Below are 49,770 nucleotides of genomic sequence, written 5' to 3'. Positions count from 1 at the left end.
AAGAGATACTACGAGCAACTACAGGTCAGCTAAATTTGTGTCTACTTTCTTGACAGGGATCCAAATCCGCCACCGCAAGCTCTCGTAGGTGCAGTTTTGCACCTACGCTAGGCGAATCCGCCTTGCGCGGGCGGCTACGATCGCCGCCAAGGCAGCAAAAAAGCCCGATCATCGCAATGATCGGGCTTTCCCTATAAGTTAGCGAACCATTTGGTTCACAGCGCTGAACAATGCCTTCACCGACGACGTCATGATGTCCGCGTCGATGCCGCAGCCCCAGTACACGGTACCGTTCGATGCCGTGATGCCGATGTACGAAGCGGCTTGCGACTTAGAGCCGATCTCGAGCGCGTGCTCTTTGTACACCAGATCGGAGTAGTCGATACCCAGATGCGTCTGCAGTGCGTTGTTGATCGCATCGAGACGGCCATTGCCCGAGCCTGCAATCTCCTTAGTCGCACCGTCCGTACGAATCGTAACGATCGTCTGGAAGTCCTGCTCCTCTTCTTCCGTGAAGCGGCATTTCACCAGCTCGATCGGCGTCTTCAGGTTTACATATTGGTTCTTGAAGATGTCGTAAATCTCTTCCGGCAGCAATTCCTTCTGCTGTTGGTCGGATACGTTCTTCACGCAATAACCGAAGTGTTCGCGCATTTTAGCGGGCAGATCGAGACCGTATTTCATTTGCAAAATGTAACCGATGCCGCCCTTGCCGGACTGACTGTTAATGCGGATGATGTCGCCTTCGTACTCGCGTCCGATATCCTTCGGATCGATTGGCAGGTAAGGAACCGACCACTTGTCGACCGACTTCTCTTCGCGATAAGACATACCCTTCGCGATCGCGTCTTGGTGCGATCCCGAGAATGCCGTGAACACGAGCTCGCCGCCGTAAGGCTGACGCTCGCCGACTTTCATCTTGGTCAGGCGCTCATATACCGCGATGATGCCTGGGATATTGTCGAAGTTCAACTTCGGATCCACGCCGTGCGAGAACATGTTCAGTGCCAGCGTAACGACGTCAACGTTACCCGTACGCTCGCCGTTGCCGAACAATGTGCCTTCGACGCGCTGTGCGCCAGCCAGTACGCCGAGCTCTGCGTCAGCAACGCCTGTACCTCTGTCGTTGTGCGGATGCACCGACAGAATAACGCCATCGCGATAGCTCAGATTCTCGCTCATATATTCGATCTGGCTTGCGTAAACGTGCGGCATCGACATCTGTACCGTCGCCGGCAGATTGATAATCGCCGGTTTCTCCGCGGTTGGCTGCCAAACGTCGAGTACGCGATTGCAAATCTCAAGCGCGAATTCGATCTCCGTGCCCGTGAAGCTCTCTGGCGAATATTCGAATTGGAAGTTGCCTTCCGTCTCTTCCGCACATTGCTTCAGCAGCTTCGCGCCAGTGAGGGCAATCTCAATGATCTCTTCCTTCGACTTGCGGAAAACCTGCTCGCGTTGTGCGAGGGACGTCGAGTTGTACAGATGGACAACCGCGCTCTTCGCGCCTGCTAGCGACTGGAACGTCTTGCGAATAATATGTTCACGCGATTGGGTAAGAACTTGGATCGTCACGTCATCCGGGATCAGGTTCTGCTCGATCAGCGTGCGCAGGAATGTGAATTCCGTCTCCGATGCTGCCGGGAAACCAACTTCAATTTCTTTGAAGCCGATATCGACGAGCATTTGGAAATACTCCAGCTTCTCCTCCAAATTCATCGGTACGACCAGTGCTTGGTTGCCGTCGCGCAGGTCAACGCTGCACCACGTTGGCGCTTCCGTAATATATTCCTTCTGCGTCCATTTCAAGCTTGTCACCGGCGGCACGAAATACCCTCTAGCGTACTTATCAACATTCTTCATGACGATCCACCCTCTCATTCGTATCTGCAGTTGGCATGTAAATTTCTTAAAGTGCGAGTTCAAAAAGTCGGGTTGTCCGCACCGAGAAGACTCCGAAGGTAAACGCAAGCTTCGACGTCGAACAGGCTTCCTGACTTACTTCGTGAGCCAATTAAATTAGGCAACAAAAAAAGCCTTCCGTCTCCGTTAACAGAGACGAAAGACTGTGACGTCTTACGCGGTACCACTCCGAATTCACGCCTTGAAGGCATGCACTCTACGGATAGGCGTCTGCTGCATCAATCGCATGCAAACGAGCTATCCTCCTGCTGATAACGGTCAGGTTCCGGCTCCGCTTACTTCAAGTTCAGCGAGCAACTCCAAGGTGAGTTCGGATTTTCTTCGCGGCTGTTTCGCACCAACCAACAGCTCTCTGTGCGCTTCGAACAATCGTACTAGCCCTTATCAACGTTCTTGAATATTTAGATCAAATTATATACCACCAAAGCCCCGAAATCAACCATCAAACCCGTCTATCCATTCGGTAGTACTCGGGCGTCACCCCAACCGACTTCACGAATGCCCGGTAGAAGGCGCTGCCGCTGGAGAAGCCAAGCCGCATCGCGATGTCCGTGATCGAGCGGTCGGAGACCGTCAGCAGACGCTTGGCCTCGTCGATGCGCAGCCGCAGCACATATTGATAAGGGGTCACGCCGAAGGACGACTTGAAGCTCCTTATAAAATGAAACCGGCTCTGCTTCGCGATCGAGGCAAGGTCTTCGATCGTGATCGCATCCGTATAGTGGGCATGCATGAAATCCAGCACCTGCACCATATAGGCGTCCGCTCCAGTCGCGGCAATGTATGCCTGTGCGGAAGAACCGCTGCCCGCTCGATGATTGCCGGTGAGGGCATCGCACAAATACGTGAACACCTGCTCCTCCGTCTCGTCCTGCGCCAGCCGATTGTTCGGATCGCTCGTCATTAACGCGCCAATCCATTGGCGGAAGTGTCCGGTCAGCTGGGAAGGATCGAACTGCTGCCACAAATCAAGCTCCAATGACTCGCTGCGCGCGAAGGTCTGCAGACCTGACTGCCTAACCTTGAATATAGCGACCCCAGCCTGTTCATTAATCTCGAACACATGCCGTTCACATGGATGCTGAACGAGCCCGCTTCCTTCCGCCAGCCGATAGCTGCGGTTCTCTTGTATAAATTCAAACGATCCGTACAACGGCACCGTAATCTGAAAATCTTCTTCGTGAATATGCGGAACGTTCGAGAACGGTCCATCGATGCGCCACAGTTCCATCCGCGGCGTCGTGATTTGAACGATCATCTCTCTTCACCCGAATTCATTATAGCAATAATTGCGCATTCGCCAAGCAATTATCGCAAAGACGGTTCAAGACGATTGCTATACGATAGGAAAAAAACAAGAAAGGTGATCGCAATGTCACAACCCGCCATGGCCGTGTCGACTAGACAGACGGCCAATATCGTCTTGCTTGGCGTCAGCATGGCGCATCTGCTTAATGATGCCATGCAGAACGCTGTCCCTGCTGTCTTTCCTATTTTTCAACAATCGCTCCACCTCAGCTATGCCCAGATCGGATGGGTTGCCTTCACGCTGAACATTACCGCCTCTATCCTTCAGCCGCTGATCGGGTATTACACCGACCGCAAGCCAATGCCTGGCCTGCTGCCGCTCGGGATGGTGTTCACGCTGCTCGGGATGATCGGACTCGCCATCTCCCCCGGTCTTGGCATGCTGCTTCTATCCGCCGCGCTGATCGGCATCGGCTCCTCGGTGCTCCACCCGGAATCGTCACGCGTCGCGCATCTCGTCGCCGGCAGCGGCAAAGGTCTGGCGCAGTCGGTATTTCAAGTCGGAGGCAACACCGGGCAGGCGCTCGCGCCGTTAATGGTTGCCTTCATTATTACGCCGCAAGGGCAGCACGGCTTCCTATGGTTCACGCTGCTGGCCGTCTGCGGCATTATCATTCAATGGTATGTCGGCAGGTGGTACGGCGAACATATGCAGCTTCGTGCGGCAAGCGGCAAGAAGGCTGTCGCTGTCTCGGGCAGCGAACGTCACTTCTCTCGCGGTTTCATCATCTTCGTGCTTGCGATTCTGATCGTGCTGCTGTTCTCCAAATTCGTCTATATCGCGAGCATGACCGGTTATTATTCGTTCTACTTCATGGAGAAATACGGCTTGTCGCTGGAACGCGCGCAAGTGTCGTTGTTCGCCCTGCAATTCGCAGGCATGGTCGGCACGCTGCTCGGCGGACCGCTGGCGGATAAGTTCGGCCGGAAGCGGATCATCTGGTTCTCGATCGCCGGCACGGCGCCGTTCTCCCTATGGCTCCCATATGCCGGCCCAATCGGTTCGATTCTGCTCTGCCTCGCCATCGGCGCCATTCTGATGTCTGGCTTCTCCGTCATCATTGTGTACGCGCAGGAGATGCTGCCTGGACAAGTCGGGATGATCTCCGGTCTGTTCTTCGGACTCTCGTTCGGCATGGGCGGCCTTGGCTCCGTTCTGCTCGGCTCCATGATGGACCACACCGGCGTAGCGCCGATGATCAAGATATGCGCGTTCCTCCCATTGCTCGGCATACTCGCATTCCTGCTGCCGAAGGACGCACGGATCATGGGACGAAGCCAAGAGGCTTAACTCCCTTCTATACATGACTGCTGCTAGCTATTGCTATTGCTATTGTACTGAATAAGACGCTCCCTGCCTGACTGCGTAATGTTATACCGCGCACCTTGCGTGCTGAAGCTCTGAACGACCAGCTTGTCATCCAGCAGCTGGCTGAGCGTCTTGTTCACGGTCGATTCTGGCAGCCCTGCATCGGACTTGATGCCGTCGATCGAGCGAAACATATAGGGTGAACCGACCAGTGCCTTCAACACTTGATATTGGGCGTTGTCTGCCGGACTCCGTTGCGAACCTTTATTGTGCGAAGCGGTTGGAGCGCCCACGATAACGGCGGAATCTCGAATACCTTGTGCATGGAGCACATCGGTCATTTCACCTGCGGCGTTCGCAGCGTCATTGTCTGGCGTTGCTGTCGCATTGCCAGATTCATTGATTATCGCACGAGCAGGCTCTATGTTCCCTTCGGTATGTGCCGCTTTCAGCATCGCCACGTCATCGCTGACCGAAGACATCGTCGACTTCACCCTATCAAGCGTCGCGTTCGTAATCATCTCAATAAACTTACGGGATGAAATCGCGACAATGAGGCAATAGCCGGCCACGATCAATAACTTGTTGAACGCAAGCTCTCCAGCGTTCAACGTTTGATCGATAAGATCGCTTGCAATCAATTGCAGGAAAACGGGTACAAGGAATGAAGCAACAAGTCCAATAAACACCGTTCTGTAGAACGTCCGATCCTTGAATACCGGCGGACTGTCACGCTGGGAAGAGGATAACAAATAACTTGCAGCCCCGCCTAGTATGCCGGCCAGCGCCATCGTGGCAACGAGCAGAATCTGATCCCACACGAGAACCACTCCTATCCGTTCGTGATTTAAGCAGACTTTGTTGCTCAACAACAAAATCTATCTGGGTTGAGATGTTAGCCACTGACTATGTACACGCTATAACTTATTGATGCATCATCTGATTGATTCTTCTCTGTCTGTTACAAATTTCAGTTCTCCATGTCACGCCAAACAACCCAACAGATCATCTGTTGGGTTGTTTCTGTCGTGCTGCCTCTGCTTTACATCGGCACGACCCGATACGTGCGATTGCCGATCTCGCCGTGGCTGTCCACCTTCGTATGCACTTTGGATACGCCGACTAGACGGGTTCTGCCCTTCTCATTCTTCTCGACCTTCATCTTCAGAATGAGGCCGCGCTGGGTGTGAACGTTCTTGCGCAGGCGCGTGGAGACGAAGTTGCCGAGCGAGTAAGCAACGACCCGCTTCTTCACAATGCCCCTGCGATCCCTCACATTGGACACCCTTACTGGCTGCAGCACATGCGGATGCGCCCCGAGGATTGCGTCCGCTCCATACTTGAACACCGCATTCACGATGCTCTTCTGACGAGCGTTCGGCGTGCGGTGGAATTCAAGTCCGAAATGCAGGCAGACGATAACGAAATCAGCCCGCCGTTTAATCGCTTTAATGTCGGACGCAATACGGCCGAGACGGATTCTGTTGACGAGATACGCTTTGGGGTATGGAGTCGAATTCGTGCCGGTCGTATAAGCCAGAATGCCGACCTTAATGCCGTTCACGTCCACTACGGTGAAACGGCGGGATTCCGCAGCCGAACGCGATGTCCCCGTATGCTTGATCCCATGCCGATCGAGTACATTCAGCGTCCGTTTCAAACCAGAAGTACCGCCGTCCATGCAATGATTGTTCGCTGTCGTAAGTACGTCGAAGTTGAGCCGCTTCAATGTGCCCGCGAGCTCATCCGGGCAGTTGAATGCGGGATAGCCGGTGTGCGGCGCCCTTGTCTCGTATTTGCCGGCCTTCCGCGGTTTGCCTGAGAACGTCGTCTCCAGGTTGCCGATCAGCAGGTTCGCATTGTGCAGCTGCGGCTTCACACCTTCGAACATCGGGTCAAAATCGTATTGCCCGCCGCCATCGAGGCGCGCCGATGCGATTATCGGTGCTTTCATTAACAGATCGCCGACAGCGGCAATCGTGATCGTCGTCACTATGTGGCCCCCTCGGGTATGGTTTTATACCCTATTCAGCGAAAGCCCTCCTTGCTTACAAGATAGGCGTGTGACCTGACCGGTCACACGCCTATCTCTTATAATGCAGCTGAGTTCTTGCTCTCTTGCTGCGTATTCATTCGGCGCAGCTGCTTGAGCGATCTTGCTGCCGATCTCAACACCCAAGCGATCACCGCAGCGCCTGCTGCACTGAGCACGAATGCGACGAGTGCCCGCGCAGACGCCGAGCCGTCCATGCCGAACATACCGTCCGCAACTCTCTCCATATACTTCAGCACATACGCATGCGCCAAGTAGGCAACGTAGGAATAGGCGCCAAGCCACGCGATGATCGAACGCAGCCAACCCGGAGCCCCTTGCTCCCATTGCACCGCTGCCACATAGACCGCCAGCACCGACAGCGTCAGGAATATGGCCATGCGAGGATTGAGCAGTCCGAGATCATTGTAACGAATCACGACCTGCGGCGTGAGTTCAAAATGGTCAACGACGACATACAGCAGCCATATGCTCATTCCCGCGAACCCCGTCAGGATTCCATATCGCAGCCGCAGCAACCACGCCCGCCACTGCTCCACATAGAACGCTGCGACAGCGCCCATAGCGAAGTAGAAGAAGTACATCAATGCGTTGCGATCGAGATATTTGGCAAAAAAGGCAGAGAGCACGGGCACATCCCACGACACAGCCGCCCGATAAATAGCTCCGCCTTGTTCCATCAGGATCAGGTATAGCCCCAGCAGCAGCGCAAGGATACCCATTGTCGCCGTGAACGTTCGAGGCCGTACCCGCTTCGCGAGCCGCTGCAGCGGCGGAAAGATTAGATAGAGCTGGAAGACCATCACGACATACCAGAGATGATAGGATGCTTTGCCGGTGAACAACATAAGGCCAAGCTTCTGCCAGCCCGCCCAATCCAGCAGCTGCACATGCTGGAATTCAATCGCATAGAGCACCGCCCATGGCAAATAGGGCAGCGCGATATCTTTTAATCTTTTGCGCAGAAACGTCAAATAACGGACCTCGCCGTCATAGCTGTAGAACAGAGACATCCCCGTCATGAACACAAACACTGGTACTGCAAACTTGCTCAAGATGAGCAGCAGTCCCATCAGCACGCCATCGTCAAGCCCTGTCGCGGGCAGCGGAAAATAGTGCGCTATCGCGTGCTGCAGCACGACTGCGAGGAAGGCTGCGCCGCGCAGCGTATCAAGTTCCGAAATTCTCGGTTTGCGAGATTTACTCATATTAGCCAATTTTCATATATTCCTTTCAGTTATTCTCCCACCCCACCCAAACCCTCCCCTCCCTGGAGGGGAGGGCCCCAGGGGCATAGCATATGCTTCCGATGTGGTTTCCTTACGGAAAACTTTACCCCTTGGATCCCCTGAGGACTGTTCTAGGAACGTAGAAATGGAGTGGAACATTGTAATTATCTAGATACACTTGCACGTCCGCATGCGGTTCGATGCACCTCGGTTAGTACGTGCTGATGCTCGCTTTAGTCCCTTCGGGACACGCTCTACGTTGGCGCTCCTGCCTAGTGATCCCTTCGGGATCTAAAGGCTTAATTGGGAGTGGGGAATACGGAATGCAAAATACGAAAACCCGTTTTACGGCGTTCGCCGCGAAACGGGTGCAGAAGCGCGAAACGGATTATCGTAATCTAGTAGATTATAACCTAGCAATACCCGCGAGGGCGAGGTTTCCGAACGTACGAATGTCTGCCAAATAATCGTAATCGCCTGGGTTGCGGAGCTGGTTGTACATGCGGACGATGACGGCGTCGTATCGAGGGATGACCAGGCAAGCGCATCCTGTAATGCCGAGCACTTGGAAGCTGCCTTCCGGCAAATGATCGCCGATCTCGTTGCTAGGTGTCTGATGCTGCAGCCACCAGATGAAGCTATTGCGCGGCATTGATTGCGGCACGCTAGCTGGTGTTTGTATCGTTAGGATTCGGTCGAATACTTGCTGCGGGAATAATGGCTCTCCGCCCTGCCGAAGCTTGCCTCGACGCAGGTGAAGCTGCCCCCATGCAGCCAGCTCTCGTGCGCTGACGAACAGATTGCTCTGATCACCCGCGCTGCTGTCATTCGGACCAACCCAGTTATCTTCAGCTTCATAATGGTTATAGATAAGCCGCTCATTCCGCTCTGTGCGCCAACCGGTCTCATTCCATCCTGCCGGACCGAACAATTGTTGCTGCAGCAGCTCGCTTAGGGGTTGCCCCGATAAGCGGCGAACCAGCTCAATCAACAGCCCGATTCCCGCATTGCGATAAGCCCAGCTCGTTCCAGCTTCGAATTCCTTGATCAGCACGCCGTCTTGGCGATCGATGTTCAGTCCGTGCGTATGCGTCAGCAGATGCCGCAGTGTAACGCCCGATGCGACTTCCGCATAATCAGGCAAGTAATCGGCAAATGCATCATCTATACTTCCTATCAACCGTTTCTCAATCAAAAGGCTGATTGCGAGCGCTAGATAGGTTTTGCGAATGGAGGCAACGTTGAATTGTGTTTGCTTATCCACTGCCCTTGCATCCGAATCCTCGCTGTGCCGTCCCCAATATCGCTCATGGACAACGTTGTCTTTATGGATCACATAAATCGCAGAGGCGGTGCACCCTATCTGGGATTGAATCTGCCGTACATATAAATCCAATTCATCGAAAGGTCGATCCCCATGGTTCATCAATAACGTGTCTCCTCTATTTGCTCTCATATCGCCGAATCAATTTCACCATTGAAGGCAGCTCATTGAGCTTGGCAATGTCGTAAGCATTCTGGCCGCTGTCATTGCAAATCGCCGGGTCTGCTCCCTGTTCGAGCAAAAAAGCCGCCGTTTCTTTGTGACCGTACATCACCGCTTGATGAAGTGCCGTATACGAGTCATCGGCATCGCGTGACGCTCGCGCATCAGGGTGAACTCCGCGCTCGATAAGCAGCTTAACCATCGGCAGACTGCCGATTGAAGCCGCCAGCCGCAGCGCCTGTACGCCATGTTGTTCAAGCCGCAGGCCCGCGTCAAGCAGCCACTTCACTTCCTCGATGTACGCTCCATAGACCGCATGCCATAGCGCTGAATGTCCGGCTTCATCCACCGCGTTCACATCTGCGCCGCGCTCCACGACATAAGCAAGCTCGCTTAGTTTACCGCGTCCCGCAGCGCAAGTAATCGCTGGAAGCGAACGATCATTAAGCGCCGCGCCATGCTCGATCAACAGCTTTACAACGTCGAAGTCGTAGCTGCCGAATTTGCCCCATGCCCAGCTCAAATACGTCCCTTCCATCGACGGCGGATTAAGATCGACGCCGCTGCCCAGCAAGGAATAGAGCGCTTCCAAATCTTTATGTTTGATGGCCATTAACAGGTCTGTCCGTAAGCCAACGGTGTACATATTTCGGCAGCTCCTCTGTTGGTTAGCATTATCAAATCGTTCGATCCCATCCATCATATCCTTTTTATGCCGGTTTGACGATATGCAAATGAATAGATTGTAAATCCGTTAGCACGAATGTTAAACAGCAGCTCGGATAACCCGAGCTGCTGCGAGGATCGAACCCACTATGATGAAGCGGCCGCAGCCTTCTCCATGTACAGCTTGTCCCCAACCGACAATTCACCCGTTTGGATGACGGTAGCATATACGCCGAATTTCAAGTCCATAACATCCTTCACGGCCAGCAGTACCGCATTGTTCCGCTCATGCGTATCCGGATCAAGCGTTACGAGCATGCATCGCTCGCATGGCTCTACCACCTCAAGCACCGTGCCGTCTGGTAGATGAAGCCGTGAGCCGACCCATGCATATTCATCTTCATCCGCAGCATCATCCAGCTCGATCAAGATATTCGCCCGGAATCGGCGCGGATCGACCGGTTGGCCCAACCGCTCTTCAATCCTCCGCAGCGAGCGATTGGTAATAAGCAGCAGCCCGCCGGCATCAACAGCCAGCAGCTCCTTGCTGTCCGGGCGGTGGCTCCGCAATGATATCGACCTTTTCGGGAATCCGCCCAACTCCTGTATCAAATCGTCCGTCCATTCCAACTGCCGACCGTCAGGCGCCGTAATGCGAACGGGCGGGAACGCAGCCTCTGTTCCGCCGCTATCCGGCAGCGAAGCGGTATAACCTAACATCTGCGGATACTGCCGCGCCGTAATGAAGCTGTCCCAGCCTTCCTTCTCGTTGTCGATGAGTGCATGGCTTCGGTCGCCATACAACCCGTAGGGCGCGATCGGCGCGCGCTGCAGCGATTCTCCCGCCATCGACTTCACCGGATAACGCGTCAGATGCGTAATTCGTCCGATATACGTATTCGTCATTTCGCCGATCCTCTCCGTATGCCATATGCTTTGCCCGTAAATCATGATACATGTAGAGACTAGTATACCTCTGCACCCACGAGAACATAACCCTGCGACAGTAGGAGATTATACCGTCGGCTGCTCATTTGGGTTGTTGCCTTGTGTATCTTGTATCGGGTTCATAGTGACCGCCCGAATCGTGACATCCGGATAGCGGCTTTGTACTTTCCATCGTGCATCGCCAATGCTGCACGCCATCACCCGATCGTAACAAACGCTGCCGTAACGATCGTGATATTCCACTGTATAGGCGTGCTTATTCACGTGTAATCATCAATTTGTTGCCGTCTGGGTCCTTCACGACGAACCAGTGATTGTGCTCGATTTCCGTAACCAGCTCGACGCCAAGTCCTTGCATGTACGCGTACGCACCCTCCAGATCCGCTGTCATCAGCATGAAGGCCGGCGTTTCAATCGACGGCGCTCCTCCTGGCTGCTCGCCTCCCCACATCGGCATCGTATCCAGTATTAAACCAGTGCCTTCCATAGGAAGCGGACACAGATGCCCGGCTATAATTTCGCAATCGTCGGCTTTGAATCCGAGTACGAGGCAGTACCAGTCACGGGATTGTTCAATATCCTTAACCGGTACAAAAATGCTGCCCACCTTGTTCTTAATCGGGCTCGCCTCTGGCAGCACTTGCTGGTTGTCGCTCATTCGAATGCCTCCCATCATCATCTTCAGCGCTCTTGGCGCTGTAAAAGGTTTGTAGCCTTCCGGTGAATCGTGATGCTGGTTGGATCGCATAGGGTTATTCATTATCGTGTGCCTCCGATTCGAGCTTGCATCACTGATTGAACAGGTACGTAACAAGCGGCTGTGACCATGTCATCCTTCGTACGATCAAACTGGTAGCTGGCGTACCAATCCCGCTTCACATCCAGCTCATACTCGGACGAAGCGCCCAGCCAGCGATAGATGCGCTCCAGCACGCCTGTCATGAAGCCGTAGGCTTCGCACTTGAGACATGCGTACAGCCCACCGGCCAGCTCTTTCACTAGCGGTTCATCAGCCTGTGATGGAGCAGCTTCTTCTGACCAAGCGATGCAGACCTCATAGATCTCTTCCTCCGAATCCGCCGAACAACTTCCTGTCATATAAACCTGCGGACGATTGTCGAGGTTAATTCCGCTGCGCTGCAGCCATTCCGCAGAAGCCTCATCCGCCAGTCGGACTCGGTCGCTCCCGCTGCCCCGGAACGAGGCGACTTGCACAGGATGCTGCCAGATGACTTCGATATGCTCGGTTTCTTGGCTGCGTCTAACCGGAAGATACAGCTTCATTCTGGCAATGGTCCCGTTCAACTGCACATACTCCTCCATCATGCCATGCTCGCCCAGCGCAAATGTACTTCGCGGCAGCCACTCGGACAGAAGGCGGTTCCATGCAGCAACGACGGTAGACGCAGACCCGTAAGGCGTACGCATCATTGCATACAGCCCACCCGGTCTCTCGAATGAAGAGAGTCCGAATTGGACGAGCTCAGATGCATCCATTACATATGGAATGCGATTGCCATCGCTTACCCCAATCAACTGATAACCGAAGCGCTGCTCTTCGCGATCTGACTCCACGTGCCAGCCGAATAACCGCATCCGTCTTGCATCAAGGCCGGCATCCAACATTCGCATACGGAACGTTGCAAGAGCCGCATCTTCGATCCCATCCTCCTGGTCCGCCCAGACCAAACAGCCAATTCCTTGTTCCGTGCTCAGCCGAATGACGCTGACGTCCGGGTAACGCTCCGAAAGTTCCCGCTCTTCCCAATAGGCAACACGTTCATGGAGACGAATGCGCTCGAAGCTGTAAATCAGTTCAGATTGCCGATACATCCCCGGCGTCAAGCCTGTCGTTCGCTTGAACGTTTTGAGAAAGGTCTGATACGACTCGAACCCGCATTGAAAGCCCACATCGATGATCGGCATGCTGGTCTGCCGCAATAAACATCCCGCCTCGTTCGTACGCCGCTTGCGGATATATTCCTTGATCGGATGACCCGTCATCGCGTAAAACATCCGATACAGATGCGGCACCGACATCGCCGATGCTTCCGCAATCTGTTCCAGTGTCAGCGGCTCCTCAAGCCGCTCTTCCATATAATCGATCGCGCGCTGCACAAGCTCCGCTGTCTGCATAATCCCTCCCTTCCGCCTCATGGCTGCTATCCAATGTTCTTGAGCAAATCATAACAAAATGTTTCTCATTTGGCGTATCATTTTTTATCACATTGGTTCGGAAAGCAATTCAACTCCCACAATCCAATAAACCTACAGCATAGCCCCATCTCGCGCAGGAGAAAGTAAACCTACAACAACAGAAAAGAGGTGCTTTACTCTAGATGAAAAAGCAAATCGCGAGTGCAATTATTCTTTTATCGCTGGCATCCGGCTGCGCAACCCATGATGGAACAACGACGGTCAAAACTCGATCGAATAATGGTGCTTCGACGATACACTCCGGGATGAATGCACACTCGGTAACGCCTGCCCGTCAAATTACGCAATCGTCGTCGATCTCGTCGCATGGCGCCGGCGCCGGCTCGTACCGTTCGATGTCGACATCCCCGCAGCAGCGCTGGATCGTAATCGGCGGCAATGGTACCGGCTTTAACTGGAATCCGAACTTCCAGTTACCTGGAATGGGCAACAACTACGGTACGGGTAACAATTACGGTACAGGAAACAACAACAATTACTATCCGTCCAACCCGTCGACACCATCGACACCGTCTAAGACGCCTTCGACGCCAAGCACGCCTTCGACGCCTTCGAACACGACGGCTTCTACCCAGGCGCAGCAGGTGCTGTCGCTCGTCAACACGCAGCGTAAAAATGCTGGCCTTGGCGCGCTGACGATGGATAGTGCGCTCAATAATGTAGCGGTGGCGAAGGCGAAAGATATGATCAACAACAACTACTTCTCCCATAACTCGCCGACCTATGGTTCGCCGTTCGATATGATGAAGCAGTTCGGCGTCACGTACCGTACTGCTGGCGAGAACATCGCCAAAGGCCAATCGAGCGCTCAGCAAGTCATGAACGACTGGATGAACAGCCCGGGCCACCGTGCGAACATTCTGAACAGCAGCTATACGAAGATCGGCATCGGCTATTATAATGGCGCTTGGGTCCAAGAATTTACGGGCTGATCGCGATTAATGCCGTCAATCATCAGCCACAATAAAAGGGACGAAGCAGCTGCTTCGTCCCTTGCGTTATTTTACACCGTAAACTTCGCCAATGATTGTTGCAAGCTTTCCGATACTTGCTCCAGCTGTTCGGCCAGATCGACCAATCCATTGCTGATGCCGGACTGTTCGACGCTGTGCGATGCCACTTCCTCCGATGTCGCCGACGATTGCTGGGACACCGAACTGACCGTGCTCATCAGCTCAGACAACGTAATCTGCGACTGATCCAGCTGCTGAATGGACGTCGTAACGCCGCCAAGCTGCTGCATGAAGGCCGTCATCTGCTGATGCACCTTGTTGAAGATGATGTCCGCTTCCTTCACAGACGCAATCTGCTCTTGGAAAATCGGGCTCGCTTCGTCAAGCGCGCTGACTGTTGCATGAATGTCCGCTTGAATGGAGTCGGTAATCTCGTTAACCATCTCAATCGACTGCTTCGACTGTTCCGCGAGCTTGCGGAACTCGTCGGCTACGACCATGAAGCCTTTGCCTCCCGTTGCACCGGATCGCGCCGCCTCGATCGTTGCGTTCAGGGACAAAATGTTCGTCTGCTTCGTCAACTGTTCAAGAACGAGCAGCATGCGGCGTATCGAAGAGGTGCTCTCTTGCAGTTGATTCACCTTATTAATCATTAACGATATGCTGTCTTCCGTCTGCTTCGTATTCGATCGCAGCGAAGCCATGTAGTCAGCGCCCTGTTCACTCACTTGGCGCACCTCTTGCGCAAGTTCATACATCGCTTCATTCGACGTAATCACCTCTCGCAATTGTTGACCGATGCGGCCCGTAAGATCTGTCCCCTGCTCCGCTTGTATGGCGAGCATGGACGCACCGCTTGCAATCTCTTCTGTCGCCAAGGAAATTTCCTTCGCCGCATCTGCTGTCTTACGCGACGCCTCCAGCAGCACGCCGGAATTGCCGATGACTTGTTTCGCTGATTGATTCGTCTGCACGACGAGCGCAGCGATATTCTCCATCATCTCGTTAAAGCTGCTGCCGAGTTCGCCAATCTCGTCCGACCGCTTATTGAACGATGCGCGTACTTGCAGATCGCCATGTGCGCCTTGCTTCATCAGGTTGCGCAGTTTTACCAGTGGCCGGCCAACCATTCGAATCATGCCTAGGCCGATCAAGATAGACAGAATAGCCGCAAGAATTGCAATGCCTGCCGTAACATTCAGAATCGTGCGGGCATCCTTCACAAGAATATCGATCGGGTACATATTGATGAGATTCCAGCCGGTCACCGTCGATTCGTAATAGACAATAAGCGATTGCTCGCCGAGCTGGTCGCCACCTTCGAACGAACCCGTGTGAGACTTGGGCGGCAGCTGGACGACCGGAGCTTGTCCAAGCCATTGCAAACTGTCGCCGGAGCCGTCCGAATAACTGATTTTATTGGAAGCCGGGTTAATGATGATGACGCTGTTCCCGTCTCCGGAACTAGAAGACAGATCAGACAACAGATTGGCTAACAGCTCGTACTTTAACTCAAGAACAAGCACCCCAAGCTTCGTACCGGATGGACTGTTGACGAATCTGGCAATGCCCAGCGTAGGTCCTGACCCGTCCCTGGCAATGACGCCCTTCGTCTCCGTCGCAATCCACTGCGGTTCTCCATTCGCATTCTCTGCAGCCTTGAACCACTCCGTCTCTCGCATGTCAGATACGGATGCCGCATTAGCGTCCGTGCTAATGTTCTTGCCGTTCACGAGCAGCAGGCTCATCGACTTGATCGCGGAATCGGTATAAATCATTTCGCCGAATTTGGTCTGCAGCTTGTTCGTTGCATTCAGTTGTTGGAGCACTTCCGATCCCGGATCGACGAGCGCCTCCAACGCTTCTGTCATCGAGAAGTCCGCTACGAACTGCTTCGTTTCCAGCGCATAATTGCTAAGTACGATGTCCAGCTTGCTGCCCGCTTGCGATATTGCTGAAACCGAGCTGTCGACCACCTTGTCCTTGATGATCGATTTCGCCATCTGATAGGAGATGACCCCCACCGAAACGACAAACACAACGATGCCAACAAAGAAAATAAGAAACAACTTCATGCCAATCGACTTCATCGGATTCGACATTCCATTCCTGAATTTGTTCATCGCGATCTCATCATCCCCGGCATTTAATTGGTCTATTAAGCGGATAAATTATATCATTCTTCCAAAATATTGTATACTGCATAACACAATGATTTGTACAAAATACTCACGAATTATTAAAATCATAAATATATTATTCGATTCATAATATTATTGAACATTAAAAGGGAGTCAGAATAGGTCTCTGCTCCCATTATGTTTATTTATGTATACAGCAACGCAGCTTATGATATGGACGAGTATTTGGCTGTGACTATCAAGATGAAGCATGGTATCGCAATAATGGATCTATAATTAATAGAAAATCGCATTTAATCGCAAGATATGATGATATTCAAAATAGACTCTCGAGGCCTATAATACGAGATAGAGTTAGACCTACACTTTGATACTGAGAGGAATGTTACCTATGCCAACGATCGATATGCCCCTGGAGCAGTTAAAAACCTACGAGGGAAGAAACCCACGACCAGCGGATTTCGATGCTTATTGGGAACGGGCATTGGACGAGCTTCGCGCTGTCGACCCGCAAGTTGAATTGATTCCGAGCAAGTTCCAGACGCCTCAGGCGGACTGCTTCGATCTCTATTTCACAGGTGTGCGCGGCGCTCGCGTTCATGCCAAATATATTCGTCCTAAGAACGTAGAAGGCCGTCACCCGGCAGTCCTGCAATTCCATGGATACACCGGCAATGCCGGAGACTGGAACGATAAGCTCGCATACGCATCGCTCGGTTTCTCCGTGCTGGCGCTGGATTGCCGCGGTCAAGGCGGAAGCTCGGAAGACACAGGCGGTGTACGAGGCAATACGCATAACGGCCACATTATCCGCGGTCTGGACGATCACCCCGACAACCTGCTGTTCCGCCACATCTTCCTCGATACGGCGCGGCTTGCACAGATTGCACTTGAGCTGCCGGAAGTCGATCCAGACCGGGTTTACGCAATGGGCGGTTCGCAAGGCGGCGCCTTGACGATTGCCTGCGCTGCGCTCGAGCCGCGCGTGAAGAAGCTGGCCCCTGTGTACCCTTTCCTCTGCGATTACAAACGCGTATGGGAAATGGATCTCGACAAGGACGCTTACGGAGAGCTTCGCACATTCTTCCGCCATTTCGACCCGCTGCATGAGCGCGAGGATGAAATTTTCGAGAAGCTGGGTTATATCGACCTGCAGTATCTAGCGGAGCGCATCCGTGGTGAAGTGCTGATGTTCGTCGGCATGATGGACACGATCTGCCCGCCGTCCACGCAGTTCGCTGCGTACAATAAAATGACGGCGCCTAAGCAGTACGTCATCTACCCCGACTTCGGCCACGAGCATCTGCCAGGCTGCGGCGATCGGACGATGCAGTTCTTCTTGGAGCAATAGAATTAGAAACTAAGAAACTCGGAGAGCATGTCCGCATGCTGACTCCGAGTTTTTTTGTGTGCCGCTGACAGGGGTTATTCTATTAAATCCGTTACCGCTCCCTTGGAAGCGGAAGCGACTAGTCGCGAATACTTAGCCAGCACGCCGGTGGTGAACTTAAGCGGTGGCTGCACCCACGCGTGCGTCCGTGCCGCAAGCTCCTCATCCGTGACGTCGAAGCTGATCTGCTGCGCATCGCTATCGATAATGACCGTGTCCCCGGTCTTCAGCAGCGCGATCGGACCGCCGACCTGCGCCTCGGGCGAAACATGACCGACCACGAAGCCGTGCGACCCGCCCGAGAAACGGCCATCCGTGATGAGCGCGACTTCGCCGCCGAGCCCTTTGCCGACGATGAGTGCCGTTACCGACAACATCTCTGGCATGCCCGGTCCGCCCTTCGGTCCGCAATAACGGATGACGAGCACGTCTCCCGCTTGAATCTCATCCCTCAAGATAGCCTCGGTCGCATCATCTTCGCTGTCATATACTTTCGCCGGGCCGACGAAACGCGACTTCTTCATGCCGGACATCTTCGCGACGGCACCATCAGGTGCGAGGTTACCCTTAAGCACGACTAGCGGGCCATTCGGCTTGAGCGGTTGGTCCATCGGCCGAATGACTTCTTGCTCCGGCTGCAGCGGCTCGGCGTCTGCCAAGTTCTCCGCCAACGTCTTGCCCGTTACAGTGAGGCAATCGCCATGCAGCAATCCCTCTGCGAGCAGCATCTTCATAACCCCTTGCACGCCGCCGATATCGTTCAGATCCTGCATGACGTATTTGCCGCTCGGCTTCAGATCGGCAAGATGCGGGACGCGCAGACGGATTCGTTCAAAATCATCCAACGTCAGATCGACGCCAACCGAATGCGCAATCGCCAGCAGATGCAGGAATGCATTCGTCGAACCGCCGAGCGCCATAACGACCGTAATGGCATTCTCGAACGCTTCCTTCGTCATGATGTCCTTCGGATAAATGTCTCGTTCCAGCAGCGCCAGCACCTGCTTGCCTGCCTCCGCGCACTCCACTGCTTTGTCCGGAGAAATCGCTGGCGTCGAAGACGAGCCTGGCAGGCTCATTCCCATCGCTTCCGCCGCTGCCGCCATCGTGTTGGCTGTATACATACCGCCGCAGGAGCCTGGCCCCGGGCATACGCTGCATTCGACCTTATGGAGCTGCTCATCCGTCATTCTTCCATCATGGTAGCTGCCGACCGCCTCGAAAGCGGTCACGATATCGACGTCCTTGCCGTCCAGCTTCCCTGGCTGAATCGTGCCGCCATATACGTAAACCGCCGGAATGTTCATCCGACCAATCGCCATGAGGCACGCAGGCGTGTTCTTGTCGCAGCCGCCAATGGCAACCAGCGCGTCGAACCGTTCCGCTCCCGTTACGATCTCAATCGAATCCGCAATCGCTTCGCGGCTAGGGAGCGAGAAGAACATTCCCTCATGCCCCATCGAGATGCCGTCCGATACCGTAATCGTGTTAAAAATAAGCGGTGCGCCGCCGTTTTCCCTTACCCCGCGCTTCGCCTGTACCGCAAGGTCATGAATGTGCATGTTGCACGGCGTAACCTCGCTCCATGTGCTGGCTACGCCGATCATCGGCTTCTTGAAATCGCCGTCGCTAAATCCGACTGCCCGCAGCATCGCGCGGTTCGGCACCCGATTGACCCCTTCGCTGATAACTTTACTTCTTGTCCGCAAATCTTTGTGTTCTCCCACTGTCTTCACTCCTATCGCATTAGAGTAATCCGTGAAGCTCCTGCATCGGACGGATGAAGTTCTGCTTCATCAGCTCATGCGCCCGTTGACTGTCTTTCTTATCGAAGGCATCAATGATGGCGATATGCTCTTCGACTGAAGCTGCCGTTGCGGTCATCGACTGCTGCAGAAACACATACTTGAAACGACGGATATGCATTTGCAGCGATGTGCTGAACGATGCCGCATACGGATTGTCCGACAGCTCCATAATCAAGTTGTGGAACTGCTCGTCCGTCTCCATCGCTTGATACGCCTGCCCGCTCTTGATTGCGGCCGCGAACTCTTCGTTGATCGCTCTCAACTGCTCGATCTGCTCGGGCAGAATGACATGCGCGGCAGCTTCTGCCGCCAAGGCTTGGAGCGCCGCCATCGTCGGGTACATTTTGAAAATATCTTCTTTCTCGATGACCGTTACGATCGTTTCTTTGCCCGGACGGGTAGCGACAAGCCCCTGCACCTCCAGCAGCTGCAGCGCTTCCCGAATCGGTGTGCGGCTTACCCCTAGCGATTCTGCCAGCTCCGCATCAAACAGCTTCTCGCCCGGCTGCAAGGTGCCGTCTATAATCCAGCGTTGAATTTGCGATAATGCACGTTCTTTCGCAGACATTCGCGTCGGCGAGACGTAATTCGTAGGTATCGGCATGTTCTTCATCCTTCATCGTTCGTTTGTTATATGCAATATATCGCATATTGCATATAGATTTCAAGTGCAAAAACAACAATGGTCGAGAACCGCCCCCGAATTCTAGCCGCCTCAAGTCGAGAACGATCCCAATAATAAGTCAAAATATATAACATCCACCATATTTATTGACCGTTCCACCCCCTGCTATAGTTGGGTTACCAAGCTCTTCATCCAATTTGCTAATGGGGGTTTTGCAATTGCCAAGGGGAAACAAAGTGATAATAGCCGCAGCCGCATTGGCCCTTCTTACGGGCCTTACGGCATGCAGCTCGAAAGACGGCGGTTCATCCGATTCGGGCGGCAATGTGACGTTAACGTTCTGGAGCATCAATGGTCCAGGCCTTGACGACCTGATCAAGCAATACCAGAACGACCATCCGAACATCAAAATCGACATGCAGGTCGATGACAAAAACCGTAACGAAAATCTGCTTACAGCCTTATCTGCAGGCAGCGGCGTGCCCGATGTCGCAATCACGACCGTCGACGATATCCCGCTCCTGAAGAACGAGGATTATTGGGTTAACTTAAAGGACTTCGGCGCTGACCAGATGGAGTCCGATTTCCTGGCAGCGCGCTGGAAGCAAGGCACGAACGCGGACGGCAGCTTCATCTACGGCATTCCGACTGACTCCGGTCCGATGGCGATGGCATATCGCAAAGATATTTTCGAGGCGGCAGGACTAGCCTCCGATCGCGACTCCGTCTCCAAGATGGTTGCGACCTGGGACGACTACTACAACACTGGATTGATCATTAAAGAAAAAGCCGGCAAACCGATCGCCACGGACGCTTACTTCGGCGCATTCCTGCCGCTCATCCAGCAGGCAGGCGAATATACGATCTTCGATAAGGACGGCAATCTGACGATTGAGACCAACCCTGCCGTCAAGAAAGCCTGGGATTTCGCCGGTAAGCTTGCCAAAGCTGGTTTAACCGCCAAACAGCCTGATTTCTCCGCGGATTGGAACGCCGGTCTTGGCAAAGGCGATTTCGCTACGCTGTTCGCTCCTCCGTGGATGCTGGGCATCGTTCGCTCCAATGCACCGGACTCCACAGGCGTGTGGGACGTTGCGACGATGCCGGGCGGTTCGGCGAACTGGGGCGGTTCGTTCCTGCTCATTCCGAAGAAGAGCAAGCATCAGCAAGAAGCCTACGACTTTATTAGTTGGATTCTGGCGCCTGCGCAGCAATTGGAGCTGTACAAAACGAACGGCAACTTCCCTTCGACGCCGAGTGTATATGAGGACGACGCGTTCAAGACGAAGAAGGACGCTTACTACAGCGACGCGCCGGTAGGCGAAATTTTCGCCAAAGCAGCAGAGCAAGTGCAGCCGGTCGATTCCATCCATAGCTGGGCATCGGTCACGACTACGGCCAGCAACTATTTGCCGAAGGTCGATGCCGGCGAGGATCCGGACAAAACGTGGACGGACTTCGTGAACGAAGTCAAAGCCAATCAGAACAAATAAACGTAACTGCCTCATGAAGTGAAGTAACGAGTTTAACAACAGAAGGCCGTGTCCATTCGCGGACACGGCCTTTTCTCTGAATCTTCATATAGGAGGATATCGCATGGAGATCATGCCTGGCACCAAGCCATCCATCAAGAAGTCCCGCATTGCACGGCGTCATAACGACAATCTGTCGGGCTTGCTGTATACATCGCCCTTCTTCGTGTTGTTTGCCTTATTCGGTCTTTACCCGGCCATCTTCACGATTTATGTATCCTTGCACAAGTGGAGCCTGCTCGGGGATAAGGAATTCGTCGGCTTCCGGAATTATCGGCTGTTGTTGCTGCATGACCCCTTGTTCTGGAAATCGATTCGCAACACCTTCATCATTTGGTTCGAATCGGTACCGCTGCAGCTAGTGCTCGCAACGATCATGGCCGTGCTGCTCAACCAAGCTTTCCTTAAGTGGAAAGGCGTGTTCCGGTTCCTCATTTTCCTGCCGAACATTACGTCGCTTGTTGCAGTCAGCCTCATTTTCGCCAACGTGTTTGGTGTAAAATACGGCCTGATTAACTATTTGCTCGAATCGATCGGACTTAGCCGGATTGATTGGGTCGTCACGCCTTGGGCGACGCAGTTTGCCGTTTCCCTATTAATCATATGGCGCTATCTCGGCTTCCATATGATCATTCAGCTTGCCGGCCTGCAATCGATTCCGAATGATCTCTATGAATCCGCCACGATCGACGGCGCCAGCAGAACGCAGCAATTTGTCCGTATCACGATCCCGATGCTTATGCCGACGCTCCTGTTCTCGTTGATCATCGCCACGACCGGCGGCTTGCAGATCTTCACGGAGCCTTATGCCTTCATGAGCTCCCTGGTCGGCACTAACATAGCCGTTAATGGCGGCAGCAGCAATCAGGTGTTGACGGTCGTTATGTACTTGTATAAGACGGCGTTCACCGACCGGTCATTCGGTTATTCATCCGCCATTGCCAATCTGCTTCTGATTCTTATCATTCTGTTCTCTCTGTTCAATACATTCGTCGTGCGTAAGCTACGCGATTAAGGAGGTCAGGTTACCATGAAAAATCCGCTCTTGCGTTTGGTCGCCTATTTGCTGATCGTCGTATGCGCGGCATTCTCGCTATTTCCTTTCTATTGGATGACCGTCATCGCAACCCGCTCGGCAGCTGAAATTTCCGCTGTCCCTCCAGCCGTATTCTATGGAAGCCGATTAATCGAAAACATGGAGAAGGTTATTTTCAATCCGAACATTAACTTTCTGCTGACTTTAGGCAATTCGTTCATCATCTCTGCTGTCATTACCGCGTCCATGCTGCTGTTCAGCTCGCTTGCCGGCTTCGCTTTCGCACGGCTTCGCTTCCGCGGCAGTCGGATCATGCTGCTCTTCGTGCTAGGTTCCATGATGATTCCGCTGCAGCTCGGGCTAATTCCCCAATACATCATCATCAGCAAGCTGAATTGGCTTAACGATCTAAAGGCTGTAATCGTTCCAGGCATGGTTAGTGCATTCGGTGTGTTCTTCATGCGGCAATATATCGACGCAGCCGTGCCGAACGAGATGCTCGAAGCAGGGCGAATCGACGGCTGCAGCAACCGGCAGCTGTATTACCGTCTTGTGGTCCCGACGATCGCGCCCGCTTTCGCTACGCTGGGAATTCTGACTTTCATGAACGCATGGAACGACTTTCTATGGCCGTCGGTCGTGCTCAAATCGAACGAAATGCTTACCGTGCAGCTGGCATTGGTCCGCCTGGACATCAATACCTATTACGCAGATAAATCCTTGATCATGGCCGGCTCGGTATTAGCTACGCTGCCGTTGTTCCTTATCTTCCTGTTCTTCAATCGGCAATTTATCGCAGGAGTGACGGAAGGCGCCGTCAAAGGGTAACGCTCTCCCGGTATTCATAAGGCGTCTTGCCCGTCGCTGCCTTGAACAGCCGACTGAAATAGGCTTGATCGGCATATCCGACCTTCTCGCATATCTCGTAAATCTTCAATTGGGTTTCCGCCAGCAGCTCCTTGGCTTTCCCGATTCGCACTTGAACGAGATGCTGCGTGAAGGTCATATCCGTCTGGCTCTTGAACAGGACGCTCAAATAATTGGGGCTGACGAACAGCCGCTGCGCAGCGGAAGCCAACGTAAGCTCCCCCGCATATTCCTCTTCGATCCATCTTCTTGTAATCTTCACGAGGCGATGACATTCATCCCGTTCGGTTGAAGGCCTCTTGTCCAATCCATTCGCGTCCACCCCGTTCAGTCTGCGCATGCAATCCATATACAACAAACCAAGGTCGGCTAGATTGCCGCTGCCTGCGGCATGAAGAATCGTCAGCTCGATCCGATAGAGCCGACCAAGTACGTCGGCGATCTCGCTGGACAGCCCCTCGCAGTCCATGCGTTGTTCACTCTCTGCCGCTGACAATAGAACAGCGACCAAATGGCTGCCCTCCACGATTACAGCTGCTTTGCCAGCCTTGCCGAGAAGCTCTTCGACCACGTTCTTCATCGCAAAACGAAGGGATCGCTCCGGCAATTCCGCTGCATTGGCCCGAATAACGAATACAGCCAACGAGCGACAATCCGGGAATAGATCCTTATCGGCATGCGGTACCGGCAAATCGTACAACATCTCTTGAATCCGTTTTTCCATCACGATATTCTCTCGCAGCCTGCCCAGCTTATGCTGCGTTCGTTCCTGCTGCAATTCCTCATCCACTTTGCGGATTAAGCTCAGCAAGCTATTCTTCGATGCAGGCTTCAGCAAGTATTCATACACGCCGCTATGAAGCGCCGACAATGCATATTCAAATTCGGAGTAACCCGTCAGCAGCACAACGCGTATATGCGGATACATCCTTCGGACGATATCGGCGAGCTGCAGGCCATCTATGGCCGGCATGCGAATATCGGTGATCACGAGGTCAATCGTCTCCGCTTGAATAATCGCAATGGCATCCTCCCCGTCATCCGCTTCATAAGCAACATAAGCTTCACCGAGCGCGTTTACGATTCTCGCTATCGATGACCGCACCATCGGTTCGTCGTCTACGATCAAAATATGCATCGAAACGCACCTCCCTTCTACTATCGGTCACGGGTAGTCGCGCAGCGCAACTTCCGTCCGTTGCACCGCCTCGTTCCATGCCTGATCCGGCGACAAGGTTCCGTTGTCTACCTGCATCAGAACATCGTCCAGCGCGGTCTCGACGACATCAGCCAATGAGCCTATGTAAATCGGCTTTACTTTCCTTGCCGCATCCGAATACATCTTCCCGACTGGCGCATCGTTGAAGTAAGGGTCGATTTTATCGTGGATCGCCTTATCCTCATAAACACCCGGTACCGACGGGAAATTGCCATTGTCCACAAATAGCCGCAGCTGTTGCGCAGGACTCGTCAAATAACGGATCAAGGCGAATGCTTCCTCCGGATGCTCGCCTTCCTTGGGCAGCGCCAGGTACGACCCGCCCCAGTTGCCATATTGCTGCGGCCCAAGCTCAGCCAGATCCCATTTGCCGCTCGCCGCCGGAGCGGTATTGCGCATGATGCCCGTCATCCATGGCGGAGCCAGCATAACGGCGAAGCTTCCTTGTTCTAACCCCAAGCCCCATTCTGGCAAATAGGGCTCAATACCGGCGGACAAACCTGAATTGGCAGCTTTCATCGTGTAATCCCATGCCTTTCGAAGTTCGGCGTTGTCCTGCAGAATCAATTTCCCGCTCGTCTGATCGAAGTACTGCTCCCCCAGTTGACTGAACATTAACCGATACATCGTTCGCAAACTGTTAAACATCTTCGTGCCAGTCTTCTCCTTCAGCGTCTTGCCGACTTCGATATAATCGTCCCAGCTGCTCAGCATCCGCGATACCGATTCCCGATCGGATGGAAGCCCTGCTTTCTCGAATAAGTCGCGGCGGTAGGCGATCAGAATGGGACCGATATCGGTTGGGAGCGCGAGCAGGAATGAATGATTCGCGTTTTGCGCGTTGATCCATTTCCAATCCAGATACTCCCCCGCAAGCGCCTTCGCCCCATAATCGTACAAATTATAGAAGTGGGAGGAGAAGCCTTTAAATCGGTCGATGAACGTGCCTTCGATCACGACCACGTCGGGCGCGCCGTAACCTGCCGCGAGAGCAGTCTGAAGGTTGCTGTGAACATCGGCATATTGGGCGGTCACAACGCGAATCTTCAATTCCGGATGGTCGCGGTCATACTCGGCGATCAGCGGTTCGAGTCCTGTGCCCGGCAGAAGCCAGACCGACAATTCGATTGGGCGATCGTCTTGCAGCGAATCGACCTCCGACACGGGTACCGCCGAACACGCCGTCAGAGCAGCGAACATCAGCAGGAGGGCTCTGTATAACCATCGTCGCATGCTACATCCCTCCTTCGCTATCCATCGGAAGTACGATCTCGACTCGTAACCCGCCATTCGAGCCTTTCATCAATTGGATGCCGTAATCCTTCCCGTACACGAGCCGGATTCGCTGATGCAGGTTGGCCAATCCCAATCCGGAGTGAGACATACTCGTCGCCGCCATGTCGTCTTTCGGGTCCAACGCCCTAGCCATCTCGTCCACACTCATGCCAATGCCGTTATCTTCGACTGCAAGCAGGAGCCCTTCCTCCGTATGCCGGATCTCGATATGGATGTGCCATTTCCTTCCTTTCACCGTTTCAAGCCCATGCGATATCGCATTCTCGACAAGCGGCTGCAACAGCATTTTCATCATCTTGCATGGATATAACGCTTCATCCGCCTCGATGGTCACCTGCAGCTTCTCGCCGAATCGTGCTCGCTGAAGCAGTAAATAACGGTCCAATTGGTCTAAATCTTCTCGAACGGTTACGAATTCGGAGCCAGGCTGAATGCTGTATCGCATCAGATCGCTTAACGTGTGCACCATCTCGGCTGCCTTCTCATTGTCGTCATTGATCAACTGCCAATAAATCGTGTTCAACGAGTTATAGAGAAAATGCGGCCGGAATTGCGCCTTAAGCGCAATGATCTGCGCCTGTTTCTCCGTCGCCTGCCGGCTGGATAAATCTTGAATCGTCTCGTTCAAATGCGTGACCATCCGATTGAAGCTTTCGAACAACGTCGCTACCTCATGGTTAATGAGCGTGCTCTTCGACGGAGTAAGAATGCCTCTCTCGACTCTGCTCAAACGATGGGCGAGATAACGAATCGGACGAGTAACCGTCCACGCGAAGAACGTGACGAGCAGCAAAGCTGCGCAAATCGCGAAAATTCCGATCCACAAATTGCCTTTCTGCATTTGCTTCAGATCCTTGACAGCGCTTGCAGCATCGATGTAAGCAACGACCGTCCAGCCGCTGTACGAAGAGGTGGAATAGGCGACGTACGACGGCTGTCCCTCTTCGCTCCAATTGAACAAGCCTTCTTCTTTATTCTTCATCCGTTCGACCAGGGAAGCGTCGGCCGGTGTTCCAATCTTATTGACATCCATCGAGTAAACGATGATGCCGCGCGAATCGATAAACTGGATGTTCCGGGTCAAGCTTTGGTCATCCTCTTCAATGACGCGGCGCAGCGTGTCGATGGAGAACATCACGAATAAGTCTCCCAGCGGCTCCAGCGTCGACCATTCATTCAGCTGCCTCGCCCCGATTACGGCATGAACGGTTCCATTGCTCCAGGCTGGCCCGGATACCCATAACATACGCCCGTCGCGGGCTTGGATTTCCGAAAACCAATCGATCCGGTGCAACTCTTCTTCCGTGCTCCAATTCAAAGTTAATGCATCATTATGCGAATAGAATTGACCTTTCGAATCAATCAAATGGATCGTTAGCTCAGAGCCGGTAAGCCGCGCCTGCTCGGAAGCGAAACGGTTGATGTCGGCTTTGCCGAGCGTAACGGCCTTCCCGCGTTTTATTGCGGAAAAATGCTGCTGCACCTGCGGACTAAAGGCGACGCGCTGAGACAACCGATCATATTCAAGCAGCATAACGTCTGTTTTGCCCCGAATTTGTTTCACGGACTCCAGCATGAACCGCGACGTTTTCTCGACGACGACGCGAGAGGAATAATGATAGGAGAAGAAGCTTGTAATCGACAGGATCAGCAGCAGAATGACGGAGAATCCGATAATCAGCTGCGTAAGAATAGAAGGTTTGCGGGTCACGAGTGACGCCTCCCACGAGTTGTCGTTGTTGCATCCGCCTTCTATGTATAATGATAAACAGTCTAGGTGTCAGGCGCTGACTATATGCGTTAACTACTTAGAATTTATCCGCCTTATACCAGAACAGAGGCAGCGGGAACCAACCTTGGGGCGCACCCACATCCATGTACCGGCTATGCTGCGTCAGCAGAAGCTTCTGCGCTTGCTGCTTGCTTAGCGTTACTGCGCCAGGCTTCGCTGACCGTTCAACCGTTACCCCGTTCTCATCGACACGCGCTGTAATCAGCTGCCCGTCCATGACAGCAGAGAATTCACCTGCCACTAGTCCGGTCGTTTGATGTTTCAACGTCAGATAGGCTTGCAATACATTAGCGTAATCCAAAATGTTGTACATATCGGAAGTCTCGATTGCGCAGTCTTCCGCTAATTCGCCAAGCTGCGCGTTAAGCGCCGTATCATAGTCCGGCGAGTAAACCGTTACCCGCCCCAATTCCCGATGCGCCATATATGCTTTGATCGTACGTGTAATATGATCCGAATGCTCCATCGCCAATTCCGATATCTCGCCGCCTTCTTGATCCACGAGCAGGTAGCCGATCAATCGGCCCTCTTCCACTACCCCGATCGGATGAAGACGGAACGTCTTGAAGACGAGGGGCAGAATCTGTTCATCGCGATCGACATAAGCCGCTCTTGTCTTATTCAGCTTGTTTGCGAAAGCAGCCGCGCCTTCGGCTTCGAACAACGGGCAGAAAGATAATCCCTCGCCGCTCACTTCCTTCAGTGCATGGCGAATGTTATCCTGCGTGATCGTGTGCTTGAGCCGCACGCCCCCGCTGGTGAACCCAAAATATTCGTAACGCTGACGTTGTCCCGCCAACACGATCATATCGAACGAATCTGCGCGCAGCTTCTCTAACCAGCTGTTCATGAGCACTTTCATATGCCCTTCGCCGCGCGCGCGAGGATGCACGGACACGGTGCCCAAATAGCCGGTATGCAGCTTGTTATCGCCTACGTTCAACAGCTCCGGCAGGACAGCCACGAGCGCTCGCATTCTGTTCTGCTCGTCTACAGCGACCATATGCAGGGACGACGAATCGATTCCCTTGCCATACACTTTGGGGAGAAGCGTTTCAAAGTCCGTACTAAAAACGTAGTTCGCAAGATCAATGTACTCGGTTCTTTCTTCAGGCTTCGCTCTTCTGTATTCAGCCATTGTCTCATGCTCCTCGATTGTTAAGTTGTTGTTATACTTAACAATTCGAATAGGAGGACCGGTCTCCTGCTGAGCCGCTTATGAATTATTACGCCGCCATCTTCGACTGCTGACGTTCGCGCTTCCCTGCTCGAAGCGATAAGAAGAAGCAGAGAACAAGTACGATACAAGCCAGCGTATAGGGATAATTGATATTGATATCGAACAGCGCTCCCGCCGCAATCGGTCCAACGATATTGCCGAGACTAGTGAACGCGGAATTAAGGCCTGCAATATAACCTTGCTGATCCTTCGCCAGCTTCGACATCTGGGTGCTGACCGCCGGGCGAAGAATATCCGTCGCCAGGAATACGATGAATGTAACGGCGCAGATCAACCAATATTTATGAACGAACAACGTCAATATAATGAACAAGCCAGACAAGAGCAGACAGATCGAGATGACTCGGCGCTCTCCGAAACGATTCAGAATCCAGCTAAACGCCGTCAATTGAACGACTGCTCCGGCAATAGAGCCGAACGTTAGAATAAAGGCGATATCCTTCGGCTCGAATCCGAATTTCTGATCGACGAACATACTGAACAATGTCTCGAAATTCGCCAAGCCGAACGACATAACGAACACGATGACCAATCCCAGAAAATAGGGCTCGCGATAGGAACGCATCAATTGCACGAACAGATTGCTTCGCTCCATAGCGGGCTTGCCTGCTCTTTCCATCTCACCCGACCGTTCAGGCTTTGATTCCCGCAGGAACAGCAGCGTTACGCAGGCTGCGACGAGCCCTGCCACTGCAGCAGCGAAGAACGGGACGCGCACGCCGAACTCGGCCACATAACCGCCAATGCCAGGACCAATAATAAAACCGGTCGTAATGGACGCGGTTATATAGCCCATGCCCGTCGCTCGGTCCTCTTCGGAGGTAACGTCCGCCGCATACGCCATGACAGCCGGCATAATAAGAGCCGCACTGATGCCGCCCAGCATACGCGAGACGAACAGCAGCATGGACGATTCCGCAATGCCGAACAGCCATTCCGACACGGAGAAGATGATCATGCCGATAACGATCATCCTCTTCCTGCCATAGGAATCCGCCAATCGTCCTGCAAGCGGCGAGAACAGAAACTGCGTCAGCGAAAAGGCTGCGACGAGCAAGCCGACTGCCGAGCCTGTGATGCCGAGCTCCTCCATGAACATCGGAATAATGGGAATGACAAGCCCAATCCCTGTGAATACGAGGAACAAATTCAACATGAGAATAAGGACGGCGCCTTGATTTTTCATTAAAATAGCCATACGTAAAACCTCCAAGATGTATCGCGCTGTACATACTGAATATTCGTTCTAGATTATGACAAAAAAAAAAGGACTAGCAGGACGGCTTCGCAATGCCATGCAGAAACACGTCCATTGCCAGCCGATAAGCTGCCAGCGTTTCCTCTCTTCCCTTATAACGCGTATGATAACTTACCCCAAGCAGCAAGCTGTCAAGGATCATCGCCTGTCCGGTCACATTCGCGATCGTCCATTCGCCGCTGTCGACGCCTTGCTGGAGCAATCGCTGATTGAAGTTAAGATAACCTTGGCTCATCTCTTTAATACGTTCCTCGATGTCCGAGTCTTTCTCTGTGTTATTGAAAAACTCATCGATCGCCTTCGTGAGCGGATGATTCAATTGGTCAAGCGCAATCATCTCAGCCATGCCATACAGCTTGTCGGTCGTCGTCCGATACAACGGCTCCTTCTGCTGCCATGCCGCTTCCCACTCGGCATTCCACTCTTCCACCAAGTGAAGGAAGAGTCCTTCCTTGCTCTTAAAGTGATAATAAATGTTGCCCGCGCTGCAGCCTGTCGCCTTCACGATCTCTTCAATAGCCGTAGCCTTATAGCCCTTCTGCACGAACAACGCCCTTGCCGCATCGGCGATCTTCTTCTTCGTCTGCTCCGTCTGCAGCTTCTTCTTGTTCACGCTCGATCACCTTCGCTCTATAATACTGAACATTTATTCAGTATTATAGTCGATGAGAGTCCGATTGGCAAACGTACGCATTAAAAAGCTGTCCGGATGATCCGAACAGCCTCGGCCTAGTCAAATAAAAATTGTTCTCTCAAGCCTCTCGTCCATTCAGCGTCCCAATGCTGATCGCAGAGAACCGGCCGAGCGTTTCGCTCACCATTCTTGATTCATTCTGTTGGCACCGCACGATAAGAACGATAGAAGCTTTAAACCGTGATCGAGGTTTCCTCTCGTCAGATCTATGGACGAACAACATATTCAGTATGTAACCAATGGCTGCCCCTATGGCTAAGCCGATTAGCCCCCATAAGACCGGTCCCCATTTGAGCTCGAAGCCGAAGGAGGCCCCAAGTACGGAGCAGATGGTGCCGACAACAGCCGCTGCATCGAATGCACTGCTGCCGCTCCCTCGATATACCGTATGAAGCAGATCGGGCTTGGCTGCTGTCGATTCCATCGGAACGGCCGCGATATATTCTCGATTAATACCGCTCTTCTCCAATGCTAATATCGCCATCTCCAAATCATCGGATGGTTCGAATGCTGCGATAACATGCAACGTCAACCCCTCCCTCATTCGTTTTCAATTAAAGCAGGTTGTAGTTAGGCGGTTGAACCTCGGTTCTGAAGTATTGGGACTGTTCTCGGTCGAACAGCTCGTTCATTTCGACTCCCATGACATACGCAGAGTAGGCTGCAAAGCAGTACATGGAGGGGAAGAAACAAAACCACTCCGGATCCATCACAGCCCTAGCCTGATCCAAGAAGCCGCAAACGATAAGCACGACCGCCTCTACCAAATGGGAATAGTACGAAATCGCGATACAGCTTACGGAGATGAACGCACCGCCCGGCAGCCGCTGGAGATACAGGTGACCAAGCCCTGGGAAGATCAGTGACCAGATCAGCGCACGACGCGGCGATCGCTTGTTCAGTAAAGCGATCGCAAGACCGTTCATCGTGAACAGCTTTATCGGTTCACGCACGCGCTCTGCCAATAAGCAATGCTTATTCAGCTCAATGGTTTTGCTGTAGCTGTCCCATATTGCATAAATATAGATTGGGATATAGAGCAGAAGCCATCGCGGCACCAACGCAAGCTTAGCTTCATCGAACTGACCGAGAAAAGAGTATACCATCGCTTCGTTAAGATTGACCTTCGTGTTAATGAAGAGCTCCCATACGATTAGAACAAATCCTTTGGTATAGTAGCCGAGAAGCAAGTGTCCAAATCCTGGAAAAGCAGCAGACCACCAGGCAACGACCCAAGGATTGCGAGGCTTTATTTGAACGATATCGAATGCTGTCGTCATACTTGAAAATCTTCTAAGGAACTTCTGTGCGGGCTGGCGCTGCATTCGTGTGCCTCATTCCTCGTTTGTTATTTGGTGATAGATGCATCCCGCGCTCCCCTCATAAGTCCGATAATCAATAGCACAATCGGAATGACTATGCCTATCGTCATAATATAAGGGGGGAACACCATTTCGTCCCAATGCTGCATATAAATCACGTTCGGGTATACAACCTGAGAGAACACGACCATGATCATGGCGCAGGGCAACGTAAGCGTGCGATAATTGTTTAAACGCAGTACCTCCGACAAGCTCGTAACCCAAGAGTAGAAGTAGAAGGTCGTCTTCAAGTAAGTCGTTATAAACCACAATCCGGCTAATATCGCCTCAATCCGTTGGATGAAATTCCCGATGCTTATTTTCTTAACCAGGGCATAGCTGGGAAAAATACTTCTCATCGTAATATCAGGACCCAGAATCCATATGCACAGCAGCGTAACAAACTCCACGCATAACCCGCCTGCCAATGCGGCAAGAAACATACCCATTCGGGCCTGATTCATCTGACGATCTTGTACCCTCGGCAATAAGGCGAACAGGAACACCATCGGCATATAAGCCGTTCCCGCGAATATAATCCCCGCCCAGATGACGGACTTCGTTCCCGCTTCAAATATCGGCAGCATGTTCTTCACTTCGATTTGGGGCGTAAGGGTGGTAACCAATACGAAGAACAAGATTAGAAACCAGGGAAGCATCAGCTCTGACGTACGTGCGATGGACTCCAATCCCATTCGACTGCCCATCACCACAATGATGGCAAATAACGCAGAGGTAAACACGACCGGCGTTCGGGGCAGAAAATGAATTTGAAAAAAGTTGGTCACGTAGAATAACACGGTCGCAGTTCCGAGGAATGAATAGAGCGAATAAATAAGCCCAAGGAAAGCGCCGGCCCATCTCCCCAGCACCGCTTCGCAAATGCCTACGAACGTCTTATCCGGATACATTCGCCACAACGCATAATAGATACCTACGATTAGCATCCCAATGAGAATGCCGACAAGCCCGCCTATCCATGCATCCTGCTTCGCAATGTTGGCCAATCCCGATGGAATGATCAAGACCGTCGTTCCAATCGAGTATAAGAACACGAGCACCATTAATTGACGACCATTTATTTTTCCATTATCAAGCAAAGTTATCCCACTTTCTTGATCGTTAATCGAAGGCTCTCTTCATCGATTCCCCCATCGGTTCGAATACAGCCGCCGCCCAATCGAGCGGGTTCGGCAGGGAGACATGCAGCGCCGCAGCGATACTGATCGAAGTGGCCGCCAGCATCGCAATACTGAACACCCAGAGATCTTTCTTGAATTTCCTTAAGGAAGGCATTTCGATTAGTATGCAGAAACCTGCCAAGATAACGATACCTATAACCAGCCACATGAATCATTATCCCTCACCGTCCATGATGAACGAGTTATCGATCGTGCCCGTTCGCCTAATATTTACTTTTGCGTTTACCGTTAACGATGCTTCGGCAAAATGCTCGTCCCAATCGTTCTCCATTTGCTTCCATGCCTTCAAGTTGCTGCGGTGAAGCGCATCGCCGAAGCCGAAGAAATCACATTTGAATTTCTGTTGGCCCGCCGCGATCGTTCGCTCCACAATATCCTTAAGCGACTTCTCTGCTTCGCGCTCTAATGTATCGATGACGCCCTCATCGGTTATCTCGACCTTGCACATCACTTCTCCCACATTCTGCTCAACATCCAGATCGACGATGAGATGAGGTCTCCCGTTACGAATTTCCGTCTTCATATTCGACTTCGAACGAATGACCTCCAGTGCGATATTCCCCTTCTCGCCTGGGCAAGGAACATGCCCTACGGTACTCTTCACACGGTCGACGATGTAGTTATAGCCCTTGCTCTGCTCTTCGCTTAACCAGCCGATTAATTGATCCATGCGGAATACGGCAAGACCGTTATTTCGCAATCGAGCATCCGGATTAAGCTTCTCGACATTGCTCCTTCGCTTTCCTTTTGCTTCATTGCCAGTCGCTTTAATGCCGCTAAGCACTGGATTATTTCCTTTGCTCTTATAGTCCCTGATGAACATATCCATCGTCATTGCGGACACAGGAGCCCAAGCTTTCTCCGAAACCTGAATGGAGTTGAATATCTTGTTCGCTGGAATTTTATCGAGAGGCGTCAGCAATTCCAAGAGATCTTCAGCGCTTGTACCCTTAGCAACGAGGATATAGAAGTCCATTCGGAGCTCATAGTCCCTCGATAGCAAATCCAACGCTTCTGCGATCCCTTCCCGTGCCAGTTCTTCTCCGATTACGACGATACGAAGATGGGATGCATATATTTTTCTTGGACTGACCGTCGTCATTTTGCGGATCGCTTCGAAAATCGTTACGCCGCTGGCTCTGTACGTGGTAACAGGGGTTGAAAAGCCTGAAGAGCCTTTCGACGTTGCAACTTCGCTGGGCTGCACGACTTGGGCCGTGACTCGATAACGTTCACCCACTTTATCAATCCCAAGACCAACCGAAATGGCAAGCTCGTTCAATTCCCGGCGGTCCCAGCAGCCCGTCAGCGGCAGCAGGAAGACTAACAAGAGCATGACGATCATCCCGCGTTTCACAATAACATTCATGTTCACTTCGCCTTCCTTGCGTGCCATTGGCGAAACGGATTAAGCTTGCCGAACATGGAAGGCCTCGTGTTCATCTTCCGCTGTGTAACCCGTAAAATAACGTCCTTCTGATCGCCAAAATTGAATGGTCCGACCGGCGACATATAAGGGATGCCGAAAGAACGCAAACTGGTCAGGTGCAGCAAAATCGCGATAATGCCGATGAAGATGCCGAACATGCCGAAGGCCGCGGCAAGACCCATGAATAAGAAGCGGCTGATCCTGACCGCGATCGACATATCGAATTCCGGGATCACATAACTGGATATCGCGGTGATCGATACGACAATGATCATGCTTGCCGAAATAATGCCTGCTTCTACGGCTGCCTGACCGATTACAAGCGTTCCGACGATGGAGACCGCTTGTCCGACCGCCCTCGGCATGCGCACTCCGGCTTCTCGTAATATCTCATAAGTCGCTTCCATGATGATCGCTTCGACGAATGCGGGGAACGGTACGCCTTCCCGCTGCGCGGCCAAACTGATAAGAAGCTGCGTCGGGATCATTTCCTGATGATAGGTTGTGATGGCAATGTATAGCGCCGGAACGAGTGTAGCAATGAAGAGTGCGAAATAACGAAGCCCCCGAATGATCGTACTGATATCCGCACGATGATAATAATCTTCGGCAGCTTGGAAGAATTGCACGAACAGGCTTGGTACGAGTAGAACATGCGGGGTCCCGTCGATTAGGATCGCAACCCGTCCCTCAAGCAGAGAACCTGCGATTGAATCGGGCCTCTCTGTATTGATAATGGTCGGGAAAATAGTGAACGTCTCGTCCTGTATGAACTCCTCGATATACCCGCTCTCCAGAATCGCATCCGTATCGATCGATTCGATGCGACTGACGACTTCATCGATCACTTCTTTCGGCGTGAGACCATCGATGTACATGATAGAGACGTTCGTCTGCGTAACCCTTCCTACCGTATATTTCTTCAACACGAGGCTTGGGGATTTGACGATTCTGCGAATCAAGGCGACGTTCACATGAATGTTCTCCGTGAAAGCTTCCTTCGGTCCTCGAATCACCGTCTGATTCGTCGGTTCCGTCACAGCCCGCTGCTCCCATCCCGCCATCGGGATTTGGAGCCCTTCCGTACAGCCGTCTATAACAACGACAACACAGCCTTTCATCAGCGATTGCACCGCTGAGTCCAGACTGTCGAATTTATTGATTTGTCCCACCGTTAGAATGGAGTCCAAGAGCAGATCGGGCACCTCAGCATGCTGACGTCCTTCCGCCGAAATTCGCTCTTGCATTAACGGTTCCAATATAAATTGATAAATTAATTGCTCATCCGATAACCCATCGAAATAGACGAGAGCGATCTGGATCGAACGGTTTGCCGCGCCGACCCGTACCTTGCGGATGATGAGGTCATCGCTGTAACAGGTTTGTTTTCTAATCTCCTCGATGTTCGCTTCCAGGCAGGACTGCATGTTCAAGGTCGTATTCGTCGGCATCGTGCATCCTCCCGTTCTCTTCGTTGTTACCGACCATTATTAACGGACGTTATTTGTTCTAAACGCCGACCATTTCATGCGCGCGACTTGAAGCGAGAATAAGTTCTGGGATATCAGGTTATGATGACATCAGGAAAATGAAGGGATACGTGTTATAGAAGCTTTCAAACACTGTCGTGCAAGGGGAAGTTATTCATGCCTAATGTGGTTCCATACTTGATTTTGATTGTCCTATCGATCTGTGCCTTAACCATTGTTTTTCTTCGGTCCAAACAGTTCGTAACGCTAGTATGGTTCCTCGCTTTCGCTGGCTTGATTTATATTTTCGAATTTATCATTCTGGTCCTATTCCAATCCTATACTTATTATCCGAAGTTGATAGACAATGCTTATTGGGACAGCATGTTCGGCGCCTTTGTGTCCAACTTCTGTGCGGTTCCGGTCGCGGGGATAACGGTCGTTACATTCCGTCTTCGTTTCCGATGGTTCATCCTATTGTCGTTATTCTTCACTGGCGTTGAATGGTTTTTTATCACGATCGATATATATAAGCACAACTGGTGGAGACTTCCCTACACGACTGTATTCTTAATATGTTTCTTCTGGCTGTCGCGCGTTTGGGCGAACCAGACCGCTCGCGGCTCACGATTGATTCGATATTTTTCATTGTTGCTGTTCTCCCTCAGCCTATGCGACTCATTGGCTTTCGGAATGGCCCTTGCAGGAATCAGCCAATATCATATTGGGTGGTTCGCGAACCCAACGCGTGACGACATTCTGGTGAGGTTTATCTTCATCCTGACGACCAGCATCATTCTTTCAACAACAATCTATCGAACAAATGCGATTCGCTGGATCATTATCGCGATAGCTGCAACGCTGGCGCTGCAGATCATCCTGCTCGCGACAGGAATTATGCGCATTTATATCTCTCTGTGGCTGTTCTATCCGATTTTCATTGCCTGTCACTGCCTGATTGCATGGCTGCTAGTGAAGTCTAATCATGCGCTGCTTCAGCAGAAACGGCATGCATAACAAAGAGCCGAGGCATTCGAAGGCCCCGGCTCTTTGTTTTACGTGTAAAAACTAGCGATCGCTATCGCTAGTTTTGGGTCATGCTGTGTTTATATTTGTAAGGCGTCGATCCGACCACTTTCTTGAACGTGTTAATAAAATAAGAAGGGTTCGCCAGTCCGATCCGTTCGCCGATGATCCGAACAGGCAAGTCTGTCGTCTGCAGCAGCCGGCAGGCTTCCTTCATTCGCCTCGCGGCGATGTAATCCGTTATGTTGCTGCCTGTCTCTCTCTGGAACACGCGGGAGATATAGGCCTTGGACAGATGGAGCTCCTCCGAGAGCCGCTCCAGCTCGAACGCCTCAGCGTAATGCTCTTCAACCCACTGCATAATTACCTCCGAGTAGCGAGGCGTCCTTGCAAGTATCGCATCTTGGTGTGAGTCCACCATCCGCCGATTCACCGCAGCTATGTATTGCGCTAACAGCAGCGACGCTTCTTCCCCGTCATTCGATCGTTGTCCTGCTTGCGTTCTATCAAAAGTCTCGCATAGATACAGAAGGCCATCGAGCTCCCCTTGCAGATCGAAAGCCTGCTTTGCGATCTTACCCTGCTTAAGCTTCATGAATAGCTGCTGCAGACGCGGGAAAGGAACAAGTCCTTGTTCAAGCTGCATCGGGTCAAAATGAAACACCGTCCGCACATACGGCGTTTCCGTACTGGCTTCGACAAACACCTTATGCAATTGGAACGGCTGGAAGAAGAACAACATCCCTTGCCTTATATCGTAGGTCTGCTGATTGACGATCACCTTGCCTACGCCTTCATGGACGAGCAGCAGCTCGCAGCCTTGATGCCAATGGTAATAGCCTTTGAACTGCTCGGTGGAGCGGACCGCATGCCCCCAATGGTATGGCTTTTCTTGAAATTGAATCAGCTCGAACAGTCGGTTCATCGCTTCCTCCTCATCAGGACAATAGAACGACATTTTTAATCATTCTACTGCAATCTCAAGGTTCCTCCAACCTCTATAATCAAGCTTAACGACAACAAGGAGGATGAACAATGGACGCAGCCTACCGAACAATGGTGATGGATCGCATTATGCACAAAACAGAGCGCATGCTCGAACAAATCGGTGACCGTTCTCCCCATGTAGCGAGAGAAGATGGGGTTTATGACGATTTGCCGCATTGGTGGTGGACCTCCGGCTTCTGGCCTGGCATCCTCTGGCTTATGCATGATATGACGGGCAGCGATGCTTACCGGCAGGCGGCTTGGGACTGGGATGCGAGAATCGAGCATTGGTTCTCCCGATACCCGCTGGAACTGCATCACGACGTAGGTTTTCAATTCTTGCCGACAGCTGTCATTAAGCATCAACTAACCGGCGATCAAGAAGCGCTGCGCATCGGTCTGAGATCAGCTGATTTCATGGCTGGACGCTTCAATTCTGCGGGCGGCTTCATTCGTGCCTGGAACGGCGATCACATCGGCTGGGCGATCATCGACTGCATGATGAATCTGCCGCTCTTATTCTGGGCAAGCCGCGAATCCGGCGATCCCCGTTACAAACATATCGCCGTTCGCCATGCGGATACGATCTTGAAGAATGCAGTACGCGAAGATGGCTCGGTCGCTCATATCCTCTCGTTCAATGCCGAGACAGGCGAATTCATCGAACAGCTCGGCGGGCAAGGCTATGGACCGGATTCCGCATGGAGCCGAGGCAACGCTTGGGGGCTGTACGGATTTGCGATTGCTTATCGCAATACAGGCGATCAGCGCTATCTCGACGCTTCCAAGCGAATCGCGCATCACTTCATCGCTGCGCTGCCAGATGATGCAGTGCCGCATTGGGATTTCCGTGTGGAGCAGCCAGAAGAAGAGGAGCGCGACAGTTCTGCTGGCGCAATTGCAGCATCCGGTCTTATCGAGATCGCGGAGCATGTTCCGCATGCGCAGAAGCGAATCTACCAAGCGGCTGCGGAGCGTATCCTGACATCTCTAACCGAGCGCTATGCGACGTGGGATCAGCCAGAGCATCAGGCGATTTTACTCCAAGGAACAGGACATAAGCCAGCTGGTGAGAATATTAACGTATCGCTCATTTACGGCGACTACTACTACATTGAGGCGATGGCCAAGCTAAACGGATGGTCTCGGCGGATTTTCTAAATCCCGTAGTTCAGCAAGTGAGCAAGTAAGCTCTGATAGGATGCATTGGCACCCTGTCAGAGCTTTTTTGTTTTACTTTTGCCCCGACAGTATAGAGTCCTTCGGCCCCGCACTCTCGACGGTCAGTCGGATAACATCGATCAGCTTGTTCATCTGCTTCTCGATCTGGTCGATCGTCCACTCATCTCCTGAAGATACAATGATCATTCGCGACAAGCCAACCTCCTCACTGGCTCCAACTGACATGCTGTCGATATTGAACCCGCGGCGGCTGAATAATCCGGTTACCCGGTGCAGGACGCCTGGCTGATCGTTTACAAGTACCGTAATCGTATAGGTCTGCATCATTCGTTCTCCCCCAATAGCATTTGATCTAAGTTCCTGCCGCCTACTACAAACGGATACACATTCTCGTCTCTCGCTACAACAAACTCTACAAGCACGGGACCGCTTGTCTCCAACGCTTCCTGCCATATCTGCTCCGCTTCAGCCTTCGTGCTTGCCCGCAGTCCTTTGATCCCATAAGCCTCGGCCAGTCGAACAAAATCAGGACTTCCCGCCAGATCGATGTGGCTCAGCCGATTGCCATGAATGATCTCCTGCTGCTGTCTCACCATGCCGAGTACCTGATTGTTGATGACAACGATCTTAACCGGAATCTGATCAACAGCGCATATCGCCAACTCCTGTGCGCACATCTGCATGCCGCCATCCCCGTTAATCGAGACAACTAACCGGTCGGGATTCCCAACTTGCGCGCCAATCGCCGACGGGAACCCGAAGCCCATCGTGCCAAGGCCGCCTGAACTGATAATGGAGCGAGGACGCTTGAATTTGTAGAACTGTGCGGCCCACATTTGATGCTGACCAACGTCAGTCGTAATAATCGCTTCCCCGTTCGTCGTCTCGCTGATCATCTCGATCACGTACTGCGGCTTCAGCTCCGTCTCCGAGTCGGTGTACCGCAGCGGTTTCGCTGCTTGATCCGCCTCGAGCGCCGCCCTCCAGCCGCCGATCTGATAAGGCCGTGCCTTCGTATTGGCGTACTGGAGCACATCCTTGATATCGCCAACACAGCCGATATCCGTTTTGATGTTCTTGCCGATCTCCGCTGGGTCAACATCAATGTGGGCAATCGTCTTCGCATGCGGAGCGAATCCAGCCGTGTTCATCGTTGCGCGATCATCGAATCGGGAGCCGATTGAAATAATGAGATCGGCGTTCTGTACCGCCATATTAGCTGCATACGCGCCATGCATACCGAGCATCCCTAGCGACAGCTCGTGGCCGCTAGGGAATCCGCCCAGCCCGAGAAACGTTGTCGTAACCGGTATCTCCGTGAGTCGAACGAATTCCAGCAGCTCGTGAGATGCATCCGAATAGACAACCCCACCCCCCGCAATGATGACTGGCTTCTCGGATTGAGCGATCGCTTCGAGAAGCTGATCAATCGACGCATGATCCGGTTTCGGTGTGGCAGTGTATCCTCGCAATGACATGGAAACACTCTGGGTCGGATCATAGAGCATCTTATGATTGGAGATGTCCTTCGGAATATCGATTAAGACAGGTCCCTTCCTGCCCGTGTTCGCGATATGGAACGCCTCATGCACGATGCGCGGCAGCTCCTGTACGTCACGTACCAAATAACTATGCTTCGTAATCGGCATTGTAATGCTGATAATGTCAGCTTCCTGGAAGGCGTCGCTTCCCATCACGGTTGTCGGAACGTTGCCTGTAATAATAACAAGCGGCACCGAATCCATATACGCTGTCGCGATGCCTGTAACCAAATTCGTCGCCCCCGGTCCTGAAGTCGCTATGCATACGCCAACCTTGCCCGTCGATCTTGCATAGCCATCCGCCGCGTGGATCGCCCCCTGCTCATGCCGCGTCAGAATGTGCTTGAACTCATCGTTGTCGACCATCGCATCGTAGATGTAGAGTACATTGCCTCCCGGGTAACCGAATACGCACTCCGTTCCTTCCTTCAGCAAAGCGTGCAGCAGCACCTCGGATCCTGTCATCAGCTTCTGTTCCATCGTAATTCCTCCTATAATCAAAATTCCCCTTCATCCGCGCGGCAGACAGCGCAAGGCTGATCTGCCATAGGGACGAAAGGGGAATTTTCGTGGTACCACCCTGATTCACCGGCAACCTTACGGTACCGACCTCAAGAGGTGAAGCAGCGCCTCACCTGCAGCACGATAACGTGTGCCACTCCGTTTGAGCCTACTCATCGAATCCACCCGCGGCGTGGACTCAAGCGTTCGGTCAACCAGCTCCAAGACGACATCTGACAGGGATTAAGGCGGAGGTTTCAGCATTCCCTCTGCTCTCTGTACATAAGAGCCCCGTCATTTAATCTTTTCATCGCTGATGTGATATAGATAAGCGGAAAACAAAAACCCCTTCCATCTCCGCAGCATGGCAGTCATCGGACTGTCATGCTACAGGGACGAAAGGGGAACTTTCGCGATACCACCCTGATTCGCCGGGCACCTTGCGGTTCCGGCCTCAAGAGGTGAGGCTGCGCCTCACCTGCAGCACGATAACGTGTGCCACTCCGTTCGAGCCTACTGGTCGGAGTTCCACCGCTGGAACCTAGACGTTCGGTCAACAAGCTCCGAGACGACATCTGACACGGGATTAAGGCCGAGGTTTCAACATTCCCTCCGCTCTCTGTACATAAGAGCCCCTGTCATTTAATCTCATCATTGCTTAGGAAATATGCGTATGGAAACAATAAACCCCTTCCATCTCCGCGGCATAGCAGTCATCGGACTGCTATGCCACAGGGACGAAAGGGGAATCTCTCGTGTTACCACCCTGATTCACCGCGAACCTTGCGATTTACGGTCTCATGAGGTAAGGACGCGCCTTACCTGCAGCACGATAACGTGTGCCACTCCGTTCGAGCCTACTAGTCGAAGTTCCACTGCTGGAACGTAGACGTTCAGTCGACTAGCTCCGAGACGACATCTGACAGGAGATTACGGCAAAGGTTTCAGCAATCCCTCTGCTCTCTGGACATAAGCGCTCTTGTCATTTTTTCTCATCAACGCCGAAGATATTGGACTTATATTAGCACAAGGAGTGAGGGGGATTCAACACCCTTTCACAATATTCACAACTTTGAGGCGATGAATGATGCGCTTTAGTTTGTTCGATTTATTGGGATGCCTCTATCGTTGTCCATCCTTGAAGGAGGTCTAGAAACTGAATAGGTTCTCTATTGCTTGGTTCAAAAATAGCGATCCCCATATATAAATTACCAGGTATGTAGGCCCAAGCATCATCAAGCTCCTTCCCCCATGATCCGCCTGCTGCATACTTGTCTGCCATTGCGATTTGATTCCAGGTTCTCTCGTTCGTTTCATACCATACCTTATTTCCATCCACATCGCAGAGGAAATATATGATATCAAAATCAGAAACGACCTTTATGATTTTCCCGTTAACGAGTTCCGAGCTGAAGCTATGTTGGTATACCTCTTGATTACTCGTTAAGTCGAATTTTCTTAGTACATTCCCATCCGTATTCGTTTCATACAAATAGTCATGCTTAACGCCATCAACTTCCCTGTTCGAGATAATTGAGATGGTGCGCCATCCTTCATGATCGTAATCCGCAACTATTCTAGTGTCAGAAGTATTCATATCATATATGTGACCTGAATCGTCAGTCATAATAGCTTCGTAATACTCCCCGCCTAACCAATACTTAACAACGGTTAGCTCACTCAGCTTGCTTGGTTCTTGCAGCCTAACGGTGTGTGTGATTGTTATTGAATCTGGAGCCTGAGTTGAATCCCTGGCCTGAGATATAATTATCTCGGATATATAACCATTGTCTATGTCGAACAAGATTGCGTTTGCGTCCTGTCCAACGAATAATTTCAAATGACTGCTGTATTCATCGGGTAAAGAATAACGATAAAATGGATTGCTCAATATAGAATCGTCATTGATACTGCCCAGAGGCGCGAACAAAAGCTCTTTATCCCTTGTTATAAAATATCCGCCGCTTTCACCTAATAGATCGGCTGAATAGTCGATCGGACTGCTCGTTAGATTGTCCCAAGCGTCTGGTTCTTCGTTTATCGTGGGTTCGATCAGGATATCAGTGAGCGATTTAATATCTTTCACCTTGTCTGGGGAGAACCATGCTTCATCAGCGGATGAAACATGTGTATCGCTATTAATACTTACGTTCGATACAAAAACCGCTGTATCGGTTTCATCTGTTTGCGCATATAGAAACTCATAGTTCTGTACAAGCAATTGCACCTCACCAACAGTTCCGGGCTTTCCGAATAATCGCTTATCAGATTCATTCTCGAATTTCAGAATGAATTCCCTGACCGGCCTATCGAGATGATACGCATCCGAAATATAGTTTCCGGGGAAATCCTCATCGCTTTCGTAATACACCATAATTTCATCCCCATATGCTTCATCATCGCTGGAGACGTATTCATAATTACCCTTTATCCTGATTTGTCCGTCGAAGCTGATCTTCAGATAACTGATTTCTTGGTTATCCGGATATCGATCGATCTTAAATGCGGATACCTTTGCATCCCCTATTCGGTCACCGATTGCTATTGGCTCTATCGCCGAATTTGGTTCGACGTCGGATGATTCGGTTTGTTCCGTCACCGCTGTATCCGACTTGTGACTAACTCCTTGCTTGCCAACCAAACTAGAATTAAATATTACAACAACCGCAGCCATTAAAATAAACGCACCGACGGCTATCAGATATTTGTTCATATGCTTCCTCCACTGTATGATACGCTAGAAATAGGTTATTTCTGCTTATCAAGCAAACACTAAATTGCTAAAAATTTCAATATTATATCGAATGTCTTTAGCATAATTTTAGTAAACTCTAATCAACAAAAACGCACACCGCCCAGGTGTGTGAAAAATGAGAACGGACCTGCCCTTGCATTCTCTTCCCGCTCTTGCTTCAATGGAGTTATCTTACTTAGGAGTGAGTGATCAGAATGAATTCACCGATTCGGATTGGCATCATCGGAGGCGGGTGGAGGGCTTCCTATTATCTTCGGATAGCAAGCCTGCTTCCCCATCTCTTTCACATAAGCGGAGTCGTCCTGCGCGACCCGACCAAATACAGCGATTTTCTCGCACGATGGAACGTGCCCGTCTACCGCTCAGCTGAGGAATTGTCCGCCAAGAGCGATTTTCTCGTACTTGCGGTGTCCAAGACCGCTGCTGCCGCCTGCATCGCAGACCTCGTCGCTGCCGACATCCCTGTGTTAGCGGAAACGCCACCCGCGACGAGTCTTGCTGAATACGAGCAGCTAGCGGCCATTGCAGCGCGCAATCCATGCATTCAGGTCGCAGAGCAGTATCCGCTGCTGCCACACAACCAGGCACGTACCGCCTACTTGGGCTCCGGCAAGCTCGGCGATGTGCACCATGTTCAGGTGTCAGCCGGCCACGGTTATCATGGCATCAGCCTTATTCGGCAGTGGCTGAACATCGGCACGACGCTGGAATGCGAAATCATCGGACGCCGTTTCTCCATGCCTATCGCCGATACCCCTCATCGAGGACAAGTCTCGTCGAACGAACCTGGCGTCGAGCAGCAGGATATCGCGATCTTCAGCTTCGCAGGCGGCAAGAGCGCTGTGCTGGACTTTGCTCGCTCCCAGTACTTCTCCACCATTAGAAGCAATCGCATCCTCATTCGCGGAACACATGGTGAAATCCAAGACAATACGATTACGCGCAAAATAGCGCCGGATTACTTCGAGACTGCCACGATTCAGCGTACCCAACAGGGACAGGAGGGAAGCTTGTTCAACCTTTCCCTTGCCCGGCTGCAAGCCGGCGCTGACATCCTTTATCGCAATCCGTTCGCTTCTCATTCGCTCTCGGATGAAGAGATTGGCATCGCCGAAGCGCTGCTTCGCATGCGCATCTTCCTGCAGGAAGGCATCTCTTTCTACTCCTTGTCTGAGGCGCTTACCGATGTCCGGCTTGGTTTAAGCATGGACGAGGCGCTGGCCAGCAGCGGAGCGGTCACCGTACGGATCGGGTAGCAGGAAAGTAAGTCTCCCAAACAACAAACAAGCCCCTTCCACATGGAAGAGGCTTGTTTCGCATTTTCTAACCCAATTCTTGCGCGTTCTATCTCTGATGAATTGACTGTGTATCGCTATTCCTTAACGCCGCCAAGAGCGACGCCTGCAATAATATAACGGGAAAGCAGGAAGTAGATGACGAACAACGGTAGAGCCGTCAGCGCGAGGCCCATATAGATCGATCCGAACTCCACCTTGTATATATCGCCTCGAAGCAAACTTACCATGATCGGAAGCGTATATTTGGACTTCTCGGTCAACAGGATGAGCGGCATAAACAAGTTGTTCCAGCTTGCGACGAAAGCGAAAATCGCTTGTGTCGCTAATGCCGGCGTCATAAGCGGCAGGATGATTCGGTTAAATGTCGCGAACTCACCAGAGCCGTCAATACGAGATGCCTCGACAATTTCGAGCGACAGCGTCGAGAGCAAATATTGACGCATGAAGAACACCATTGCCGGTGCTGCAATCGCTGGCAGAATGAGCGGCAGGAAGCTGTTGTTCAAGTGAAGCTGATACATGAACTTATAGAAACCAATCGCACTTGCCTGTGTCGGAATCAACATCACGCACAGAATGAAAGTGAAGAAGGCTTGACGCCACTTCCAGTTGTATACAACGAGCGCATATGCGGTCAACGACGAGAAATAAACAGACAAGGCGGTCGATGAAGCTGAGATGATAAATGAGTTCAGGAACCCTTTAAATGCATCAAAGCCTTTACCCCTCAGCACATTCCAGTTATCACTCAAATGCGTAGATGGCAACAACGACAGACCACTCTGAATTTCCGCTGTAGAGCGCGTAGCATTTACGAACATAACCCAAAACGGGAGGATGCTAAGCAGCGCAAGGCCGATGCAGACGATATAGATGATGGTCTTGTTGAATTTTAATCCCATTGTGCTCTCTAGTTTCGCCATGGATCATACCCCCTTTGCTGCTGCTTTTGCAGCTTTCTTTTGCGCTCTAAGTTTCTTTCTGAGCTGTGCCTCGCTGCGATCACGCATCAGATAGAACATTAGTGCCGCCAGAACGCCTGCAATTACGAACATGATCATACTTGCTGCAGCCGCTTTGTTATACATATAGGCTCCCTTGAACGCTTGCCCATAGATGAACACCGAGGTCGTCATTGTTGCATTGTCAGGACCGCCCGCAGGGGTAATGAACAACTGCGGAATATCGAACATTTGCAGACCGCCCACCATCGACGTAATGAGCGTGAACAACATGATCGTACGAAGACTAGGCAGCGTAACGCGGAAGAACGTCTGAAGCCCGCTTGCGCCGTCAATAGCCGCAGCCTCGAAGAGCGCCGGATTAATGCCCATAACGCCTGCGATCAAGATGATCATCGTGTTACCATACCACATCCAGAACTGAATGAAAGCAACGATGCCCCTTGCAGTGTTTTTATCCTGAAGGAATTGAACCGGTGCATCGATCCATCCAAGCGATTGGAACAAACTATTTACAGGACCCATCGGGTAAGCGAACAGGGTACTGAAGAGCACAGCGATCGTACTCGCCGTGATTATATTCGGCATATAGAGCAACACTTTGAACATGCCCTGTCCCTTAACATTAAGGCGTCGGTTCGTGAACCATGCGGTCAGCAAGAGCGCAAGGGCAATCTGAGGAATGAAGTTCGTAATCCACAAGATAAAGGTGTTAGAAAGAGATGTTCGGAATGTCGCATTGTCGAAAAGAAGTTCTTTAAAGTTCTGGAATGGATTATCCAAGATATGAACCGGTTTCGGGATGACACCTTTCATATCGGTGAAACCAATGACTGCCGTGTACAGCGTTGGATACAAAGCAAAAACGAGAAACACTAATATGAATGGCAAGCTGAAAATATAACCGTACTTCGAGTAATTAATTGTTCCTTTGCGGCGCATGTACTCACCTCATCAATTGATATAAAGGGGCGGGATAAACCGCCCCGCCCCTTCGGCGCCTCTTTATTCGCTTTCGATACCGAGTTGGTCTTTAACGGTTTGCTTGAAGTCTTTGAGCGCAGCTTCGCGGCTCTTGCCGCCCGTTGCGTATGCACGAACTTGGTCGCGCCAGATCAGGTTGATCGACTCGTCGTATTGCGTCAGGTTTTTACCCGAAGCGTTCTTGTTCGCAGGAACGAATGCTTCGAACATATTTTGTCCGCCGAGCAGCGGAACTTCGCCATTGGACTTATCCATTACAACAGACGATGCAACGCTGTCTTTCGTGCCTTGCTCGCCCTCTTTCATCGTGCCGTTAGCCCAGTAGTATTGGAGGCCCGTATCGGACGTGTCGAGCGTTACCCAGTTGATGAAGTCAGCAACTGCTTTCTTCTTCGCTTCATCCTTCGTAACTTCTTTGTTCGCGAGCAGCCAAGTGCCGCCCCAGAAGAAGCCTGTTGGTGGTTCCGTAACAGCCCAGTCACCATTCGTTTCTTTCACTTGATCTTTCATAACATAGTTGATCAGCCAAGCTGGGCCGAAGAAACCGAATACTGGTTTAGCGCCAGCGCCGGACATATCCGCGTACCAAGCTTCTTGCCAGTCTTGCGTGCCGTTGCTATATCCGTTGTCCGTCAGCTTCTTGGAGTAATCCAGGAATTGCTCACGTTTTGGATCGATGTGCAGCTTGCCGTCAACAACCCAGCCTTTGTCGGAGCTGTTCTCGATTGGGTGCCAGATGTCGCCGTCGCCGGAAACGATCGCATAACCTTTTGCTTTCAGCTTCTCAGCTGCTTCGAAGTACTTCTCCCAACCTGGGCCAACTTCGCTCTTGATTGCTGTTGGATCGTCAGTGCCGAATACATCCTTCGCGATCGAACGACGATAGATGAAGCCGCCGCCCGTTGCTTGGTAGCCAAGCGCTCTCAGTTGGCCGTCTTTGCTGCCGATATCTACGGAATATTGAGCGATGCCTGCGTCCTTCACCAGTTGATCCGTGAGGCCCAGGTCCGCGTAGTTTGCTGCATAGTCAGATGCGTCGCCTTGCGTATACTTGAGTACGAATGCCGATTCAGCTGCGTAGATATCTGGAGCGTCTTTACCGCCGCCAGCGAGAGCTTGGTCAAGTGCAGGCTGATAAGCGCCGTCCGTCGTTGCGATAACCGTCGTCTTGAACTCTACGTTCGCGTCCGGATGCGTTTCGGTATACTTTTTCGTCATATTCGGAATTTCGTCCGTGAAGCTCCAGAGATTAATCGTTACTTTCTCATTGCTCTTCGGAGTGTCCGTCGATGTGCTAGAGCCTGTTTCTGAGGGTGATTTGGTATCCTTCGAGTCCGAACCGCCGCAAGCCGTCAGAGCAGTCGTCATAACGAGCAATGCCGAGATTCCCATAAAAGCATGTTTAAAACGTTTCATACTTTCTTTGCCTCCCCTTTTTACAACCCTGTATAATGTAACCGCATTCACATTGTAGTTCTTTCGCTCTGCTGACGTAAGGCTTCCCCGATTGGGTAAAGTACCACTTTTATTAGTTCTTGTTACCCAATGGGCATAATACATTAGATTAATCGATAAAACGAGACAAATACCCATATCTTTCTTGTCTTAAGGAATCCATAAATCTCGTTTCAGTTGCGATTAAGTGTTAGGTTTTATCAATTAGCGTCTCGCTTAACGCTTCTGTTTGCCTGTACGATCCGTCTTGGATATAGTACCTCCAAATTCCTAGCGCTATACGTAATTGTCCATATAAGTTTCATGTCCAACATTATCCAACTCAGTAATGATTAGTGCCTTATCCTATGGCCAATCGGATATTCTGAGCCGCTACACTGCCTTCAAGGGCGTCTCGGCTGCATGCATATAGCTATGTGCCAGAATGAGGCTAGGATCGGCTCCGTTCGGCCATCTTTTGGGAAGCACTCAATGAACAACTATGTTAATTATAATTTGCAACAGGATGACTCTAAGGCAACAAAAAAAGCCTTTATCCATCAAGTGGATAAAGGCTTTTTTCTTCTATCGGGATGACACGATTTGAACATGCGACCCCCTGGTCCCAAACCAGGTGCTCTACCAAGCT

Annotated in this window: 41 protein-coding genes, 2 pseudogenes and 1 other annotated feature; of the genes and pseudogenes, 9 read left to right on the top strand and 34 right to left on the bottom strand. The window is 51.9% G+C overall.

The features are described from left to right. Positions 1-198 precede the first annotated feature (198 nt). Both leuA and SBI19_RS24400 read right to left on the bottom strand, forming a co-directional pair. On the bottom strand, positions 199-1,863 hold the full coding sequence (gene leuA / locus SBI19_RS24405; RefSeq protein ID WP_317972135.1) for a 2-isopropylmalate synthase: 1,665 nt from the start codon (positions 1,861-1,863) through the stop codon (positions 199-201). Between the two features lie 188 nt (positions 1,864-2,051). Then, positions 2,052-2,320, bottom strand: a binding site (T-box leader). 45 nt (positions 2,321-2,365) lie between these two features. Beyond that, positions 2,366-3,181 (bottom strand): AraC family transcriptional regulator, encoded by an 816-nt coding sequence (locus tag SBI19_RS24400; RefSeq protein WP_317972134.1) that lies wholly within the window; start codon positions 3,179-3,181, stop codon positions 2,366-2,368. Between the two features lie 114 nt (positions 3,182-3,295). Here SBI19_RS24400 and SBI19_RS24395 point away from each other — a divergent pair, with 114 nt between their 5' ends. Next, entirely contained in the window at positions 3,296-4,522 is a 1,227-nt protein-coding gene (locus tag SBI19_RS24395; RefSeq protein WP_317972133.1) for an MFS transporter, read from the top strand. Between the two features lie 23 nt (positions 4,523-4,545). Here the strand turns inward: SBI19_RS24395 and SBI19_RS24390 are convergent, their stop codons facing one another. The 10 genes and pseudogenes from SBI19_RS24390 to SBI19_RS24350 form a co-directional block, all read right to left on the bottom strand. Further along, entirely contained in the window at positions 4,546-5,361 is an 816-nt protein-coding gene (locus tag SBI19_RS24390) for a YEATS-associated helix-containing protein (protein WP_317972132.1), read from the bottom strand. Positions 5,362-5,582: 221 nt separating this feature from the next. Beyond that, positions 5,583-6,533 carry a CapA family protein gene (locus SBI19_RS24385; protein ID WP_317972131.1) on the bottom strand — a complete coding sequence of 317 codons (951 nt, stop codon included), beginning with the start codon at positions 6,531-6,533 and terminating at the stop codon, positions 5,583-5,585. 98 nt (positions 6,534-6,631) lie between these two features. Next, positions 6,632-7,801 carry an acyltransferase gene (locus tag SBI19_RS24380; protein WP_317972130.1) on the bottom strand — a complete coding sequence of 390 codons (1,170 nt, stop codon included), beginning with the start codon at positions 7,799-7,801 and terminating at the stop codon, positions 6,632-6,634. Positions 7,802-8,228: 427 nt separating this feature from the next. Next, positions 8,229-9,248, bottom strand: a complete 1,020-nt coding sequence (locus SBI19_RS24375; protein WP_317972129.1) for a serine hydrolase domain-containing protein — start codon at positions 9,246-9,248, stop codon at positions 8,229-8,231. Between the two features lie 16 nt (positions 9,249-9,264). Next, positions 9,265-9,954, bottom strand: a complete 690-nt coding sequence (locus tag SBI19_RS24370) for an ankyrin repeat domain-containing protein (protein ID WP_317972128.1) — start codon at positions 9,952-9,954, stop codon at positions 9,265-9,267. A 167-nt stretch (positions 9,955-10,121) separates the two neighbouring features. Then, positions 10,122-10,628: an MOSC domain-containing protein gene (locus SBI19_RS24365; RefSeq protein ID WP_483312332.1), complete on the bottom strand. Its 507-nt coding sequence runs from the start codon at positions 10,626-10,628 to the stop codon at positions 10,122-10,124. A gap of 39 nt (positions 10,629-10,667) precedes the next feature. Beyond that, positions 10,668-10,880: pseudogene (locus tag SBI19_RS29690) on the bottom strand (MOSC N-terminal beta barrel domain-containing protein); the annotation flags it as partial. A gap of 108 nt (positions 10,881-10,988) precedes the next feature. Beyond that, complete coding sequence (locus tag SBI19_RS24360) at positions 10,989-11,165, bottom strand: hypothetical protein (protein WP_317972126.1); 177 nt, start codon at positions 11,163-11,165, stop codon at positions 10,989-10,991. A 13-nt stretch (positions 11,166-11,178) separates the two neighbouring features. After that, a complete protein-coding gene (locus SBI19_RS24355; protein WP_317972125.1) occupies positions 11,179-11,682 on the bottom strand; it encodes a VOC family protein in 504 nt (167 codons plus the stop codon). Beyond that, positions 11,682-13,058 carry a helix-turn-helix domain-containing protein gene (locus SBI19_RS24350; protein WP_317972124.1) on the bottom strand — a complete coding sequence of 459 codons (1,377 nt, stop codon included), beginning with the start codon at positions 13,056-13,058 and terminating at the stop codon, positions 11,682-11,684. Before SBI19_RS24350 ends, SBI19_RS24355 begins: the two co-directional genes overlap by 1 nt. Before the next feature lie 203 nt (positions 13,059-13,261). On the opposite strand from SBI19_RS24350, the gene SBI19_RS24345 reads away from it, so the two are divergent. Continuing rightward, positions 13,262-14,071: a CAP domain-containing protein gene (locus SBI19_RS24345; protein WP_317972123.1), complete on the top strand. Its 810-nt coding sequence runs from the start codon at positions 13,262-13,264 to the stop codon at positions 14,069-14,071. A 71-nt stretch (positions 14,072-14,142) separates the two neighbouring features. Here the strand turns inward: SBI19_RS24345 and SBI19_RS24340 are convergent, their stop codons facing one another. Next, on the bottom strand, positions 14,143-16,215 hold the full coding sequence (locus SBI19_RS24340) for a methyl-accepting chemotaxis protein (RefSeq protein ID WP_317972122.1): 2,073 nt from the start codon (positions 16,213-16,215) through the stop codon (positions 14,143-14,145). A gap of 409 nt (positions 16,216-16,624) precedes the next feature. On the opposite strand from SBI19_RS24340, the gene SBI19_RS24335 reads away from it, so the two are divergent. Continuing rightward, positions 16,625-17,584, top strand: coding sequence for an acetylxylan esterase (locus SBI19_RS24335; protein ID WP_317972121.1), 960 nt, complete (start codon positions 16,625-16,627; stop codon positions 17,582-17,584). Between the two features lie 74 nt (positions 17,585-17,658). Here the strand turns inward: SBI19_RS24335 and ilvD are convergent, their stop codons facing one another. Together ilvD and SBI19_RS24325 are read right to left on the bottom strand one after the other, a co-directional pair. Further along, complete coding sequence (gene ilvD / locus SBI19_RS24330) at positions 17,659-19,350, bottom strand: dihydroxy-acid dehydratase (protein ID WP_317972120.1); 1,692 nt, start codon at positions 19,348-19,350, stop codon at positions 17,659-17,661. A 19-nt stretch (positions 19,351-19,369) separates the two neighbouring features. After that, a complete protein-coding gene (locus SBI19_RS24325; protein ID WP_317972119.1) occupies positions 19,370-20,035 on the bottom strand; it encodes a GntR family transcriptional regulator in 666 nt (221 codons plus the stop codon). 257 nt (positions 20,036-20,292) lie between these two features. Here SBI19_RS24325 and SBI19_RS24320 point away from each other — a divergent pair, with 257 nt between their 5' ends. From SBI19_RS24320 to SBI19_RS24310, 3 genes are all read left to right on the top strand, one after another. Next, positions 20,293-21,549: an ABC transporter substrate-binding protein gene (locus SBI19_RS24320; protein ID WP_317972118.1), complete on the top strand. Its 1,257-nt coding sequence runs from the start codon at positions 20,293-20,295 to the stop codon at positions 21,547-21,549. Positions 21,550-21,652: 103 nt separating this feature from the next. Continuing rightward, positions 21,653-22,603 carry a carbohydrate ABC transporter permease gene (locus tag SBI19_RS24315; protein ID WP_317972117.1) on the top strand — a complete coding sequence of 317 codons (951 nt, stop codon included), beginning with the start codon at positions 21,653-21,655 and terminating at the stop codon, positions 22,601-22,603. A gap of 15 nt (positions 22,604-22,618) precedes the next feature. Beyond that, a complete protein-coding gene (locus SBI19_RS24310) occupies positions 22,619-23,452 on the top strand; it encodes a carbohydrate ABC transporter permease (protein ID WP_317972116.1) in 834 nt (277 codons plus the stop codon). On the opposite strand, the gene SBI19_RS24305 is transcribed toward SBI19_RS24310, so the two are convergent. The 12 genes from SBI19_RS24305 to SBI19_RS24250 form a co-directional block, all read right to left on the bottom strand. Next, the gene (locus SBI19_RS24305; RefSeq protein ID WP_317972115.1) at positions 23,442-24,629 is read right to left on the bottom strand and encodes a response regulator; all 1,188 of its coding nucleotides are present in this window, start codon (positions 24,627-24,629) and stop codon (positions 23,442-23,444) included. The two genes, SBI19_RS24310 and SBI19_RS24305, sit on opposite strands and share 11 nt — an antisense overlap. A 27-nt stretch (positions 24,630-24,656) precedes the next feature. After that, a complete protein-coding gene (locus SBI19_RS24300) occupies positions 24,657-25,943 on the bottom strand; it encodes an ABC transporter substrate-binding protein (RefSeq protein WP_317972114.1) in 1,287 nt (428 codons plus the stop codon). A 1-nt stretch (position 25,944) separates the two neighbouring features. Further along, positions 25,945-27,717, bottom strand: coding sequence for a cache domain-containing sensor histidine kinase (locus tag SBI19_RS24295; protein WP_317972113.1), 1,773 nt, complete (start codon positions 27,715-27,717; stop codon positions 25,945-25,947). A gap of 97 nt (positions 27,718-27,814) precedes the next feature. Then, positions 27,815-28,936 (bottom strand): GNAT family N-acetyltransferase, encoded by a 1,122-nt coding sequence (locus SBI19_RS24290; RefSeq protein WP_317972112.1) that lies wholly within the window; start codon positions 28,934-28,936, stop codon positions 27,815-27,817. Positions 28,937-29,024: 88 nt separating this feature from the next. Continuing rightward, the gene (locus SBI19_RS24285) at positions 29,025-30,236 is read right to left on the bottom strand and encodes an MFS transporter (RefSeq protein WP_317972111.1); all 1,212 of its coding nucleotides are present in this window, start codon (positions 30,234-30,236) and stop codon (positions 29,025-29,027) included. 73 nt (positions 30,237-30,309) lie between these two features. Then, on the bottom strand, positions 30,310-30,909 hold the full coding sequence (locus tag SBI19_RS24280) for a TetR/AcrR family transcriptional regulator (RefSeq protein ID WP_317972110.1): 600 nt from the start codon (positions 30,907-30,909) through the stop codon (positions 30,310-30,312). 139 nt (positions 30,910-31,048) lie between these two features. Then, on the bottom strand, positions 31,049-31,516 hold the full coding sequence (locus SBI19_RS24275; protein WP_317972109.1) for a hypothetical protein: 468 nt from the start codon (positions 31,514-31,516) through the stop codon (positions 31,049-31,051). Between the two features lie 28 nt (positions 31,517-31,544). Continuing rightward, a complete protein-coding gene (locus SBI19_RS24270) occupies positions 31,545-32,270 on the bottom strand; it encodes a hypothetical protein (RefSeq protein ID WP_317972108.1) in 726 nt (241 codons plus the stop codon). Positions 32,271-32,338: 68 nt separating this feature from the next. Continuing rightward, the gene (locus SBI19_RS24265) at positions 32,339-33,451 is read right to left on the bottom strand and encodes a GerAB/ArcD/ProY family transporter (protein WP_317972107.1); all 1,113 of its coding nucleotides are present in this window, start codon (positions 33,449-33,451) and stop codon (positions 32,339-32,341) included. A 22-nt stretch (positions 33,452-33,473) separates the two neighbouring features. Beyond that, the gene (locus SBI19_RS24260; protein ID WP_317972106.1) at positions 33,474-33,701 is read right to left on the bottom strand and encodes a hypothetical protein; all 228 of its coding nucleotides are present in this window, start codon (positions 33,699-33,701) and stop codon (positions 33,474-33,476) included. Between the two features lie 6 nt (positions 33,702-33,707). Further along, a complete protein-coding gene (locus SBI19_RS24255; RefSeq protein ID WP_317972105.1) occupies positions 33,708-34,922 on the bottom strand; it encodes a Ger(x)C family spore germination protein in 1,215 nt (404 codons plus the stop codon). 2 nt (positions 34,923-34,924) lie between these two features. Continuing rightward, positions 34,925-36,433 (bottom strand): spore germination protein, encoded by a 1,509-nt coding sequence (locus tag SBI19_RS24250; protein WP_317972104.1) that lies wholly within the window; start codon positions 36,431-36,433, stop codon positions 34,925-34,927. A 195-nt stretch (positions 36,434-36,628) separates the two neighbouring features. Here SBI19_RS24250 and SBI19_RS24245 point away from each other — a divergent pair, with 195 nt between their 5' ends. Beyond that, positions 36,629-37,468, top strand: coding sequence for a hypothetical protein (locus tag SBI19_RS24245; RefSeq protein WP_317972103.1), 840 nt, complete (start codon positions 36,629-36,631; stop codon positions 37,466-37,468). Between the two features lie 67 nt (positions 37,469-37,535). On the opposite strand, the gene SBI19_RS24240 is transcribed toward SBI19_RS24245, so the two are convergent. Next, positions 37,536-38,402 (bottom strand): AraC family transcriptional regulator, encoded by an 867-nt coding sequence (locus tag SBI19_RS24240; protein WP_317972102.1) that lies wholly within the window; start codon positions 38,400-38,402, stop codon positions 37,536-37,538. 110 nt (positions 38,403-38,512) lie between these two features. Here SBI19_RS24240 and SBI19_RS24235 point away from each other — a divergent pair, with 110 nt between their 5' ends. Further along, positions 38,513-39,625, top strand: a complete 1,113-nt coding sequence (locus SBI19_RS24235; protein ID WP_317972101.1) for a glycoside hydrolase family 88 protein — start codon at positions 38,513-38,515, stop codon at positions 39,623-39,625. Between the two features lie 102 nt (positions 39,626-39,727). On the opposite strand, the pseudogene ilvN reads toward SBI19_RS24235, so the two are convergent. From ilvN to SBI19_RS24220, 3 genes and pseudogenes are all read right to left on the bottom strand, one after another. Then, a pseudogene (ilvN, locus tag SBI19_RS24230) lies at positions 39,728-39,973 on the bottom strand (acetolactate synthase small subunit); the annotation flags it as partial. Continuing rightward, positions 39,970-41,667 carry a biosynthetic-type acetolactate synthase large subunit gene (gene ilvB, locus SBI19_RS24225; protein ID WP_317972100.1) on the bottom strand — a complete coding sequence of 566 codons (1,698 nt, stop codon included), beginning with the start codon at positions 41,665-41,667 and terminating at the stop codon, positions 39,970-39,972. The pseudogene ilvN and the gene ilvB, both read right to left, overlap by 4 nt. A 1,129-nt stretch (positions 41,668-42,796) precedes the next feature. Then, positions 42,797-44,401, bottom strand: a complete 1,605-nt coding sequence (locus tag SBI19_RS24220; protein ID WP_317972099.1) for a hypothetical protein — start codon at positions 44,399-44,401, stop codon at positions 42,797-42,799. Between the two features lie 236 nt (positions 44,402-44,637). Here SBI19_RS24220 and SBI19_RS24215 point away from each other — a divergent pair, with 236 nt between their 5' ends. Beyond that, positions 44,638-45,699 carry a Gfo/Idh/MocA family protein gene (locus SBI19_RS24215; RefSeq protein WP_317972098.1) on the top strand — a complete coding sequence of 354 codons (1,062 nt, stop codon included), beginning with the start codon at positions 44,638-44,640 and terminating at the stop codon, positions 45,697-45,699. Positions 45,700-45,815: 116 nt separating this feature from the next. On the opposite strand, the gene SBI19_RS24210 is transcribed toward SBI19_RS24215, so the two are convergent. From SBI19_RS24210 to SBI19_RS24200, 3 genes are all read right to left on the bottom strand, one after another. Beyond that, entirely contained in the window at positions 45,816-46,664 is an 849-nt protein-coding gene (locus SBI19_RS24210; RefSeq protein ID WP_317972097.1) for a carbohydrate ABC transporter permease, read from the bottom strand. A gap of 3 nt (positions 46,665-46,667) precedes the next feature. Further along, positions 46,668-47,645 (bottom strand): carbohydrate ABC transporter permease, encoded by a 978-nt coding sequence (locus SBI19_RS24205; RefSeq protein WP_317972096.1) that lies wholly within the window; start codon positions 47,643-47,645, stop codon positions 46,668-46,670. A gap of 63 nt (positions 47,646-47,708) precedes the next feature. After that, a complete protein-coding gene (locus SBI19_RS24200) occupies positions 47,709-49,103 on the bottom strand; it encodes an ABC transporter substrate-binding protein (protein ID WP_317972095.1) in 1,395 nt (464 codons plus the stop codon). Positions 49,104-49,770 lie beyond the last annotated feature (667 nt).

Origin of the sequence: Paenibacillus sp. CCS19 (assembly GCF_033239625.1) — a bacterium.
Taxonomy (GTDB): domain Bacteria; phylum Bacillota; class Bacilli; order Paenibacillales; family Paenibacillaceae; genus Paenibacillus_T.
This window is presented reverse-complemented; position numbering and strand designations above follow the sequence as displayed.

Excerpts from the sequence above, each read along its gene's own strand:
- leuA (WP_317972135.1), bottom strand. The coding sequence starts at position 1,863 with ATGAAGAATGTTGATAAGTACGCTAGAGGGTATTTCGTGCCGCCGGTG.
- SBI19_RS24400 (WP_317972134.1), bottom strand. The coding sequence starts at position 3,181 with ATGATCGTTCAAATCACGACGCCGCGGATGGAACTGTGGCGCATCGAT.
- SBI19_RS24395 (WP_317972133.1), top strand. The coding sequence starts at position 3,296 with ATGTCACAACCCGCCATGGCCGTGTCGACTAGACAGACGGCCAATATC.
- SBI19_RS24380 (WP_317972130.1), bottom strand. The coding sequence starts at position 7,801 with ATGAGTAAATCTCGCAAACCGAGAATTTCGGAACTTGATACGCTGCGC.
- SBI19_RS24375 (WP_317972129.1), bottom strand. The coding sequence starts at position 9,248 with ATGAACCATGGGGATCGACCTTTCGATGAATTGGATTTATATGTACGG.
- SBI19_RS24370 (WP_317972128.1), bottom strand. The coding sequence starts at position 9,954 with ATGTACACCGTTGGCTTACGGACAGACCTGTTAATGGCCATCAAACAT.
- SBI19_RS24355 (WP_317972125.1), bottom strand. The coding sequence starts at position 11,682 with ATGAATAACCCTATGCGATCCAACCAGCATCACGATTCACCGGAAGGC.
- SBI19_RS24350 (WP_317972124.1), bottom strand. The coding sequence starts at position 13,058 with ATGCAGACAGCGGAGCTTGTGCAGCGCGCGATCGATTATATGGAAGAG.
- SBI19_RS24345 (WP_317972123.1), top strand. The coding sequence starts at position 13,262 with ATGAAAAAGCAAATCGCGAGTGCAATTATTCTTTTATCGCTGGCATCC.
- SBI19_RS24340 (WP_317972122.1), bottom strand. The coding sequence starts at position 16,215 with ATGAACAAATTCAGGAATGGAATGTCGAATCCGATGAAGTCGATTGGC.
- SBI19_RS24335 (WP_317972121.1), top strand. The coding sequence starts at position 16,625 with ATGCCAACGATCGATATGCCCCTGGAGCAGTTAAAAACCTACGAGGGA.
- SBI19_RS24325 (WP_317972119.1), bottom strand. The coding sequence starts at position 20,035 with ATGCCGATACCTACGAATTACGTCTCGCCGACGCGAATGTCTGCGAAA.
- SBI19_RS24315 (WP_317972117.1), top strand. The coding sequence starts at position 21,653 with ATGGAGATCATGCCTGGCACCAAGCCATCCATCAAGAAGTCCCGCATT.
- SBI19_RS24310 (WP_317972116.1), top strand. The coding sequence starts at position 22,619 with ATGAAAAATCCGCTCTTGCGTTTGGTCGCCTATTTGCTGATCGTCGTA.
- SBI19_RS24305 (WP_317972115.1), bottom strand. The coding sequence starts at position 24,629 with ATGCATATTTTGATCGTAGACGACGAACCGATGGTGCGGTCATCGATA.
- SBI19_RS24300 (WP_317972114.1), bottom strand. The coding sequence starts at position 25,943 with ATGCGACGATGGTTATACAGAGCCCTCCTGCTGATGTTCGCTGCTCTG.
- SBI19_RS24290 (WP_317972112.1), bottom strand. The coding sequence starts at position 28,936 with ATGGCTGAATACAGAAGAGCGAAGCCTGAAGAAAGAACCGAGTACATT.
- SBI19_RS24285 (WP_317972111.1), bottom strand. The coding sequence starts at position 30,236 with ATGGCTATTTTAATGAAAAATCAAGGCGCCGTCCTTATTCTCATGTTG.
- SBI19_RS24270 (WP_317972108.1), bottom strand. The coding sequence starts at position 32,270 with ATGACGACAGCATTCGATATCGTTCAAATAAAGCCTCGCAATCCTTGG.
- SBI19_RS24260 (WP_317972106.1), bottom strand. The coding sequence starts at position 33,701 with ATGTGGCTGGTTATAGGTATCGTTATCTTGGCAGGTTTCTGCATACTA.
- SBI19_RS24255 (WP_317972105.1), bottom strand. The coding sequence starts at position 34,922 with ATGAATGTTATTGTGAAACGCGGGATGATCGTCATGCTCTTGTTAGTC.
- SBI19_RS24250 (WP_317972104.1), bottom strand. The coding sequence starts at position 36,433 with ATGCCGACGAATACGACCTTGAACATGCAGTCCTGCCTGGAAGCGAAC.
- SBI19_RS24245 (WP_317972103.1), top strand. The coding sequence starts at position 36,629 with ATGCCTAATGTGGTTCCATACTTGATTTTGATTGTCCTATCGATCTGT.
- SBI19_RS24240 (WP_317972102.1), bottom strand. The coding sequence starts at position 38,402 with ATGAACCGACTGTTCGAGCTGATTCAATTTCAAGAAAAGCCATACCAT.
- SBI19_RS24235 (WP_317972101.1), top strand. The coding sequence starts at position 38,513 with ATGGACGCAGCCTACCGAACAATGGTGATGGATCGCATTATGCACAAA.
- ilvB (WP_317972100.1), bottom strand. The coding sequence starts at position 41,667 with ATGGAACAGAAGCTGATGACAGGATCCGAGGTGCTGCTGCACGCTTTG.
- SBI19_RS24220 (WP_317972099.1), bottom strand. The coding sequence starts at position 44,401 with ATGAACAAATATCTGATAGCCGTCGGTGCGTTTATTTTAATGGCTGCG.
- SBI19_RS24215 (WP_317972098.1), top strand. The coding sequence starts at position 44,638 with ATGAATTCACCGATTCGGATTGGCATCATCGGAGGCGGGTGGAGGGCT.
- SBI19_RS24210 (WP_317972097.1), bottom strand. The coding sequence starts at position 46,664 with ATGGCGAAACTAGAGAGCACAATGGGATTAAAATTCAACAAGACCATC.
- SBI19_RS24205 (WP_317972096.1), bottom strand. The coding sequence starts at position 47,645 with ATGCGCCGCAAAGGAACAATTAATTACTCGAAGTACGGTTATATTTTC.
- SBI19_RS24200 (WP_317972095.1), bottom strand. The coding sequence starts at position 49,103 with ATGAAACGTTTTAAACATGCTTTTATGGGAATCTCGGCATTGCTCGTT.